The sequence below is a fragment of the Terriglobia bacterium genome (assembly GCA_020072565.1).
In the GTDB taxonomy this organism is placed as follows: domain Bacteria; phylum Acidobacteriota; class UBA6911; order UBA6911; family UBA6911; genus JAFNAG01.
The window spans coordinates 1-57671 of sequence record JAIQGI010000008.1 but is presented as its reverse complement, the minus strand read 5'-3'; the positions used below and the strand labels follow the sequence as shown (position 1 = coordinate 57671).

The 57671-nt window shown below is 59.5% G+C and carries 41 protein-coding genes and 1 pseudogene (1 of these 42 running past the window's edge); 19 read left to right on the top strand and 23 right to left on the bottom strand.

Annotated elements, in window-relative coordinates; genetic code table 11:
• Nucleotides 1-357: the 3' portion of a hypothetical protein gene (locus LAP85_06800; GenBank protein MBZ5496095.1), read on the top strand. Its footprint begins 51 nt before the window's first position; only the last 357 of its 408 coding nucleotides appear in the window; its start codon lies beyond the left edge, outside the window; the stop codon is at nucleotides 355-357.
• Nucleotides 358-470: 113 nt separating this feature from the next.
• On the opposite strand, the gene LAP85_06795 is transcribed toward LAP85_06800, so the two are convergent.
• From LAP85_06795 to LAP85_06755, 9 genes are all read right to left on the bottom strand, one after another.
• A complete protein-coding gene (locus LAP85_06795) occupies nucleotides 471-905 on the bottom strand; it encodes a methyltransferase domain-containing protein (GenBank protein MBZ5496094.1) in 435 nt (144 codons plus the stop codon).
• A gap of 316 nt (nucleotides 906-1221) precedes the next feature.
• Nucleotides 1222-2658 (bottom strand): CHAD domain-containing protein, encoded by a 1437-nt coding sequence (locus LAP85_06790; protein ID MBZ5496093.1) that lies wholly within the window; start codon nucleotides 2656-2658, stop codon nucleotides 1222-1224.
• Nucleotides 2659-2817: 159 nt separating this feature from the next.
• On the bottom strand, nucleotides 2818-4341 hold the full coding sequence (locus LAP85_06785) for an aromatic amino acid ammonia-lyase (protein MBZ5496092.1): 1524 nt from the start codon (nucleotides 4339-4341) through the stop codon (nucleotides 2818-2820).
• A gap of 156 nt (nucleotides 4342-4497) precedes the next feature.
• Nucleotides 4498-6684, bottom strand: coding sequence for a TonB-dependent receptor (locus LAP85_06780; protein MBZ5496091.1), 2187 nt, complete (start codon nucleotides 6682-6684; stop codon nucleotides 4498-4500).
• 236 nt (nucleotides 6685-6920) lie between these two features.
• A complete protein-coding gene (locus LAP85_06775; protein ID MBZ5496090.1) occupies nucleotides 6921-7922 on the bottom strand; it encodes a M56 family metallopeptidase in 1002 nt (333 codons plus the stop codon).
• 7 nt (nucleotides 7923-7929) lie between these two features.
• Entirely contained in the window at nucleotides 7930-8373 is a 444-nt protein-coding gene (locus tag LAP85_06770) for a BlaI/MecI/CopY family transcriptional regulator (protein ID MBZ5496089.1), read from the bottom strand.
• Between the two features lie 445 nt (nucleotides 8374-8818).
• Nucleotides 8819-9910 (bottom strand): hypothetical protein, encoded by a 1092-nt coding sequence (locus tag LAP85_06765; GenBank protein MBZ5496088.1) that lies wholly within the window; start codon nucleotides 9908-9910, stop codon nucleotides 8819-8821.
• Between the two features lie 14 nt (nucleotides 9911-9924).
• Nucleotides 9925-10521 carry a response regulator transcription factor gene (locus LAP85_06760; protein MBZ5496087.1) on the bottom strand — a complete coding sequence of 199 codons (597 nt, stop codon included), beginning with the start codon at nucleotides 10519-10521 and terminating at the stop codon, nucleotides 9925-9927.
• A gap of 381 nt (nucleotides 10522-10902) precedes the next feature.
• Complete coding sequence (locus LAP85_06755; protein ID MBZ5496086.1) at nucleotides 10903-11403, bottom strand: ATPase; 501 nt, start codon at nucleotides 11401-11403, stop codon at nucleotides 10903-10905.
• Between the two features lie 368 nt (nucleotides 11404-11771).
• On the opposite strand from LAP85_06755, the gene LAP85_06750 reads away from it, so the two are divergent.
• Nucleotides 11772-12950 carry a metallophosphoesterase gene (locus LAP85_06750; GenBank protein MBZ5496085.1) on the top strand — a complete coding sequence of 393 codons (1179 nt, stop codon included), beginning with the start codon at nucleotides 11772-11774 and terminating at the stop codon, nucleotides 12948-12950.
• 58 nt (nucleotides 12951-13008) lie between these two features.
• On the opposite strand, the gene LAP85_06745 is transcribed toward LAP85_06750, so the two are convergent.
• The 6 genes from LAP85_06745 to LAP85_06720 form a co-directional block, all read right to left on the bottom strand.
• Nucleotides 13009-14706: an amidohydrolase gene (locus LAP85_06745; GenBank protein MBZ5496084.1), complete on the bottom strand. Its 1698-nt coding sequence runs from the start codon at nucleotides 14704-14706 to the stop codon at nucleotides 13009-13011.
• Nucleotides 14707-14855: 149 nt separating this feature from the next.
• Nucleotides 14856-16757, bottom strand: coding sequence for a 1,4-alpha-glucan branching protein GlgB (glgB, locus tag LAP85_06740; protein ID MBZ5496083.1), 1902 nt, complete (start codon nucleotides 16755-16757; stop codon nucleotides 14856-14858).
• Between the two features lie 245 nt (nucleotides 16758-17002).
• Complete coding sequence (locus LAP85_06735) at nucleotides 17003-22174, bottom strand: response regulator (protein ID MBZ5496082.1); 5172 nt, start codon at nucleotides 22172-22174, stop codon at nucleotides 17003-17005.
• 167 nt (nucleotides 22175-22341) lie between these two features.
• Nucleotides 22342-22878: a PilZ domain-containing protein gene (locus LAP85_06730; protein ID MBZ5496081.1), complete on the bottom strand. Its 537-nt coding sequence runs from the start codon at nucleotides 22876-22878 to the stop codon at nucleotides 22342-22344.
• A 170-nt stretch (nucleotides 22879-23048) separates the two neighbouring features.
• Nucleotides 23049-24725 (bottom strand): beta-lactamase family protein, encoded by a 1677-nt coding sequence (locus LAP85_06725; GenBank protein MBZ5496080.1) that lies wholly within the window; start codon nucleotides 24723-24725, stop codon nucleotides 23049-23051.
• Between the two features lie 141 nt (nucleotides 24726-24866).
• Nucleotides 24867-27308 (bottom strand): ABC transporter permease, encoded by a 2442-nt coding sequence (locus LAP85_06720; GenBank protein ID MBZ5496079.1) that lies wholly within the window; start codon nucleotides 27306-27308, stop codon nucleotides 24867-24869.
• Between the two features lie 143 nt (nucleotides 27309-27451).
• Between LAP85_06720 and LAP85_06715 the strand changes: the two genes are divergently transcribed.
• From LAP85_06715 to LAP85_06700, 4 genes are all read left to right on the top strand, one after another.
• Complete coding sequence (locus tag LAP85_06715) at nucleotides 27452-27844, top strand: ABC transporter permease (protein MBZ5496078.1); 393 nt, start codon at nucleotides 27452-27454, stop codon at nucleotides 27842-27844.
• A 459-nt stretch (nucleotides 27845-28303) separates the two neighbouring features.
• Nucleotides 28304-28840: an RNA polymerase sigma factor gene (locus tag LAP85_06710; protein MBZ5496077.1), complete on the top strand. Its 537-nt coding sequence runs from the start codon at nucleotides 28304-28306 to the stop codon at nucleotides 28838-28840.
• 73 nt (nucleotides 28841-28913) lie between these two features.
• Nucleotides 28914-29312, top strand: coding sequence for a hypothetical protein (locus LAP85_06705; protein ID MBZ5496076.1), 399 nt, complete (start codon nucleotides 28914-28916; stop codon nucleotides 29310-29312).
• A 128-nt stretch (nucleotides 29313-29440) separates the two neighbouring features.
• The gene (locus tag LAP85_06700; GenBank protein ID MBZ5496075.1) at nucleotides 29441-30283 is read left to right on the top strand and encodes a TonB family protein; all 843 of its coding nucleotides are present in this window, start codon (nucleotides 29441-29443) and stop codon (nucleotides 30281-30283) included.
• A 37-nt stretch (nucleotides 30284-30320) separates the two neighbouring features.
• On the opposite strand, the gene LAP85_06695 is transcribed toward LAP85_06700, so the two are convergent.
• Both LAP85_06695 and LAP85_06690 read right to left on the bottom strand, forming a co-directional pair.
• Nucleotides 30321-32150, bottom strand: coding sequence for a Na+:solute symporter (locus LAP85_06695; protein ID MBZ5496074.1), 1830 nt, complete (start codon nucleotides 32148-32150; stop codon nucleotides 30321-30323).
• 129 nt (nucleotides 32151-32279) lie between these two features.
• Nucleotides 32280-32531, bottom strand: coding sequence for a hypothetical protein (locus LAP85_06690; GenBank protein MBZ5496073.1), 252 nt, complete (start codon nucleotides 32529-32531; stop codon nucleotides 32280-32282).
• 408 nt (nucleotides 32532-32939) lie between these two features.
• Between LAP85_06690 and LAP85_06685 the strand changes: the two genes are divergently transcribed.
• The 6 genes from LAP85_06685 (at nucleotide 32940) to LAP85_06660 (ending at nucleotide 41168) form a co-directional block, all read left to right on the top strand.
• Nucleotides 32940-34631 carry a TolC family protein gene (locus tag LAP85_06685; protein MBZ5496072.1) on the top strand — a complete coding sequence of 564 codons (1692 nt, stop codon included), beginning with the start codon at nucleotides 32940-32942 and terminating at the stop codon, nucleotides 34629-34631.
• Between the two features lie 46 nt (nucleotides 34632-34677).
• Nucleotides 34678-34968, top strand: a complete 291-nt coding sequence (locus LAP85_06680) for a DUF2007 domain-containing protein (protein ID MBZ5496071.1) — start codon at nucleotides 34678-34680, stop codon at nucleotides 34966-34968.
• A gap of 106 nt (nucleotides 34969-35074) precedes the next feature.
• Nucleotides 35075-36610 (top strand): sugar ABC transporter ATP-binding protein, encoded by a 1536-nt coding sequence (locus LAP85_06675; protein MBZ5496070.1) that lies wholly within the window; start codon nucleotides 35075-35077, stop codon nucleotides 36608-36610.
• Complete coding sequence (locus LAP85_06670; GenBank protein ID MBZ5496069.1) at nucleotides 36598-37614, top strand: ABC transporter permease; 1017 nt, start codon at nucleotides 36598-36600, stop codon at nucleotides 37612-37614. The genes LAP85_06675 and LAP85_06670 overlap by 13 nt, the downstream gene beginning before the upstream one ends.
• A 17-nt stretch (nucleotides 37615-37631) precedes the next feature.
• Nucleotides 37632-38570 carry a substrate-binding domain-containing protein gene (locus LAP85_06665; protein ID MBZ5496068.1) on the top strand — a complete coding sequence of 313 codons (939 nt, stop codon included), beginning with the start codon at nucleotides 37632-37634 and terminating at the stop codon, nucleotides 38568-38570.
• A gap of 27 nt (nucleotides 38571-38597) precedes the next feature.
• A complete protein-coding gene (locus LAP85_06660; protein MBZ5496067.1) occupies nucleotides 38598-41168 on the top strand; it encodes a hypothetical protein in 2571 nt (856 codons plus the stop codon).
• 209 nt (nucleotides 41169-41377) lie between these two features.
• Here LAP85_06660 and LAP85_06655 read toward each other — a convergent pair whose 3' ends face one another.
• The 3 genes from LAP85_06655 to LAP85_06645 all read right to left on the bottom strand — a co-directional run bounded on the left by LAP85_06655 (nucleotide 41378) and on the right by LAP85_06645 (nucleotide 44055).
• The gene (locus LAP85_06655; protein ID MBZ5496066.1) at nucleotides 41378-42550 is read right to left on the bottom strand and encodes a DUF2961 domain-containing protein; all 1173 of its coding nucleotides are present in this window, start codon (nucleotides 42548-42550) and stop codon (nucleotides 41378-41380) included.
• Between the two features lie 75 nt (nucleotides 42551-42625).
• Nucleotides 42626-43114, bottom strand: coding sequence for a DinB family protein (locus tag LAP85_06650; GenBank protein ID MBZ5496065.1), 489 nt, complete (start codon nucleotides 43112-43114; stop codon nucleotides 42626-42628).
• A 116-nt stretch (nucleotides 43115-43230) separates the two neighbouring features.
• Complete coding sequence (locus LAP85_06645) at nucleotides 43231-44055, bottom strand: hypothetical protein (GenBank protein MBZ5496064.1); 825 nt, start codon at nucleotides 44053-44055, stop codon at nucleotides 43231-43233.
• Between the two features lie 321 nt (nucleotides 44056-44376).
• Between LAP85_06645 and efp the strand changes: the two genes are divergently transcribed.
• Nucleotides 44377-44949 (top strand): elongation factor P, encoded by a 573-nt coding sequence (gene efp, locus LAP85_06640; protein MBZ5496063.1) that lies wholly within the window; start codon nucleotides 44377-44379, stop codon nucleotides 44947-44949.
• 173 nt (nucleotides 44950-45122) lie between these two features.
• On the opposite strand, the gene LAP85_06635 is transcribed toward efp, so the two are convergent.
• Nucleotides 45123-46511, bottom strand: a complete 1389-nt coding sequence (locus LAP85_06635; protein ID MBZ5496062.1) for a hypothetical protein — start codon at nucleotides 46509-46511, stop codon at nucleotides 45123-45125.
• Nucleotides 46512-46823: 312 nt separating this feature from the next.
• Here LAP85_06635 and LAP85_06630 point away from each other — a divergent pair, with 312 nt between their 5' ends.
• From LAP85_06630 to LAP85_06620, 3 genes are all read left to right on the top strand, one after another.
• Complete coding sequence (locus tag LAP85_06630; GenBank protein ID MBZ5496061.1) at nucleotides 46824-47225, top strand: BlaI/MecI/CopY family transcriptional regulator; 402 nt, start codon at nucleotides 46824-46826, stop codon at nucleotides 47223-47225.
• Nucleotides 47222-49870 (top strand): hypothetical protein, encoded by a 2649-nt coding sequence (locus tag LAP85_06625; protein ID MBZ5496060.1) that lies wholly within the window; start codon nucleotides 47222-47224, stop codon nucleotides 49868-49870. Before LAP85_06630 ends, LAP85_06625 begins: the two co-directional genes overlap by 4 nt.
• A gap of 101 nt (nucleotides 49871-49971) precedes the next feature.
• Nucleotides 49972-51255 (top strand): VWA domain-containing protein, encoded by a 1284-nt coding sequence (locus LAP85_06620; GenBank protein MBZ5496059.1) that lies wholly within the window; start codon nucleotides 49972-49974, stop codon nucleotides 51253-51255.
• Between the two features lie 594 nt (nucleotides 51256-51849).
• Here LAP85_06620 and LAP85_06615 read toward each other — a convergent pair.
• Nucleotides 51850-52713, bottom strand: a complete 864-nt coding sequence (locus LAP85_06615) for a hypothetical protein (protein MBZ5496058.1) — start codon at nucleotides 52711-52713, stop codon at nucleotides 51850-51852.
• Nucleotides 52714-52719: 6 nt separating this feature from the next.
• Nucleotides 52720-53094: a hypothetical protein gene (locus tag LAP85_06610; protein ID MBZ5496057.1), complete on the bottom strand. Its 375-nt coding sequence runs from the start codon at nucleotides 53092-53094 to the stop codon at nucleotides 52720-52722.
• A gap of 344 nt (nucleotides 53095-53438) precedes the next feature.
• On the opposite strand from LAP85_06610, the gene LAP85_06605 reads away from it, so the two are divergent.
• The 3 genes and pseudogenes from LAP85_06605 to LAP85_06595 all read left to right on the top strand — a co-directional run bounded on the left by LAP85_06605 (nucleotide 53439) and on the right by LAP85_06595 (nucleotide 57358).
• Nucleotides 53439-55550 carry a histidine kinase gene (locus LAP85_06605; GenBank protein MBZ5496056.1) on the top strand — a complete coding sequence of 704 codons (2112 nt, stop codon included), beginning with the start codon at nucleotides 53439-53441 and terminating at the stop codon, nucleotides 55548-55550.
• A complete protein-coding gene (locus LAP85_06600) occupies nucleotides 55547-56311 on the top strand; it encodes a LytTR family DNA-binding domain-containing protein (protein MBZ5496055.1) in 765 nt (254 codons plus the stop codon). Before LAP85_06605 ends, LAP85_06600 begins: the two co-directional genes overlap by 4 nt.
• Nucleotides 56312-56681: 370 nt before the next feature.
• Nucleotides 56682-57358: pseudogene (locus LAP85_06595) on the top strand (hypothetical protein).
• Nucleotides 57359-57671: the final 313 nt, after the last annotated feature.

The window sequence follows — 57671 nt, the reverse complement described above, 5'->3', positions numbered from 1 at the left end:
GCTGCAGCGCTGGTCTGGCTGCGGTACGCCAAATCTGCGGCGGGGGCCCGCAGCTTTCTAGGCGAGGCAGGCGCCAAGGTAAGCAAAACACTCGGCGACCTTCAGAGCGCATTGTCGACGCTCCGGAAGCGGACGGAAGAAGTCGACCGGCTTGTGCATGAGCTCGTGCGGCTCGGCAGCGAACAGAAAGCCAAGGCTGAAGTGGTCATCAATGACGCTCTGAAACGGCTCGGTCAAACGACGGACGTTATCCAGCAGAATCTGACTCAATCCTCGAACGAGATCTCTGCGCTGCTCAAGGATATCCGGTCCGCCGCGCAGCGTTCGGTTTTGTCGAGACCGTCCCGAGCCGCCTGAAAACACGCCCCAGGGATTCCGCGGCAGGCACGGATGCGGATGGCATTGTTCAGGGCGGATCGAGACGAGTCGAATCGCATATTGCAGTGCCGGCCGCCGAATTCCTCAGCAGGCTAGTTTCGGATCTTACCGTCGGCCTTCCAAAGATACAACGTCCGGTCCCTGCCCGAGCGATCCTTGAATTGGTCGACCTTGAGCGGCTCCCAGTCATCCATGTCGAACATGTGTGAGACGATGCGCGCACCGGGTTTGAGCTGCTTGGTCAGGATCGGCCGCAGGCGCGTGTTCGACAAGGGCAGAAGGTAAAGCGTGACCACGGTAGCCTTGGAGTAGTCCGCCGTCGTCGCGTCCTGCTGGATGAACTGGACCAGCTCTTCCACTCCAGCCTTCTTGGCGTTCGCCTTCGACTCGCGAATGCGCTGCGGGTCAATATCGATGCCCACTGCGTGCGCGCCATATTCCTTGGCTGCCGTGATGACAATCCGGCCGTCACCGCAGCCGATATCGTAGACGGTGTCGCCGGCTTTTACCTCCGCGAGCTTCAGCATCCTCTCCACTACATCCTGAGGAGTCGGAACATACGGCGCCAGGATTATTTGACGGCTGGGTGGTTCCGAGGCGCGCGCATGCGGGGAACTCACTCCCGCCAGGACCTTGAAGGAAAGCAGACCAAGACCCAGGAAAAACAAAAGCCATCGTCGCTTCAGCACAGGCTATCTCCTTGCCGGCAATGATTCCCCCGACGGCTCCGCCTCGCTAAGTGGGCGTTCGGCAGATACTCGGCCGGCGGCTTGAGTATTGCCCGATCCGCCGCGCTATGCAAGCCTTGTGCGATCTGGTCATACGACAGATGCGCTTCGGGATCTAACCGGACGCCGCTCCTTCGTCGAACCACACGGGCATGCCGCAGACCACTTCCAGGAGGTGTCTGGCGCAGGCCAGCTTCGGAGCGAGCGGATCGCGCGCGGAGTAGCCGTGTGCACGGATCAGGAGCACTTCGGAGCTTCGCTGTGTTTCCAAATGGCGGATGCGCCGGTCGTGAGCCAGGTCAAAGGCGTTCGCAAGGCGCAGGATTCCGGCCAGGAACATGACCAACCTGCGCTGCTCGTCCGGGAGCCCGGCCAGACGTTTGTGGGCGAGTCGAGGAAGGGCGCCGCGGTGATAGCGGGCCACCAGAGCCGCCAATGGGAAATATTTCGGATCCATTCCGAGCGGTGGATCGAGCTTGCGAATCATGCGGCCGGAGATCCGGTGATGTTTCCTGGTGGCCTGGGCGCGACCGACGTCATGCATGAGCGCCGCCGCCTGCAGGATGGAGCGGGCAACCTCTGCGCTCATCCCGCCAGGGAGCATATCGCCTGCCAGCCCTGCGAACAGCTGCAATGCCAGCATGGCAACATGTCGCGCATGCGTGATATCGGGATCGCGATAGGCCGCCCATTGCTCGATTCCGGCCATGGCGGATAGAGTTACATCACCTCCGGCCGGCAGCCCGGCCCGCCAAGCCCACCACAACGATCCCCGGCCGCACATCTTCTGGCGATAGAGAGTCAGGCGCTGGCCCCGCTCCTGGACGATCCGATCGCGCCAGCGTTGGCGCACCTCGCTGTCTTTGAGCGCTCCGATTTTCAGTGCCGTGCGCCAGAGAACGTAGAGATCGTGGGTTTCACCCAGCAGATCCTGGAGATCTCTCAGGTCTGCATCCCATTCATTCTGGCGGTTCGGCAGAAAGTTCTCGACGGTGTAACGGAACCTCTTCAGCCCGATTCGAAGCCTGTGGAAGGCGACCTGGCTCCGGTTGCGCAGAGCCAGGCGATGAAGTTCATGGGCCTCCTGCCAGCGTTCAAGCGCCAAGTGCTTAAAAGCAAGGCTCGCTGCCGGAATACGTGCTGCCCGGACGCTCAACTGGCTGCTCCACGACAGCCATTTCCTGGCGTCGAATTCCTGAAGGGCGTCGAGTGCAAGTTCTCTCAGGCGCTGCTCCTGGGTCGTCAAATAGCCGGTGAGCATGGCGGCGGCCGCATCCCCGGCGGCGCCGAGACGTTGCACCCAGTCGATCATCACATGAGTGTCACGCAAGTCTCCCAGCCGGTTGAAGAGCCGCTTGCCCTCCTTCTTCATTTCTCTCCAACCGGGGTGGGGATCAAATGTCATGAATCCATCGGCCATGGAGCGGCAGCGGCGCAGCGCGACACGCAGGTCATGAACGGCGCCCGCATCAAAGTCGCGGGCGGCCCGCGTGCACTCCGCGACGGCGCGCAGCATCCAGAACCTCAGTCCGATCCGTCCCCGCTGTGCCATACAAAGACCTCGCAGCAGCCCACCTCGAGGACAACTCGAAGGCGGGTGTTCAGTGAAGAGGCGGAAAAGCTGATCGGTCAAACATAGTCCGCGGGAAACCACCACGAAAAACACGAGGACCGTCTTCATGTTTTTCGCGGTTACCTACCCAGGGCGGCACTATTCCAGAGAGCCGACTTCCTTTTCAACCTGCTCCAGGATCTCGCAGTACTTGACCAGTTCTTTCATGGTGTTGTGGTCCGGGAACAGCGGCCGGTCTTCCTCGAGGTGGGGAACATGCCGGCGCACGATCTCCAGAGCCTTCCTGACACCGCGCCCCGGCGTGAATTCGCGGAAGTCCAGCGCCTGGGAGGCAGCCATGAACTCGATCCCGAGCACGCCGTACGCATTGTCCAGGATCTGGGCGTTTTTTATTGCCGTGTTCATGCCCATGGAGACGAAATCCTCCTGGTCGGCAGCCGCAGGGATCGAACAGATGGAAGCGGGCGCGGAGAGAATGCGCTGCTCGACGATGAGTGAGTCGGCCGTGTACTGACTGAGCATATAGCCGGAGAACATCCCTGCACCTTTGGAAAGGAATGCCGGCAAGCCTACGCTCAGCGCCGGGTTGGTGAGACGGTTCAGACGCCGTTCCGAGAGCACACAGACCATGGTCACGGCAGCCCCGATCAGATCCATGGGGAGTGAAACCGGTGTGCCCTGGAAATTGGCCCCAGTCAGGGTAAGCTTTGCCTCGGGCAGAAAAATCGGATTGTCGCCCACGCCGTTGAGCTCGATCTCGACCTGCTTGACCGCATAGGCAACAGCATCGTGCGCCGCCCCTATCACCTGGGGGGTCGATCTCATGGAGTAGGCATCCTGGACCTTGGTCTTGATCCTGCCCGCCAGCAGGTCGCTTTCCTGGATGCACTTCATGATGGCCCTGGCACTTCGCACCGCCCCGGGGAAGCCGCGCAATTGATGCAGCCTCACATCGTAGGGCTTCAGGTTGGCGATGAGCGCTTCCAGCGTCATCGAGCATGCGATCTCCGCCTGCTTCAGCCAGCGGTTGATGTCGTACAGATGAATGGCGCTCATCGCGGTCAGCAGGTTGGAGCCGTTGATGGTAGCGAGGCCGTCCCGCGCCTGCAGCCCCGGAACGGCGATGCCGGCGCGTTCGAGGGCCGCCCGTCCCGGCAGACGCTCGCCCCGGTAGAATGCCTCGCCCTCGCCCATCATCAGCAGCGCCAGCTGTGCCATGGGCGCAAGATCTCCACAGGCTCCGACCGAGCCTTTTTGGCAGACTACCGGCGTCACACCCCGGTTGAGCATCTGCACCAACGTCATCGTGATTTCCGGGCGGCCGCCTGAATTGCCGTGAGCATGCACGTTGATCCTGCCGGCCATGGCCCCACGCACATATTCGATGGGCGCCGGTTCCCCGATGCCGGCGGCATGGTTGTAAATCAGGTACTTCTGGAACTGCTGCACCTGGTCGTCGTTCAAGACCACTTCGGAAAACTCGCCGATGCCGGTGTTGACTCCGTACATGATTTCGTGGGCACGAATCTTATCCTCGAGCATCGCCCGGCAGACCTTGATGCGCTCCACAGCAGCCTGGTCCAGTTCGACCTCTTCGCCATATCTCGCGGTGCGGACGAGCTTTTCGATGGTCAATGAGGATCCATCCAGGATAATAGCCATGGTTCTTTCCTTTCCCGTTATGAGGTCCGGGGTATTTGTAGCCGGGTGGGGACGGCAGTACAAGAAGAAAAACCACGAAATCCACGAATCACACGCCGGTTTTCGTGTTCTTCGTGGATTTCGCGGTCATGTCTCGAGCAGGGGGACTTTCACACCTCAGAAGCCGGCGGGCTTTCCTCCCAGGTAGAAACGGGCGCTGAAGAACACTTCGTCCTTCGGCCCCGGCTGATAGGAGTTGCCATCCATATCCGGCTCAGTAAAGGCGATATAATACTTCCTAAAGGCATTGCGGGCAGAGACCATGATCTCGCCGCTCACCTTGTCGCTGTTCCAGCGAAATCCCAGCCTCGGATTGAAGAGTGCATAACCCCATGCATAGCCCACGTTGGACGGATCCACATAGGCGCGGCTCACCATGTCTTCCCCAAACCCGACAAACAGCCGGGAACGGTAGGTATATTCCACGTCCACGTAAGCCTGGTTGCGCGGAGAGTTCGGCATCCAGACATTGTAGAAGGTAGACAAAGTATTGCCGAGCTGGGCCTGCGCGCTTTCATATTTGAAATCGGAGTACGTGTAATTGAGCCGCACGACCAGCGAATCCATCGGATACCACGAGGCAGCCGTCTCCAGGCCGTACCTGCGACTATTGCCCGCATTCTGGTAGAAGGTTTCCAGCGGGCGGCTGGCTATGCGATAGCGGCCGAAATCGTGCTTGGTGCCCAGATGGAAGAAAGCCACATCATAGTAAAAACGCTTCGTGGCATTGCCGCGAATGCCGATCTCCTCTCCCAAGGAGGTGGCCGGTACCAGATTGGTGTTGAATCCGCCCAGATGAGCGGGATTGTTCGCCAATTCCTCGGTGGCAGGCGGCAGAAAGCCTTGCCCAAAACTCGTATACAGGCCCACGCTCGACTTGGGATTCCAGGAGAGGCCGACGCGCCCCGTGGCCTTTTTAAAATCGGCGGATCCCGAAAGATCGACACCGCCTGTTTTCATATTGTCGGTCAGATCATTGTGAATGAGGTCGCCGCGCACGTCGAACAGCAGGTTCACCTTGGGGCCGAATTCGATGCGGTCCAGGGCATAGATACCGACACCACGCTGGTAGATGTCGCCATCTGAAGCCTTTGCCCCTTCGAGCGCCCCGCCGAGGTTGATATTGCGGTAGTCCCAAATCGTCTGCCAATCCATGTCGGATCCGAGTGTGAAGTGGTTCTTCAGATCACCTTGACCGCTGTGGATCGTATACTGAATGATAGCGCCAGGTGTGTTGTAGGTACGGTGCTGGACAGAAGAAGGGACTGACTCGCGCCAGGCCGTGTTGCGATAATAAACGCTGAAGGACAAATCCTGATTGCCGGCAACCTGGAACTGACCCGTAAGGCCTGTGGTAACTCGGCGCGTGCGCTGGTACTCGTTAAAGGTCAGGGCATCCGGATTTGGCTGCCGCGGGTTGTCCAGTTGGGCGAGATTCAGTCCTTCGGCATTCTCATTGAAGAAATTGGTGCCTCCGACAATTGCCGTCAGGCGCCCGGACTTGCCGAGTTTCCAGCTGAACTTGCTGTAGAGGTTAAGGGCCCGAAAGGCCGTGTGCACCCGATAGCCGTCTCCTGCGGTATTTGAAGCGGAGATCCGGTAATTCATGTCGCCTTTGGTGCCCCCCACCTCCGAAAACACCTTGTAGAAATCATAAGTTCCGTAGGTGAACGATCCATCGCCGGAAACAGGCTTCGTGCCGCCGTCGCGCGTTGCGATATCGATCACGCCCCCGGCGGCGCCGCCGCCGTACAATGCCGACGCGGGTCCCCTGAAGATCCCAATATGCTGGACCGCGGACCAGTCGACATCGAAAAGGTCCGGTGCAAATCCGGTCGGATCATTGAGTGGCAGGCCATCAAGGAGGACCTTGATGCCGCGGATGCCTCGTTCGGTCAGTAGCCCCTGCCCACGGATGGACAGGTGCACACGCTCGCCGTCCGCCTGGTTGTCGACTTTGACCCCTGGAACAGTCTTGAGCGCTTCCTCGGCCGCAATCCCGCGCGGCATGCCTTTCAGAATCTCCGCAGGTATCACGGTTGTGGCTGCGGGTGTTTCGTTAAGGGGGATTTCGATGCGTGGCGCCGTGACTACAACGACCTCATTCGCGCCTTGAACTTGGCCGGCAGGCTTCTGCTGGCCGGTAGTCCCCTGCCCCTGCGCCGGTTTATCAGTCCCTCGTTGGGGCATGGACCATAGACTGCCAGGGCCGACGCACAGGATGACTAGAACAACGCCGGCAAGAAAGGGAAAGTAATGCGCATTTGATGATTTTTTGAATCGTGGGTTTTCGATGCGGTACATCTGAGTCCTCCGTAAGCACGCTGGCACGCCAAATAGGGCAGGGGCATCCTCACGAGATTGCCCCTCATCGCCGACATCAGATCAACCGCGATGTTAGAGGGTCACGTGAACTACTACCAGCGTTCGTAATTGAAAGGCACGGCCAGGCAAGCCGGCTCAGAAGTCACAGGACCGATTCATGGGAAAAAACCCGGCCCTATGTCGCGACTTGGAGGCCAGGGAAGTACTGCAGCTGATTATTGAAGGGCGGAAACGACACATTCCATCACAGCGTGAATTGCGGCCAGGAAGCTGGGACTGGAAACCATGAGGACGGCAGCGAGCAAGAGTCCGGAGAGGCCGGCGCCGATGGCGAGGTTGGGGCCATGATTTCCCGTTCTCGTCAGGCAATTGGGGTGGGCGGCCAGATGAGTCAGACGCAGCACTCGCGAACGGATATTGCCTGAATCTTGCGCAATGAGAGCCGCGCCCGCAAGCATGACGGGCGAGGAGCCTCTGGGCACCAGGCGCGCAACTTTTACCAGGGCCGAAGCGAGATCGAGTGCCACAGACGGTCCACTCCTGGCCGCATGCTCATCAGCAGCCAGTTCGGCTGCCCCAAACCACGCGCGGTCGAGACACCGTCCCAAGGGAACAGCGGTCAGATAATTCCGACACGCCCGCAGCAAGCCTCGTTTGACATTGTCCCACGCACCCAGATGCGCCTCTTCATGCGCTATCGCCGCTGAGATTTCTTCTCCATTGAGCGAGCAAAATATCTGGTCGGCGATAAACAACTTCGGTCGCCACACACCCACGATCGCAATGAGAGGGAATTGGTGCTGAAGGCGGAAAACAGGGATAGCAACCTCCTCGATCCGAACGGGCTCGGCATGCCGCATCCAGTCTCGAACCAGCCGGCGGGTTGCGATATACGTCGCACATGCGCGCCAGAGCGTGCAGCCGATCCCGTAGAGCGATACTGCAGCCACCAGGCCAAGCTTTGCAGTGACAATCTCTCCGGTATGCCGAGGTTCATTGGCCAGGTATGCCGGTATGAAGATGCCGCCGACACAAAGGAGCGCCGCGAGGGAGGGACCGATACGCAAGAGGAACAGGAATTGTGCGCGGGTCGAGGCCTTCCAGGTTTCCGCGGCCCGCGAGCTCAGTCGCCAAAGCACGACTGCCAGCGCCGAGGCGAGGCTGGTGAGCACCAGCACTCCTGCAAGCGACAGGCAAATGCCCAGCATCTCGTACATGTGTCCCTCAGTGGCTGCGCCGCAACTCTTCCTTCTTTTCCCTGATGAGGCGGTCGAGCGCGTCCAGAAAGGTGCGGTCGTGCTCGCTCACCGCGTCCACGATGCAAGCCAGCAAAGGCTCGACGCCATCTTCCGCGCGACCGATCAGCCCCGCGATCAGATCCCTCGCAATACCCTGCTCGAATTCGAGAGGTGAGACTCGTGGCGTGTAGATGAACGCGCGCCCTTGTTTGCGCCGGTCGAGCACCCCTTTCCGGTAAAGGCGGTGCAGCGTGGTCATCAGCGTTGTATAGGCGATGCGCTCCTCAAAAGCCTGAAAAACATCGCGCACGCTGATTTCGCCGCGCTGCCAGGTCAGGTTCATGACCTCGCGCTCGAGCTTGCCAAGCGCCACGCCCACAACCTCGCGCGGCCGTTTGAATCCTCGCAACGTAAATGCAGGTATCTTCATGCTCAATCTCAATATTCCCAAATCCTGCCGCAGAGATCGCAGAAATCGCGGGAAAAAGCAAGCAAAATTCATAATAGCCCCCAGGCACACATACACTGCCACGGGCCTCCGCGGCTCCACGCAGAGCGGTAGCGGAGCACGCAACGCCTCGATCGCCTCCGTTTCGAACCCTCTGCGCGCTTTGCGCCCATCCGCGCCCTCCGCGTCAGTCTCCTGCTTTTCATTAGTGTTTTCGAAGCAGCCTGTCATGCGCCGGGGCGCACCCTGCGACGCATGAAAAGCTCATGTTATCCGGTTGGTGAACGTCGGAATCGGCATCGGGATCGCAATCGCTATCGAGGTCGCTATCGGCTTTTGCCGGCTAAGAGTTCCGATTGCGATGGCGATTGCGATGGCGATTGCGATTCCGATACCGATTTGTCTGTTTTCGGAACAGGGGGTGCGGTCAGATCCTTCTGATTTCCCTCTGCTCATTTGCCCAGGGCCGTTGCGAAACCAGCTCGCCTATGACGGCGACGGCGCGTTCAACATCCGACCGCGTAATGCCGCGATAGGTCACAAAACGTATGATCGTCTCCATGCCCGGCAGTCCTCTGATGCCGCGCACATCGAGATGGCGGGCGAAGGTTGCAGCATCCATGCTGAGACCCCTTACATCGACGTTGACGATATCGGTTTGGACGGCTTCCAGATTGATCGAGAGCCCCGGAATGGAGGCAAGACCACCGGCCAGGATGCGCGCGTTCTCATGGTCCTCGGCCAGCCTGGCGACCATGGTGCGCAGGGCAACGAGGCCCGGTGCGGCAATGATGCCGGCCTGGCGCATCGCTCCGCCGAGGGCGCGCCGGATTTTGCGCGCGCGTTCGACGAAGGGCCGGCTCCCGGCAAGCAAGGACCCGACCGGCGCAGAGAGTCCTTTCGACAGGCAAAAGCTGACCGAGTCCACCGACCGCGTGAGCGCGCGCGCGTCGATCTGGAGCGCGACCGCCGCGTTGAATATGCGCGCGCCATCGAGATGCACCGGCAGGCCGTGCGCGTGAGCGATCTCGCAGCAGACGTCGGTGTGCTCGGGTGAGATGACCGTGCCGCCTGCGGTATTGTGGGTGTTCTCCAGGCAGACCAATCCGCGGGATGGAAAACCGGCACCCGCACGGCGAGCGGCAAGCCGCAGCGGCTCCGGCAGCATGGCGCCCAGCCGCCCGGGGACGGGAAGGACCAGCAGCCCGCATGCGGCCGCGATGCCTCCGAATTCCAATCCGTAGAGGTGCGCACTCTGCTCGACAACGGCCGCCCCTCCGGGCTCGGTGTGCGTGCGCATCGCAATCAGGTTGGACATGGTGCCGCTGACCGTCAGAAGCGCAGCTTCCTTTCCCAGCATGCCGGCGGCGAGGGCCTCCAATTCAAGAACGGTCGGATCACCGTCCCGGGAATCGTCGCCGAGTTTCGCGCTCATTATGCTGCGAATCATCTCTTCCGTAGGCATGCTCAACGTGTCGCTGCGCAGATCAATCACATCCTTTTTCACCAGGTCCTCCATGAATGGGTATGCTGTTACTGCTCCCGGCACAGGTCAAGAAACTCGATGATTTTTGAGATGTTCCAGACGGCGGCCTTGACCGTGATATCCAGCGCCTCCGCGATTTCAATCGCCGACTTTCCCTCCGCCATCAGACGCAAGACCGCCCTTTCCTGAGCTGAAAGCGCATCGGAAATCTCGGGCTTGACTGTTCCGTTGACCAGGGAGCGCAGCATGTCCTTGACAACGATCGGAGTAACGTAATGCCGGCCTTTGAGAACCACCTGAATCGCCTGGATCAACTCCGTAGCCGCCGAACGCTTCAGGACATAGCCGGCTCCGCCGGCATGGAACGCTTCGATCGCATACATCGGGTCCGCGTGCATGGTCAGAAAGATGATCTTGGATTCAGGCACCAGAGACCTCAGTTGGCGTGCCGCCTCCAGACCGTTCATGATGGGCATCGAGATGTCCAGCAGGATGAGGTCCGGCTTAAGATCCTGCGCGGCCCGTACGGCCGCCCGACCATCTTCAACAGCACCCACGACCTCGCTCTGGCCTTGCAGCAGGCGTTGCAAGCCTTCGAGCATCAGACGATGATCGTCGGCCAGAAGGATACGGGGGCGCGTCATGAGGCGGCCTCACTGAGGGAAATGGAAACAGACAAAGCCGGGCTCAGGGGACATCGCACGGGCCGACTCTTGGCAACTCGCCTGGATATTCCATTTGACATGAGAATTCCAATCTTAAAAAAGTGTTTGCTCAGACCATTAAAATGGCCCGCTCTGTCGGCGGCGCAGAGGAACAATCGCGCCTGCAGGAAAAACTCTCAAACAGAACTCTGAAATTTAGTATTACCCACCGGCTACTCTTACTCAAGTGCGAGTTTGGGAGTGCGGATACTCCAGGTATAAATATCTTCTCTGCCGGGCCGGGAGCCCGGGCAGGTCCCACAAATGCCCCGGATCAGCTGCTCTCAATGGCAGGTTTCCTGCTGGCGCGGGCCGCGTTGCTCAGACATCACGATGCCAGCGCGCGGTCGCGAACTTGTCCTCGGGCGCATACTTCAAGTCCAGAGTGCCCCCGAAATCCCGCTGGATCGCCTTGCCGATTCTGGCGATCAGGTGCTCGGTGGTTGCGGACACGACAATTCGGCTCTTGCCCTCCTTGATGCTGATGATGCGTTCCAGAGGACGTTCGCCCAAGGTGTTCTTCCCCACGTTGCGGATGCGATTCAGCAACTCTTGCCGGTGGCTCACGGTGAAGCTCCCGCCCAGTTCAACCACGCCGCCGGCATGGCCGCCCCGAATCTGAAGGCATGCAGGGCAGAGTTTCGTCTGCCCGGCGTGCCCGGCATCAGGAGCTTTCCATTTCCAGACCCCCTCATGGAACAGGAGCCCGCACTCCGGGCATCTGGTATCGGAGGGATACTTCTCCGGACGCCCGTAGGGGTTTTCGAGATCAACGCGCTTGTCCAGGCGGAACGTGTCGCTCACCCGAAACCGTTTTGCCATGCTATCTCTCCCCGGCTATACAGCCGCTTGAATTCGGTCGACACGACAGCCCTGGCGCGCCCGCGCGCCGCCTTCTGGCGAACCTGTACGTAAGAGAAGCATCACCGGCAGCGAGACCGGAAGGAGGAAAAGCACCCATGTCGACCCACAGGTTGTTTGTTTCTATGCTATACCCCTTTCGTTGTTCCTTCCAGCCCCAAGATAGGCTCGACGACAGGGCCGGGGATTCGTCCCGCTTGGTCTGTTTGACCCAAGGCCGGATTGGAGCCGATAGCGGCCAGCCGCGATCGCGAACTACGGCCACCCGGCCTGCATTCTCACGCAAGCAAGCCGGAAGCGCAGGATCGACAAGGAGGTGGATTTGCGCTATGTTTTCCCTTCCTTTTCGCTTCGCCTTGTACATGGGGGTGTCGCCAATCATGAAAAAATCGCAGTCGAAATTCGCGCTGGCCGCGGCGCCGGCTTTGTTGCTCGCGGGCTTCGTTTTTACGGGGGCGCGCAGTGGAGCCCAATCCCCTGCGGAAGACCTGATCAAGGGCCCTTTGGTTCAAAACGTGCAGAAGGATCGGGCCACGCTGACATGGGTAACCCGGAAGTCCGCAGGGCAATATAGCAAGGAGAGCGGCGGTCCGCAGGTTCCCATCAGCGAGGAGATCTATCATCAGCTGGAGCTGACAAAGCTCGAGCCCGGCACCCGCTACCAGTACAGTTTGAGCCCGTACGGGACCGATGCCTCGGGAACGTTCTGCACCGCTCCGTCGTCGAATGAGACTCCCTTCGATTTCGTCATCTTCGGAGACACGCGGACGGGCCATGAAGTTCACAGGAAGATCGTGGCGAAGATCATTAAGGATCAGCCGGCCTTTGTAGTGCACACCGGCGATCTGGTTGACAACGGAAATCAAGCCGGGCTCTGGGACACGTTTTTCGAAATTGAAAAGGACCTCCTGCGCAATATCCCGTTTTACCCAACGCCCGGAAATCACGAACAAAACACGCCGGTCTTCTTCAAGTACTTCGCATTTTCCAACGACGACGGGCACCATTATTCTTTCGATTGGGGAGGCACCCACTTTGCGGCAATCGATTCCAACGAAATCGGGAAGAACTCACAGGAACGCACCGCGTTTCGCCAGGAACAATTGGACTGGCTGCAGGGTGACCTCGCCCGCAACAGCAACCCGCTCGTTTTCGTGTGGTTGCACCACCCGGTATTTTCAGGCGTCGCGGATCGCAAGGCGGCCTCGGCCAGGCTGGCTGCAGTGCTGGAGCCGGTGTTGTTGAAAGGCAGAGCAGCGGCCGTATTCGGCGGCCATGACCACAACTATCAACATCACGTGCATGCCGGGATCGACTACGTGGTGAGCGGTGGTGGAGGCGCACCCCTCTATAATCTGAGCCCCACGCCCGAGACCATGGTGAAAGGCGTCGTGGCGGACAACTATGTGCGTGTCCATGTCAAGGGAACAACCGCACAGTTCGAAGCCGTCGATCTGGACGGGAAGGTCCTTGATTCGTTTGAGGTGAAAGCTCGAGCGGCAAAATAGGGCAACGAAACACACGAAAGCGGTTTCGGCCGTTTCGTGTGTTTCGTGGTTTGAAGGGTTATTTCTGAAACATGACTTTACCTCCCACGATCGTGTACTTCACGACGGTCGTAGGGATTTCATCCTCAGGCAGGGTCAGGATGTCTTTGGAGAGAACGGTGATGTCCGCCAGTTTTCCAGGGGTCAGCGAGCCCTTGCTGTTCTCCTCGAACCCGGAATATGCCGCGTTCAGAGTGTAGGATTTCAGCGCCTCTTCCCTGCTCATGCGCTGATCCGGATAAAACACGGTCCCATCTTTGAGTTTGCGTGAGACTGACGCATAGTAGCATGCAATCGGGTTCACATCCTCCACCGGAGCATCGGTCCCGTTGCTGACAACCGCACCTGATTTCATGAGCTTCTGCCAGACATAGGCTCCTTCCCCCGCGCGTTTGGCGCCGAGGCGGGCCAGGACGTAAGGTGCATCGGAAGTGCAGTGGATGGCCTGCATGGCCGCGATCACTCCCAGAGCTCCGAACCGCGGGATGTCGGCGGCGTTCAGATGCTGGGCATGCTCGATGCGCCAGCGCAGATCCTTCCTGTCCGGATGAGCCTTGAAGGCCGCTTCGTATACGTTCAGGGCTTCACGGTTGGCGCGATCGCCGATGGCGTGGGTGCAGAGTTGAAGGCCGTTTTCGATCGCCAGGCGGGCGGTCTCGGTGAGATTCTCGGCCGTGTAGGTGTTCAGGCCGGTGCTGGAAGGGAGATCCGCATAGGGTTCGAGCAACCAGGCCGTGCGCGACCCAAGTGCGCCATCCATGAGGCGCTTGATCGAGCGCACGGTGAGGCGCTTGTCACCGTAGTCGATGAGCTTGTACTTCGCGAGGTTCAGCTCGAGGCTCTTGTTATCTTCTTGAATCATCACCCAGAGTCTCAGGCGGAGGTTCCCCTCGTCCGCGAGTTTCCTGTACAGATCGATGGTCTGGAAAGACTGGCCGGCATCATAGAATGTGGTGATCCCCTTGGACAGGCAATCCTGACTGGCGAACTCCACCACCTTACGGGCTTCGGCTTCGACTTCCGCCGGAGTGCGTTTGCTGCGCGCCTCCTCCAGTGTCTTTTCCAGCAGCCCTGCGGCCCTCTCGCGGAAAACACCGACGGGATTTCCTCTGGCATCATGAAGGATATCGCCGCCCGGAGGGTTGGGAGTGCGCCGGGTGATGCCCGCAAGTTCCATGGCCTTGGCGTTGGCTAAGGTGGCGTGCCCGCTGGCGTGAACCAGGAGCACCGGATTGTCGGGCGAAACCTTGCTGAGCGCATCGTGGACGGGAAATTTTTCCACATTGGGCGACGGTGTCTTATCCCATTTCTCTTGGTGCCAACCCCGTCCCAGGATGTATGCGCCCGGCTTCGCTTGCTTGGCAGCGTCGGCTACCATGGCAACGATCTCATCCCAGTTTGCAGCGCGCGTGAGATCCAGCTCCATCTTGGTTTCGCCCAAGCTCGTGAAGTGACCGTGGCTTTCGATCAAACCCGGGATCGCCAGCATGCCGGCGAGGTCGATTTTTTCCGTTGCCGGGCCAATATAGGGGAGTATCTCTTCCTCAGTTCCAACGGCGGCAATAATGCCCCCGCGGATTGCGATCGCGCGCGCCTCGGGCCTTGCCGGATCGACGGTTACGACCCTGCCGTTGTGCAAAACCATGTCGGCAGGCTCTACCCCGGGCTTGCAGGCAGATATCAGGACCGTCAGAGAAAGACCGGCCAAAAGGAGCATGCATCCTCTCATAGCACTTACCTCCGGATGAAAGTTGCTTGTGGCAGGTATCTTACCGCAACCCGCCCCCGTGACCTCAAGAATTTGAGTCGTGATTGAGGGGTGAGGGGACCGAAGTCTTTCACTCATCACCCATCACTCTGTCGCTGTCAGCCTTCGTGACGGAGAAAGATTGCGGCGAGGGGCGGGAGAGTGAGCAGGAGACTCTGCGGCCGGCCATGCGCGATGGTGGATGTGGTCGTTTGGCCTCCAAGATTGCCATGCCCACTTCCGCCATAGATGGCCGCATCGCTGTTCATGATCTCACGCCAGAATCCCGGGTGCGGTGCGCCGACCCGGTAGTCCTGCCACGGCACGGGAGTGAAGTTGCAGACCACCATGATCGTGCGGCTCTCAGCTGCTTTGCGCAAAAAAATGAGCACGCTCTTATCGGCATCGTGGCAATCGATCCATTCGAACCCGTCGGGATGGCTGTCGAGCCTGAAAAGGGCGGGCTCGCTCCGATAGAGTTGATTAAGATCAGCAACGCATTTCTGCACCCCAAGATGCGGAGGATACTGCAGAAGGTGCCAATCCAGGCTCCGGTCGTGTCCCCATTCATCCCGCTGCGCGAATTCCGCCCCCATAAAAAGAAGCTTCTTACCGGGTTGTGCGTACATGTACGCCAGCAAAAGGCGCAGGTTCGCGAACTTGCGCCAGTCGTCACCGGGCATCTTGGCGAGCAGTGACCCCTTGCCGTGCACCACTTCGTCATGGGAGAGCGGCAGGACGAAATTCTCGCTGAAGGCGTAAATCCCGCGAAATGTCAGCTGATCGTGGTGATAGCGGCGGAAGACGGAATCGCGGGACATGTAGTCCAGCGTATCGTGCATCCAGCCCATGTCCCATTTGAGGCCAAATCCCAGACCCCCGACATAGGTCGGCCTCGAAACCATGGTCCACGCGGTTGATTCCTCGGCGATGGTCTGAACGTCAGGGTAGTTCTTGTAGATCTGTTCATTCAGGGTGCGCAGAAACCGGATCGCTTCAAGATTCTCCCGGCCTCCGAACTCGTTGGCGATCCACTCGCCTGGCTGTCTTGAGTAATCGAGGTAAAGCATCGAAGCAACCGCATCCACGCGAAGCGCGTCCACATGATACTTGTCGAGCCAGAAAAGAGCGCTGCTGATGAGGAAACTGCACACCTCATTGCGGCCGTAGTTGAAGACGAACGTATTCCAGTCCCGGTGTATACCCTGACGTGGATCGGAATGCTCGTAGAGATGCGTCCCGTCGAAATAGGCCAGCCCGTGCTCGTCTGAGGGGAAATGGGACGGTACCCAATCCATGATGACTCCGATATTGTTCTGGTGCAGACAGTCGATCAGCCACATCAGGTCCTGGGGCTCCCCGTATCGCCGCGTCGGGGCGAAATAGGATGTGGTTTGATAACCCCATGAGCCGTAAAAGGGATGTTCCATCACCGGAAGCAGCTCCACATGGGTGAATCCCATTTTCTTCACATACTCGACGAGATCCAGTGCAAGCTCCCGATAGGACAGCGATCGGTGCTGCTCTTCGATGCTGCGCCGCCAGGAGCCGAGATGGACTTCATAAATGGAGAAGGGGCGGTCGAGCGCCTGCTTGGCGCCCCGGTTCGCCATCCAATCCGCGTCGTTCCAGGAATATGTCAAATCCCATACCACCGAGGCGGTCCCGGGCGGCATTTCGGTCGCGTTGGCGAAAGGGTCGGCCTTGTTTACACGGTAGAGGTGGTAGCGAGACTCGATGCGATATTTGTAGAGCGTCCCTTTGTTCACTCCAGGGACAAAGGCCTCCCAGATCCCCGAATGCCCTTGGTGGGAGAGTGGAACGGAAGTCCGATCCCAACCGTTGAAGTCACCGACGACCGACACATACTGCGCATTTGGAGCCCATACCGCAAAATAACTCCCCTCCACGCCACCGAGCCGGCACAGATGAGAACCGAGCTTGTTGTAAAGCCGGTAGTGCGTGCCTTCGTTGAACATGTACAGATCATCGGCTGTGAGCAGGCTGTGTTGTCCGATCATCGACACTCCTCTTGGAAACGTTTGCCGCCGGCAGGAAGCCCCGACCGAGGGCAGCGCTCAGACAACTGTACCAGAAGTAAGCGGGGAATATGAAAGCCAGAACCAAAAGTCAAACCGGATATTGTGGTCTGACGGCATCTGAGAGGCTTTGCCGGGTACTGGACGTGAAAGAAAAAAGACACTTCAAGACCGCCGCTGGGGATTGTCAAAGCACGCGCATGTCAGGAGTGGAGGTTCTTGCGGTCTTATTTAGGTTCCGATGGCAGAGAAATCTCGATGGAGGCGCTGGTCTCGGAGTCGCCGGCGGTACTCAGCTTACCTCCGCATGCGGCGACCAGCGGCTCCAACGCCGAAGTTTCCGCAAGAGGTTGAACGCTGCTTCCCGAAGCTGTAACGGCCAACAGAATAAGGAGTCCGGTTCCGGGAGCCGCGTCAGAAGCGGAGAGTGCGGTTTCCACCATGACCGTGCCCCCTAACGGCAACGAATCGCGCGCCTGCTTCACCATCCCAATGAGCAGCTGCTCGACCAGAGCCCTGGGGGCGAGGATACGCGGCAGACGTGGAGACAGGATCGTGAGCAGCTCAACACTTTCGCCGGCCTGGCGGCGTAACGTCCCTGTCATCTGTGTCACCGCCAGGTTGAGGTCGAGCGCCTCCTGCGGGGAGCCGAGATTCAGCAAGCGGCGTGCGAGTTTGCCCGCCTGGTTTGCGATCTCCACAAGGCGCAGGGCGCGCATGCGGCGCGGGTCGTTCTGGTCCAGGCATTCCATGAGCATCTTGCCGCAGTCGGTTACAGGCTGCACCAGTTCGGAGAGGGTCTGTGCCGCCGCGGTGGCTAGATCTGTGACCGGCTCCGTCCGTTGCCGGGCTTCCGCAGCCCGAAGCGCGCGTTCGAGCGCCAGGCGTGCTGCACGTTGCCCCTCGAGCTCCTGGCGCAACGCCTCAATTTCCGCCCGCCCGGGCTGTTGTTCCTCCGCCAGCCTGGCCAGCCGTGCTTCCGCGGCCCGGAGTGCGTCTTCGAGCGCCAGCCGTGCGGTCCTCTGGCGATCCAGTTCTTCGCGCATGGTCTGCCACTCCGCCTGTTCCGCGCGCTGCTCGTCCAGAAGCCCAATCTGCCGGGCTTCGGAGGCGCGCAGCGTATCTTCCATGGCCACCCGCGCGGCACGCTGATGCTCCAGTTCCTCCTGCAACTTCGCGCGATCGGCCCGTTCCGACTGCTGCTCCGCGAGAAATCGGGTCAGGCTTTCTTCCGACACAGCCAGTGCTTTCTCCAACATCACGATCTTCGTCTCAATCTCGCGTTGCTGCCGCTTCAGTTCCTGGCGCTCTTTGTCCCAGGCTGACGTTTCGACATGTTTGAGATCCTCGAGTTCCGCCAGGCGTGCCTGCACTGCATGAAGGTCCTTTGCCAAGGCGGCTCGTGTTGTCTCTGCTGCTTCGTGCCGGCGCACCAACTCCTGTCGCGCCGCCTCCCAGCCTGCCCGCTCGACCTGCGCCTGTGCCAGAATCTCGCCGTGCCGTGCCTGAAGTCTATGCAGCACCTCCTCGAGCGATGCCAGGCGCCGTTCCAGGTCCTGGCGCGTCACCCCCCAGTCGGCTTGTACGACCTTGTGCTCTTCCTTTAGAAGGCGGGCACGCTCTTCCGCGGCGGCGAGAGCATCTTCGAGCTCCACAACTCTGGATTGCTGCCTCTGACGCTGCTGCTCCAGCTCCTGACGGGTCTGTTCCCATTCCGCCTGGCCGGTCCGGCCCTGATTCTCGAACTCGGCGTGGCGCATCTCCAGCGCGTACAGCGATTCTGCCAGCGAAGCACACAGGCCTTCAGCCTCCGCACGCTTGCCTTCGGCTTCCTCGCGGCATCGCTCCAGTTCGACACGTGTTTTCTCCCATTCGGCTCGCTCAATCCGGCGACGTTCTTCGAGTCCGGTCTGGCGTTCTTCGAGTCCACGAATGGTATTCCCGAGCGCAGCCGCGCGTTCCTCAGCCTCCCGGAGTTTTCGTTCCAAATCCCGCCGTGTTTCGTCCCCGTCCGCCTGCGCGACCTGACGAGCTTCGAGTCCGCGAATGACCTCCTCAAGGGAACGCCGTCGTTCTTCCGCATCACGGCACTGCTGCCCCAGTTCCTGACGGGTCTTCTCCCATTCTGCCTGCTCAAGCCCGCGCTGATTTTCGAAGTCGGTGAGGCGCGTTTCCAGTGCGTGCAGCGATTCTGCCAGCGCGGCAGATACGCCTTCCGCCTCCGCACACTTGCTCTGCGTCTGCTCGCGTTGCCGCTCCAGCTCGACGCGCGCATTGTCCCACGCGGCATGCTCGACGCGATGCTGCTCTTCGAGTCCGCGGATCGTCTCTTCAAGCGAGGCGCGTCGCTCTTCGGCTTCACGGCGCTGCTGCTCCAGCTCCCGGCGGGCCTTCTCCCATTCTGCCTGCTCGACCCTGCGCTGATTTTCGAACGTGGTGTGACGCATTTCCAGTGCGTGCAGCGACCCTGCCAGCAAGGCAGAGGTGCCTTCCGCATCCGCACACCTGCCCTCCGTCTGCTCGCGTTGCTGCTCCAGCTCGACGCGCGCATGGTCCCACGCGGCATGCTCGGCGCGATGCTGCTCTTCGAGTCCGCGAATAGTCTCTTCGAGCGAAGCGCGACGCTCTTCAGCCTCGCGGCGCTGCTGCTCCAGCTCCTGGATGATCTTCTCCCTTTCCGCCTGCCCGGCCCGGCCTTGATCCTCGAACTCAGCGTGCCTTTTCTCAAGTGCGCGCAGCGACTCGGCCACCGAAGCATACAGGCCCTCCGCCTCCGCACGGCGGCGCTCCAGGTCGAGGCGCACATTGTCCCACTCGGCCTGCTCAGCTCGATGCCGCTCTTCGAGTCCGCGAACAGTCTCTTCGAGGGAAGCTCTCCGCGCATCTGCCTCACGGCACTGCTGCTCCAGCTGCTGACGGGTCTTCTCCCACTCCGCCGCCCCGGCCCGGTCTTGATTCTCAAACTCGGCGAGGCGCATCTCCAGTGTGTGCAGTGTTTCCTTCAGCGAGGCACACAGGCCTTCTGCCTCCACGCATCTGCCTTCCGCCTGTTCGAGGCGCTGCTCCAAATCAAGGCGCACGTTGTCCCAGTCGGCGCGCTCGACGCGATGCTGCTCTTCGAGTCGGCGAATAGTCTCCTCGAGGGAAGCTCTTCGCTCGTCAGCCTCACGGAGCTGCTGCTCCAGTTCCTGATGGGACTTTTCCCATTTCGTCTGTTCGGCCCGGCGTTGATTCTCGAACTCGACGTGGCGCATCTCCAGTGCGCGCAGCGACTCTGCCGCCGAAGCATACAGGCGCTCCGCTTCCTCGCGGCGGCGCTCCAGGTCGAGGCGCGCATTGTCCCACTCGGCGCCCTCGATGCGATGCCGCTCTTCGAGTCTGCGAACCGTCTCCTCGAGGGGGGTTGTTCGCTCTTCAGCCTCGCGGCGCTGCTGCTCCAGCTCCTGACGGTTCTTCTCCCATTCCGCCTGTTCGGCCCGGCGCTGATTCTCACATTCGGCGAGACGCGTCTCCGTTTCATGCAGCGACTTTGCAAGCGAGGCAGAGAGGCCTTCCGCCTCTGCACGCTTGCCTTCCGCTGCCACGCGGTGCCGCTCCAGCTCGAGGCGCGCATTGTCCAACTCGGCACGCTCGCTCAGGCGCTGTTTTTCGAGTCCGGCCTGGCGTTCTTCGAGTGCACGAATCGTATCGCCGAGCGCGGCTCCGTGCTCCTCAGCCTCACCGAGTTTTCGTTCCAGGTCCCACCGGACCTTCTCCCATTGCGTTCGCTCGTTCCGATTCGCCTCCTCCAACTGCGACTGTCCGGCTTCTGCTGCCCGCAAGGCCTCTTCCAGGGCGATTCGCTGCCAGTCCATTTCCTGGCGCGCCGAATGCCATTCCGCCTGTCCGCTATGGCGCTCACTTTCCGCTGCCCGTGCCGCATCCAGGAGTGCGGAGCGTTCCCCTTCGTACTTTGTTCGCTCTGATTCCCACTGCAGTTGTTTGCTGCGCAGATCCTCTTCAAGCCTGGCGCAATTGGCCTCAGCGATGCGGAGAGCTGCTTCCAAAGCGGCACGCTGTGCTTCCAGCTCCTGCGGGAACGGGTGTTCCCGGCCGCGCCCCACCCGGCTTTCTTGCGCAGCGCGCGGTGGCTGCACTGACGGCGCCTGCGGGACTTCCGACTCCGCAGATCCGGCCGCCGCCACGAACCGCGTATCTGTCAAAGTCGGCTCGCCCTGCTCCCCCCCTCGACGCTCGGTTCCCGACCGTTTGGCTTCATCTTGAGTCAGGTTGTGAATGACGCCCAGGACCGCAGTCTGGGATTCCCGGCGGAAAGGAACCCCTCGGAGCTCGAGCCTGCGCGCGATGCCATCGAGCCCGTCCCACTCAAACTCTATGGAGCCGCTCTTACCTGCACAGACATGGCCGATAAAGGCGCGGAGCTGGTCCTCATGCTTGGGCCCTACCAAGGTGAACAGATTCTTGCCGACAATCTGGTCGACACGCGTCGCGCCCAGGTGCGAAAGCCCCATCCAGTTGACGGCCTGGAAGATCCCATCGCACGTCAGGAGGGTAACGCAGGCAGGGATCGTCTCGATAAGAAGCCGCAGGCGCGCTTCCGTCGAGCTCAGCACGGACTTTTCGCGCAAGAGGTCGCGCTCGCGGATGGAGTTCTCCAGACTGGGGACCAGGCGTTGCAGGTATTCGCCGCTCTTGACTATGTAATCATCCGCGCCCAGTTTGATCGCCTGCACGGCAGCATTCTCGGAGCCGGGTTCAATCAGGAGGATGACCGGAGTATCGGGAGCGACGGCGACGGTCTCCTTGAGAGCGTGCATCATGCGTAGCCCGGGAGCCGAATCGTCCAGCACCACGGCATCATAGGGAAAATTGCCGGGCGTATCGGAAGGCAGGCAGCAGGATCCGTCCGGGTTGAAAGTAGCCCCCTCGAGCTCAATGAAGGAAGTGCCGGAGAGGTGGCGGCGCACGATCTCCACGTTGCCCGCATATAGCACTTTGAGCGGTTGAACGCGCCTCTTCGCTTCCGTGCGGCGGCGTTCGACGGCGCGCTGCAACAGCGACGGCAGGCTCTTGATGAACTGAGGCCGTTTGACGATGTAATCGTCCGCCCCTGCTTCCAGCACATGGAGAGGGGTATCCTCATCAGCGGCACTGACCATCACCACGACAGGAAGAGGCAGTTCCCGCTCGCGGAGGCGGGGGATGATGCTCAAGCTCTCGCTGCCGGGGTGAGCAGGATCGATCAGGACAACGTCAAAGCGGCCAGGTGTGGCTAGACGCGCGAGAGCGTCGTCGTCCCCGGGAGACACCTCGATACGGATCTGTGGCGCGACCTTGCGAAGCTCGCGCTCGAGGAAATCTGCGTCCCTGAGATATCCTGTCACGTATAAGACATTCATGGTCATGACTCAGGCACGATCAGGCATACATCTGATACATCACATCATACCGCATGTGTCCATCATGCCAACACTGTGGATTGACACGGGTCGAAGGCTCAGCAGCGGAAAGCGCGCGCAAACTCGCGGCATCTCCCAAATTGGTCCACCTCAAGGACGATTCCCAGTCACCACTTGTTGAGCCCAAATATTTGACGAAGGTCGGGACCCGTCGGCGGGATAGGAACGGTCAGCGTGAACATGATCGGCCGTTCTTCCACAGCCGTCCCTGGCTGACTGTCTGGTTGGCTCGCAGCGGCTTCTTCCACCGCAGGAAATGCAGCCGCGGGCTCCTTCTCCACCGCGGGCTCGTCAAATTCACCCGCAAGTAACGGCAATTCCTCATTAAACGCGATGGCAGACTCATAGAGGATGGTGGACCCTCGCAACGACAGGGCGCGCGACCGCAGGACCCTGCCTCGAAGCATGAAAACAGCATCGGCCGCAACCAACCGGATGCAGATCGATACTCCTGGTATCATGCGTGCTTCCGTTTCAACGAGTGCGCCGCCGCGGGAAATATTGACCAGGTTCACCGCGTTGCCGTTAGTCAACTCGACACTCTGGAGGGACGGAATCACCGAAGGCGGCTGCCGGGGCGCCGTTCTGCGGTCTCTCCCTCTTTTTGCCTCCCCCTCCTGCACCGATTGTTTGCGTTTCACCATGTCGACGGCCCTCTCACAGTCCAGTTAGGCGGGACCCCGAGACACCACGCCTCCCCACAGCATGAAGGATCGGCAAATTCAGAGGAAAGATTAGCTTTAGGGCGACATCGCCGCGTCGTCACCTCTATCCTCCACTCAGGAAAATCGCGGCAGGAAGCTGACTCTTGCTCTTATCGCGGCGGCAAATTCGGCCGCCGGATAAACCGCAAGTGGAGCACGCGGCCGCTGGAGAGACTGAGACCGTCGACCTCTCCCGCCCGATTCCTGGTGAAGCGGATGCTCCTCCCGCCTTCGTTGAAGGCATCGGCATAGGTTGCAGTGACCGCCACTTCAGGCATCAGCCGCCGCTTGAGAAAAAGCCTGCCGTCGCGCACGCTGAAGTTATAGGACACCTCAAGTTCTTCGCTGTAGTAGTTTCCGGCATATTCGGCCAACTGCTGCGCCGAAGGGGTAACGGCCGGTACGACATGGTAGATTGCCGGCCGCTCCCCAGCCGTAACTACTTCGAGCCGAATCGGTTGCCCGGGCACGAAGAGGTACTGCGCGCCGCCGGACGCCTCAAACCGGTTCTCACCGACCGGCACCAGTTCGTTCCCTTGTCCCATCCCGAGCATCAGCTTTCCGTCCTGCACGGTCAGGCGCAGCACCGCATCCGTCAGCAAGTTGCGGTAAAGCCCTGCGGCGCGCTGAATCTGCTCCGCCGGGACCTCAACACGCACAGGCTTTGCGCGGTCTTTGATCTTGCCCTCCAGGAATACCTCTGCCACCTGGTGCGCCAGCGCGCCCGCATTGACGTTGGCCAGGTTGCACAGAAGCGCAATTGAAAGGTGCTGATCGGGGTAGCGGGCCAGAAACGCGCGATAGCCGGCGGTGGAACCGCTATGGCTGATTTCGCGCACTCCTTTGTACTCGGCAACTTGGAGGCCGAGGCCATAAATAATCGAGCTTCCGTCATTCAGCCTGGTGCGTATCTGCATCTCGTCGAGGGATTCCCGGCCAATCACACGCGGATTTTCGAAGTTCCGGTTCCAGATCAACAGGTCGCCCGCGGTAGTGAGCAGCCCGCCGTTGCCATAAACGTTGGTAAAGGGCATGTTGGAGTGGTACTCCCCCTGTGCACCGGTGCTGTAAGCTGTGGCGCGTCCTTTCACAATGCGCGTGTGGTCGTCGCGCCACTGTGTGCTTGTCATTCCCAACGGCTGAAAAATCTCCCTCGAGTCGAATTCGGCAAGCGAGACGCCGCTTGCTCGCCGGACAATCCAGGCCAGCAGCGCAAACCCTGTGTTGCTATATAGATACTGCGTGCCTGGAGGGAAGTTCAGCTCTTTTTGCCGGCTCACGAGATCGAGAATTTCGTCGAGGGTGTGAACGGCGCTGCCCGGCGGCCGCCCCATCACGGTGAACAGCTCCCACTGGTCTCGCAATCCGCTCGTGTGACTCAGCAGATGGCGTATGGTGATCTTCGACCCGAAATCGGGGACCTCCGGAAGATATTTCCGGATATCATCATCGAGCGAAAGCTTCCCCCGCCGGGCCAGGATCTGTATCGCCCCGGTCGTGAACTGCTTCGAGACCGAGCCCGCCTCGAAGATGGTGGCGGGAGTGATCGGCACCGAGTATTCGAGGTTGGCCATGCCGTACCCTCGGGTGTAGACCACCTTGCCGTCCTGCTCGATTCCGAGGGAACACCCGGGGCAATCCTGCCTGCTGTAACGTTCGAAAATCTTGTCCACCCGCGCTGCGGCACTGTCCCCCAGAAGATTGACGCCGGTTTGGGCGTGGACAATCGAAACCGGAAGCAGCAGGATCACAGCAAGGACACACAAGATTCGAGCGCGGTTGGTCACAAACCCTCCTGATCAAGGAACATCCTGTATGGGGAAGAATTCTAGCACACAGACGAGTACTAAATGACAAGTGATGAGTCATGAGTGGTGAGTCCTGGGGTTAGATGGCCTTAGCCATCACCGCCACTCGTCACTCATCACTCAGTACTCCCGCAGAGCGACCATCGGGTCGACTCTTGTGGCCCGGCGCGCCGGCAGGAGAACAGCCAGAAGAGCGACCATGGCTAACACCGCGATGGCACTACCATAGGACAGGGGATCAGTGGGACTGATTCCATAGAGCAGGCCCTTCATCAGGCCCGTCAGAAAGAAACCAACCACCAACCCGATCCCCAACCCGATCGAAGTCAGGGTCATGCCGCCGCCGAGGATCAGTTTGAGTACATCGCCAGCCTGCGCGCCCAAGGCCATACGGATGCCGATGTCGCGAATGCTCTGGCTGACGGAGTAGGCCATCACACCGTAAAGGCCGACAGCCGCAAGAAACAAGGCGAGAAAGGCGAAGGCGGAGACGACCCCGGCAGCCATGCGCGCCGGCAGCAACGCAAAGCCCATAGCCGCGTGCATCGTCTTCAGGTCGGCCAGTGGCAGCTTGTCGTCGAGACTTTGTACTTCTTTGCGAACTGTCTGTAAAAAGCCATCGGGATCGACGGCGGTCCGCACGTGCAGGAACACACTGGCTCGGTGGTTCTGCTCCAATGGAAGGTATAAAAAGGCTTTGGGTTCCTCACCCAGACTGAAATACTTGCCGTTCTTGACGACGCCAATGACTAACTGGTCCTTTCTGCCGGTCCTGACATGCTTCCCGATCGGGTCCTGCCCCGGCCAGAAGCGCTGCGCAAAGGTCTCGTTGATCACGATTACAGGGGGCGCACTTACGTTGTCGGTCTCGCTGAAACCCCTTCCGCGCAATACCGGGATCCCCATGGCGGCAAAATAGCCATAGTCGACCGTGGCATAATCGATGAGGGGGTCGTTCGCACTCGGAGGTGGAGTATAACCCTCTGGCCGCGCACCCGTCTGACTACTGGAGAGGCTCAGAGGCAGGTTATCGGCAAAGCCAACCGCTTCCACACCCGGCAAGCTCCTGAGCCGGTCTCTGAGAGACCGGATGAACTGCCTGCCTTTGGCTTCGTCATATTGTTGCAGCCCCAGATCCAGGGCGGCAACAACCTGATGCTCCGGATTGAATCCGGGATCGAGATTGCGCGCATTCTGCAGGCTGCGCACAACCAGGCTGGCGGCAATCAGAAGGGCAAGCGAGAGTGCTACCTGGCCGGCCACGAGAATCCGGCGCAATCGAGAAGCCCCGGCCAGTTGCACCGGGCTTCCTTCCTTCAAGACAGTGACAAGATCGGTCTTCGTGGTTGAAAGAGCGGGGGTCGATCCGAACAGGACTCCCGTGACGACCGTGACCACAAACGTAAAGGCGAGCACTGACCCGTCGAGGCCAATGTCTAATCTGATGGGGAGATCACTCGGCGGGCTGAACGATCGAACCAGCCCGATTAGCCAGACCCCCAAGAGAAGTCCGACGCCGCCGGCTAAGAGCGACAGCAGAACACTCTCGGAAAGCAGCTGGCGGATCAGGCGCAGACGATTGGCCCCAAGTGCCATCCGGATCCCGATCTCCTTGCGCCGCGAGGCGGAACGGGCCAACAAAAGGCCGGCAACATTGGTGCAGGAAAGCAGCAGGATGACCCCAACCACCCCGAACATGAGTCGCATGAACCTGACGAATCCGTCGCGCACCTCCGGGTGGAGGCTCGCGTCAGCGTCCCAGAGCAGTTGAGCGCTGGTACCCTTGTTGGTGTTGGGGTACTCCTCAGACAAATGAACCATCAAACTGTTCACAGAAGCGCTTGCCTGCTCGATCGTGATCCCGGGCTTCAGCCTGCCAATGATCGACTGAATCCAGCGATTGCCGCGCGATGTCAGGGCCCGTCGTTCGTCTCCCATTTGCCCCACCATCGTGATGGGTACCCAAATTTCCTGGCCTAAGCCGGTGTTTGTGCCATAAAAGCCTCTCGGCGCAACCCCGATAATGGTGTATGGGCGGGCGTTCAACAGTACTGTTCTGCCGATTACAGCCCGGTCGGCACCGAAACGGCGTTGCCAGAGGCCATCACTGATGACGGCGACCGGGCGGCCGCCCGGCATGCCGTCCTCTTCAGGCAGGAAGGCCCGGCCAAGAATTGGTTCCAAGCCTAATTCCGAGAAGTAGTTACCCGACACAACTGCTCCCCAGATCCTCTCATTGCGATCGCCTGCAGTGAGGTGGAAGGGCATGATGCTGTTTGCGACGAGCCCAGTGAAGACGTCGTTCCTGTCGCGCACGTCGACATAATCGGGATATGAAAAGGAGCCGTATTTCAGCCCGCTCGACCAGGTTACAAAAATCCGTACCAGACGATCGGGCTCGCCCACCATGGGTTTGCGCCACAGAACGGCGTTGGCAATGCTGAAGGTTGCGGAATTAGCCCCAATGCCCAGAGCGATGCAAAGAACCGCAGCGAGAGTAAGCCCCGGACTCTGCCACAGCTGGCGCCAACCATAACGCAAGTCCTGGATCAGATCTTTCATGCCGTTTCCCCCCGATCATGCGGTGCGGTTCCATGTCACAGCCGCGACCATACCTACTGTACGGAAAAGAGGGGAGCCAAGTTCAAAGCACCAGCCCGAATTATTCGTGAAGCAGAACCGAACGCCGGTAAAAGGCAACAAAATTGGACGCAGATACACGCTGGCAGGAGCTTCTGGGGGTCAAAGCGTTTCTCGGCAGAGCCTTGACGCCGGATGACGACAAGATGCCAGGCGGCAGTCCGGCGGTGGTCCTCAGCCATGGCTTCTGGCAGCGGCAGTTTGGCGGCGATCCATCCATTCTGAATCGCACGGTGCGCCTGAATCAGCTGCCGATGACGATCGTCGGGGTCATGGCGCCCGGCTTCACCGGCACGGTAGCAGGAGACATACAGAGTGCGGATAGCCCTCGGCGCGACACGAGCCTCGATCCACTGGCTGGTGCTGAAGGAGGTCTCCTTGCTGGCCGCGATCGGATGCGCTGTCGGTCTCGCCGCCTTCCTGGTATCGAGCCAGGTGCTGTCGTCGCTGCTATTTGAACTTGCTCCCAGCGATCGGGCCAGCCTGGTTCTGGCGACGCTTGCTCTCGGCGGCACGACTTCCCTGGCCGGATTCTTGCCGGCTCATCGCGCCGCGCGTCTGGAGCCCTCCACCACGCTCCGCCAGGATTAGCACCATTACCACGGACCACACGACAAGTCCTTTGCGGTAATAACAACAATTGAGTCGCAACTGATATCCGATCGGAGGTCAGCCTTCGCATCCTATTGACATCCTCGTTTTCCGATCCGCTGGTTTGGGTTTACAGATGGAGATGCAGCAATCTCCAGCGAGAGGTGGGATTGCGGCATGTGCTGTCCGGAAAACAGCGGAGAAATCGCATTTCTGCCCGTCATCAGCTCAAGCATGAGTTTGGCTAAACCATTTCCGTCGAAACTCGTCCAATATATGCAGGACACGAGGCAGATATATTGAACCATGGCTTGATGGAAGCGACCGTGGCATCCGAGGCTGCGCACCGGCAGATTCGAAGGGAGGATTTTGAATCGATCGTCCGGGAACATCAAAGGCGCATCTACCGGATCCTGTTCTCACTCCTTCGTGACCCCGATGAAGCGGACAGCCTTACCCAGGAGTGCTTTCTCCGGGCTTTCTCACGGCGTGCCGGTTTTCGCGGCGAAGCCGGCCCGGGAACATGGCTGGTCCGCATTGCCATCAATCTGGCACAGGATCAGCTGAAGAGCCGGCGTGCCTCGTTCTGGAGGCGTCTTCGGCGCGGGCTGGAATGGAACAAGCAGGCTCCGGCGGATCGGCGCCGCACTCCGGAGGCTGCCATGCTCGTTCAAGAGCGGGTTGCTGCGGTCTGGGCGGCGGTCGAGAGATTGCCCGTACGGCAGCGAACCGTCTTTACACTCAGGTTTGCCGAGGATATGGCACTCCATGAGATCGCCGATGCCATGAAGCTGCGGGAAGGGACCGTGAAGGCCCACCTCTCCAGCGCAACCAACGCAGTCCGGCGCGAGTTGGCGCGATAGGGGGTAAGGAAAAGGTAGCCTCATTCCGCAAGAGGCCTTGGAAGTTACAGAGGAAAACAGGCTGACAGATTCTATGAATACTGATGAAATCAATCATGAAGGGGATGTGCAGCTGGAAGACGCCTTGAAGGAGTTCCGGGCCTCCGCTTTTGCCTCCGTTGAGCGGCCCGAATCGTTCTGGACAGCTCAGCTCAAGGCGGTGCTGGAACGGATGGAGCAGCATCGCAAGGTCGTTCCCTGGAGACCGCTCCTGACCTGGGGAACGGCGGCCGTCATCGTTGTCGCCGTCGCGGGCATCTGGCTGCTGAGTCCCCGAGCATTGCCGGCTCCTGATTTCGCGGCAGGATATGACCAGGACCTGCTCGTGGACGTCGAGCGGCTGACGGATTCTCAGATGCCGCTCGCCTTGGAACCGGCGATGATTCTGGCCGACGAGATCAAAGCGGGCATCGCAACGCGCAAAGCACCTTGAGGGACGCGTAGGATGGGCCGATTGCAGACTCGCGGTGAGGAGCGCGCGAACCGGGCCGGGTTCAAGCGTGCGCAGTGCCTAACCAGGAAAACGGAAATCGAAATGAACAAGATTCCGCAGGAGGTGATATGAAACGCTCTTTGATTCTCAGCCTTGTGTGTCTGCTGATCCCGCTCGCTGCATTTGCCCAACAGCCGCCACCTCTGCCACCACTTCCGCCACAAGCTCAGACCCTGCCTCCGCCCCCGCCGCCTCCACCTCCTCAGACTTCGGGCAAGTGGTGGAAGAACTCTGCGATCGTGCGTGCGTTGGGGCTTAGCGATGCGCAGGTGGTGCAGCTCGAAGCCGCCTACCTGCAGCACCAGGCTCAGCTGGCCGAACTCCGGTCCGCACTGCTCCGAGAAGAAGAACAGCTCAAGGTCCTGCTCGAGGCTGAGCGACTGAGCGAAGGAGCGCTTGCCGCCCAGAGGGTGGCGCTCACCGCCGCGCGGAATGCGCTCGAGGCCGAGAATTCGGACATGACCCTCGAAATGCGCCGGGTACTGACTGCGGATCAATGGCGCAGGCTCGAGAAAATGCGGACGGATCGGGCGATTCCGCCTCCTCCACCCCCGCCTCCACCGCCGCCTCCGCCCGCGAAGATGAGCAAGGAGATTGCGCTTTCGGTGGAGAAGATCTATGACTTGAGGACCACGCCGGGGATCCAGGAGCCGACGACAGTCGCCACGCCCCGACCTCCTTACACCCCAGAAGCCAGGGCAGCCAAAATCGAAGGGACCATGGTGATGCAGGTTGTGATCTGGAAAGACGGGAGCGTGGGCGAAGTTAAGGTTATCCGAGGCCTTGGATATGGCCTCGACGAGTCTGCCGCAGATACTATGAAGACGAAATGGCGCTACCGACCTGCAATGCTGAACGGCCAGCCCGTAAACGTGCGCGCAAACGTCGAGGTCTCGTTCCGGCTATTTTAGAATCTGGCTGTGTGAGCGGTATTTCGGGAGTTATGTATTACTGTCCCGTCTGCTCCAGGCGAGTCCTGTTGTCGGCCCATACCCGGTTGATCACGCGCAGGAGAACCAGGCTGCTTACTACGAACACACCCAGCAGCATCAGCGCGTAGTTCATGCGGCCGTACAGGAAGTTGCCCACGGTGAACAGCGCCGACCAAATGACCGTGCAGCCCGACACCCAGCCGAGCAGTCCCAGCGGGATGTTCTGGCCCGTCGCCTTGGCCTCTGCCGGCGACACCCCCGCTTCCTTGCGGATCTCGGACCAGCCGGGGCCGAACGGCTTTACCTTCCTGTAGAAGTCGATCAGCGTCTTTCGATCCGTCTCCGGGCCGAGGAACGCCGTCGACATCCAGCAAACCGTGGTGACGCCGACGGTGATTAGTAGTCCCTTATGCGTGCTGACGGCCACACCGTTCTTATGGAGCAACAGCAGTGCGACCGAGACCGCAAACGAACTGATCATCGCCGCTACCTCGCACCAGGCGTTTACGCGCCACCAGAACCAGCGCACCAGGTAGAGCAGGCCGGTGCCCGCGCCGACCTGGAGAATGATGTCGAAGGCGTCCTTGGCGGTATCAAGAAGGTAGACCGTGCCCGAGGCGCATAAAAACAGGAAGACCGTCACGACGCGCCCGGCGAGCACGTAATGCTTTTCAGGCTTGTCTTTCCGGACGAAGCGCTGATAGAAGTCGTGCACCAGGTACGAGGCACCCCAGTTGAGGTGGGTCAGAATGGTCGAGGAGTTGGCGGCGATCAGGCCACCGACCATCAGGCCGATGAAACCGACGGGCAGGAACTTCAGCATCGCCGGGTACGCGATGTCGTGTCCGATCAGGCTCGGATCGAGGTGCGGAAAGGCCTCTCGAATATCGGAAAGTTGAGGGTAGATGATCAGCGAGCACAGTCCCACCAGGATCCACGGCCAGGGGCGCAGCACGTAGTGCGCGAGATTGAAGAAGAGCACGGCGCCCAGGGAGTCCTTTTCGGATTTCGAGGCCAGCATGCGCTGGGCAATGTAACTGCCCCCGCCCGGCTCTGCGCCGGGATACCAGACGGCCCACCATTGGACTGCGATCGGCATGATAAAGACCGCGATTGCCATATCCCAGTTACTGCTGAAGTCGGGAAGGATGTTCAGGTAATTCACTCCGTTCGGCCCCTTCAGGACTGACAGTTTCTCGACCAGTCCGTGCAGCCCGCCGACCTGCGGCAGCCTGAGCGCAAAGTAGGCTGCAGCGATGACCGCGGTCATCTTGATGAAGAACTGGACCATGTCGATCACCAGCACGCCCCAGAGCCCGGAGTGCGCGGCAAACACCACGTTGAGCAGGCCGCAGATCAGCAGTGTCTCCCAGCGCGGCAGGCCGAACAGGACGCCGGCGATCTTGCAGGCCGCCAGATTCACCGTCGCCATGATCATGCAGTTGAAAAACAGCCCCAGGTAGACCGAGCGGAACCCGCGCACGAAGCCGGCGGCTTTTCCCGAATAGCGGATCTCGTAGAACTCGAGATCCGTCATGACCCCCGAGCGCCGCCACAGCTGCGCGTAGAAAAACACCGTGGATACGCCCGTCAGCACAAATGCCCACCAGACCCAGTTCCCTGCCACGCCGTTGCGGCGTACGATATCGGTCACCAGATTCGGCGTATCGCTGCTGAACGTGGTCGCCACCATCGACAGCCCCGCCAGCCACCAGGGCACGGAACGGCCTGAAACGAAGAACTCCGATGTGCTCCTGCCTGCGCGCTTGCCGAAAAACAGCGCCGGGATGAAGCAGATGCCGAGGGAAAAGGCGACGATGACCCAATCGATAAGGTGCAGATGCATGCCCGGTTTCCTCTTATGAAACTGCGCGCGACTCTACCAGAAGCACATGGAAAGGAAAAGACCATAGAGCCGGATGCCTGCAAGAGCCAAATTGACGAAAGGTGGACGGGTATCGGGGGCGGACCCAGTTTATTCGTCGAGCGGCCGCTGGCTGGTTTCCTTCATCGGCAGCATCAATGCCAGGCCGATGAGCCCGTACAGCTGCTGTGCGATATGATCCGACTGCGGGAAAAACTGCTTGCCGATGTCGCTGGCAAAGCAACCGTAGACGGCAAAATCAAACCACTCGAGCACGTTCCCGATCAGACCCGCCAGAGCGGTGCGGAGCGCAGACTGGCGCGGCAACACTATTGCGGCCTTTGCCTCAGAAGCCTGTTCCACCGGAGCCGGTTTTGCACCAACAGCCGTGCGCGACACCCCCCGGAAAAATAAGGCGCATTGTAGCCTACGAATGGTATCCGGCCAAACATAAAGGAAGGCGATTCTGCCTTTCAGATCCTGCCGGCCACATCAGCCACGCATTGCACGGCACAGCGCATCCCCAAAATCTCAACCCAGGGTACGCTGAGATCGCAGGAAGTAAGACGTTGAAATGTTATGTGAACCGTGTGCGTCCGATCACAGGATGCGGCGCTGTGTGGTCAGGCTCGGGATTCGCGCGGGCTCTTCTCAACTGTTTTCGAGCCGTATTGTCGGCTTTTTGCTTGTTGAAACGATGCTGCTTGTCCTATCGTATTGAGTTCCATTAATTTCGTGCCGCGTAGGTCGAAGCAGAGCAAGGAGTGTCATATGAAGATCTTGGAAGCCTCGCATGGGCGGGGCAAATGCTTTAAGATTGGTGTTTTGGCGATCTTGTCACTTTCTACGTTGGTGTCGTGGGGGCCCTCGCGAGGAGTGCTCGCGCAGGAGCAAAAGCAGGATGCCCCGGCTACGCAGATTCCGAGCTTTCTCCTGAACCCCATCGAACAGGCGGAGAAGGACGGGACGGCGCTGCACATCTCCCTGAAGGAACTGACCAAACTCGCCCTGCAGAACAATCTGGACATCGCGATTTCCGACACCAACGAGGCGATGTATCAGCAGAGGGTGATCCAGACTTACGGATACTATGACCCTGCCATCAACCTGAGCCTGTCGACCGGAAGCACGAAATCCGCAAACACGAACATCACAAACCAGTCCAAGGATAAGTCCCCTTTCAACCAGAGGGATACTGCTGTCTGGAACTTCTCGATCACACAGAACATCCCCACTGGCGGCGGCATCACGGCAACCTACAACTCCAGCCGCATCGACACAACCCAGGCGGCATCTCTGTTCACACCTCAATTTCAGGCGAGCACCCAGATCCAATTCACACAGCCGCTGCGGCGAAATTTCCGGATCGACCAGACGCGCAGCAACATCAAGCTCTACAATCTTGACCTCAAGAGCAACGACAGCAAGTTCAAGCAGAGCGTCACCAGCACGATCGCATCGATTCAAAGCCTCTACTGGGATCTGGTGGGAGCGATACGCGATTACAACATCAAGCGCCAGTCGGTGGAGTTGGCCAGACTTACGGTGGAACAGAACAGGGCAAAAGTCGAGATCGGCACTCTCGCTACCATTACCGTCACGGAAGCTCTGGCTACCCAGGCCACCCGTGAGATCGATTTGATTCGCGCCAGGGAAACCATCGTCAGCACCGAAAACAACTTGAGAAACATGATCTCGAGCGACCGGAATTCCGATATCTGGCATCAAACCATCGTCCCTACTGAATCGCCCGAACTCAAGGAGTACACCGTCGAGCTCGACGAGGCCATCAATGCTGCGCTCAAGAATCGGCCGGAATTGGAGCAATACAATCTGCAGGTGCAGCAGAACGACATTACGTACCAGCTGCAGAAGAACATGCGGAAATGGCAATTCGACCTTATCGGCACATTCGGCTCCACTGGCACGGCAGGGCCTCAGAATACCGGCGGCAGTGTCCCGCCTCAATTTGTCGGCGGCATTCCCAACGCCTACAAGACGATCTTCACTGAAGGTCTCCTTAACTGGAGTGTAGCCTTCGCCGTCCAGATACCACTTAAGAACAGGACCGTCGATTCGCAGCTGGCGCAGACCCAAATCTCGAAGCGGCAGCTGCTCATGAACAGGACCAAGACCGAGCAGAACATCATCGTCCAGGTCCGCAACGCGGTGGAAGCCCTCGAAACCAGCCGTCAACGTGTGGAAACAGCCAAGGTTTCGCTCCAGTTTGCCCAGGAACAACTCGACGGTGAAACCCAGCGCTTCGAGGCCGGCATGAGCCAGAACTTCCAGGTCCTCCAGCGCCAGGCCGATCTTTCTGCAGCGCAGGGCGCGCAGCTGCAGGCCTTGATTGCGTACAAAAAAGCAGTCATCACCTTGCAGCAGAACATGTACAACCTGCTCGAATCCAACGATTTCGAGATTGCCAGGACCACCGGCAAGGGCATGCCCGGCTTCAAGTGAGCGATCACGAGCCTTGAGAGCCTTCAGCTGCGGAGGGAATGTTCGCATGTCCGATCAAGAACATCTGGATCATGACAAACTCGTCGTGTTGATGAAGACCCAGAGTGAAACTGAAGCCAATATTGTAAGGAGCATCCTTGAAGGCTCGGGCATTCATTGCGCCCTGCTGACCCAGGTTCCACACAATATCTATCCGTTTACTGTCGACGGACTCGCCGCAATCCAGATCAAAGTCCTGGACTCGCAGTTGGAAGCAGCCCAGGCGCTGCTGCGCGACTACGAGCGCAGTGCCGAGCTGGACGTGGACGATGTTCCGGATGAAGGTGGCATCCCTTGACGCCTGCGGAAGGCGCAACCTGTCACGAAACGTGCAGGCGGAGTGCTTGCGCATCGGCTTTCATCCCTGTCTCTTGAGAATGTGATATAGGAGGGGAGCACCGGCCATGCTGCTCTCTATGCGCAACATTCACAAGTCTTTCTCAGGTGTTCCAGTGCTTCGAGATGTCTGCTTCGACCTGAACCCGGGCGAGGTGCACATCCTGGCAGGCGAGAACGGCGCGGGGAAGACCACGCTCATAAAGATCCTGGCCGGCGTCCATACCGATTACCGGGGCGAGATCGAGTTGAACGGACGAAAAGAGCGCTTCACCTCCCCGCACGACGCAGCCCGGAAGGGGATTTCCGTAATTCACCAGGAGACGTCTCTTGTCGGGACGTTGCCTGCGATCGACAACATTTTTCTCGGCCGGGAATTGACGAGTCGGTTCTCGGCCGGCTTTCTGGTCGATCGCAAGCGCCAGGCGGCCAGGGCGAAGCAGCTGTGTGCCTTGCTCGGCCTTGACATCGAACTTCAGCGTCCTGTCGACGACTACCCCCTTTCCGTCAGAAACCGCATCGAGATCGCCAAAGCGCTGGCCTCCAACGCCCGCATTCTGATCATGGATGAGCCAACCAGCGCTCTGAGCGACCCGGAAGTCGAGAGACTCTTCAAAATCATCGCCGAGCTGAAGCGCGGCGGCAGCGCGATCGTTTACATTACCCACAGAATGGAGGAGATTTACCGGGTCGGCGATCGGATCACCGTGCTCAGAGACGGGCGGCGGATTGGGACGGCGCCGGCGTCAGAACTTGCCGATGTCGACCTGGTCCGGTGGATGATCGGCCGGGAGCTGGGAACGCGCTTCCCTTCCCGCCCGCCGACGCCCGGCAAGGAGCGCTTGCGGGTCGAGCACTTTTCCGTGGGAAGGCCCGGCACTTCCCCGCCTCATGGAGGGCGCTGGCTGGCGCGGGACGTCTCGTTCGCGCTGCGCTCCGGCGAGGTTCTCGGCATTGCGGGGCTGCAAGGCTCGGGAAACAGCGCACTCCTGGCAGGCCTGTTCGGCGCCCGGCCGGAAGCGGTCAAGGGGAATGTCTATCTCGATGGCAGCTATTTTCCCGTCCGCTCACCAGAATGGTCCATTCGACACGGCCTGGCCCACCTGACCAGCGACCGCAAGGGAACGGGTCTGATCCTCGGTCTGGACGTCGCCAAAAACATCTCATTGGCTTCACTCAGGAGCATCTCGCGATGGGGTGTTCTGCAGACAAAAAAAGAGCGAGAGATGGCTGAAAGGCAGGTAAAATCGCTGGCAATCCGCGGGGCTTCCCTTGCTCAGGAGGTGCAAAACCTGTCGGGCGGCAACCAGCAGAAGGTGCTGCTCGCCAAATGGATCGAGACTCAGCCGAGGGTCCTGCTGCTCGACGAGCCCACTCGCGGCATCGATGTCGGAGCCAGGCAGGAGATATACGCGCTCATCAGCCGCTGGACGTTGGAAGGCATTGCCATTGTGCTGATCACTTCAGAGTTGCAGGAACTCATCGGCCTTGCGGACCGCATCCTGGTAATGCACCGCGGGAGGATCAGCGCCGAGTACTCCCGTGAGCAAGTCACCCAGGAAGGAATTCTGCGGGCTGCGATGGGGGACTCATGGACGAATTGAGTGAACCGGTCGATATCGCGTCCCCATCTTCTCCAGGCGGCCTTCTCGGCGCCCCCTGGATCCGCGCCCTTTCGGCCCTTCTCTTTGTCTTCCTGCTTGGCCTGATCTTCAACGCCGATGGAGCGTTTTTCCAATGGGGAACCCATCGGGACATGCTGCGCCAGATCTCGGTGATCGGCATCCTCGCCTGCGGCATGACCCTGGTTATCATCACGGCCGGGATCGACCTTTCCGTGGGGAGCGTCCTCGGTTTGAACGCGGTCTTGTTTGCCCTGCTCTCGTTGCGCCTGGCCTGGCCGCCGCTGCTTGCTGTCGGCGCCTGCCTGATGGCCGGCATCGCCTGCGGCGCGCTCGCCGGCACAGTGATCGCCCGGTTCAAGATGCAGCCGTTTATCGCTACCCTGGCGATCATGGTTTTTGCCCGCGGTCTCGCAAAATCGATTTCCGGAGGGGAGAAGATCTCGCGAGCCGTGCTGCAGCCTGACGGCAGCTATGTCTATGTGGACCTGCCGGTCTTTTTTCAGAGAATCGACCACAAGGTCCTCGGCGGCAACCTGGCCGTCGTGACCTTGATATTTCTGGGCTGCGTCTTGATCTGCTGGGTCCTCCTGGCCAAGCTGCGCTGGGGCCGTTATCTTTACGCCGTGGGCGCCAATGAAGAAGCGGCGCGGCTCTCCGGGGTCCCCACCGGCTGGGTCAAGCTGCTCGCATATGGGCTGTCAGGGGCGTTTGCGGCGGTCGCCGGCATCTGCCAGGCGGTCCAGGAACAGCAGGGCGATCCCGAGGCCGGTGTGACGTATGAACTCAGCGCCATCGCCATGGTTGTCATCGGCGGCACCTCGCTGATGGGTGGGCGGGGGCGCATTGCCTTCACTCTGCTCGGGACCCTGACTATCGGCTATCTGGAGAAAATCCTGAGCATCAACGCGGTGAGCGAGGCAAGCCGGCTCATTCTGACCGGCATCATCATCGTTGCCGCCGTCCTGCTGCAGAGAAAGAGTTGATAGAAAGGAAATCGGCGATGAGGGCGTTCCCCCGGATTCTTCTGATCGCGGCAATTCTGACTACCGGTATTCTCTCGCTGGGCAGAGAACCGCAATGGATCATAGGGATGAGCCAGTGCAACCTGGGCGAACCGTGGCGTGTCCAGATGAATGCCGACATACGCAAAACCGCCGTGGAACACCCTGAGTTGACGGTGGTTTTCAAGGACGCCCAGAACGACACCCTGAAGCAGCGGGCGCATGTGGAGGAGTTCGTCAGCTCCAAGGTCAACCTGCTGATCATCTCGCCGAAGGAAGCCGCTCCCCTGACCGCACCAACAGCGGAGGCGTATCGGCGCGGCATCCCGGTGATCATTCTCGACCGTCGCGTGCTGGGAACCGACTACACTGCGTTCATCGGTGCAGACAACAAAAGGATCGGACTCGCGGCAGGCCGTTGGGCGGCAGCAAAGCTCGGCAATAAGGGGAAAGTTGTCGAGTTGAAGGGACTGATGACATCGACCCCCGGGCAGGACCGCCACAGCGGTTTCCTTGAAGGCATTAAGGGGACCGGCCTCGAGATCATCTTCGAGGCGGACATGAAATGGCTGGAGCCGGACGCACGGAAGGAGATGGAGTCAGCCCTCGCGGTGCACAGGCGGATCGATCTCGTCTATGCCCACAACGATCCGGGCGCTCACGGCGCCTATCTGGCCGCCAGAGCGGTCGGCCGCGAAAAGGAAATGCGTTTCATCGGGATTGACGGCCTGCCGCAGGAAGGCCAGATCTACGTGCAGCAGGGGATTCTCGCCGCCAGTTTCGAATACCCTACGGGAGGAAAGGAAGCCGTTGAGATCGCACTCCGGATCCTGAAGGGAGAGAAAGTGCCCAAAGAAATCACCCTGCGCTCGAGGGTCTTTACCCCGGAAAACATCAAAATGGGCGGCCAATGGCTGGACCAGATTCCGGTGCGCTGACCAGGCGCAAAAGGAAAGGAGCAGGATATGGCGCGGAGAGGGAGAAAACCTGCGAGGATTCCCCGTCGGGAATTCCTTAAGACATCGGCCCTGTCGGTGGGAGTGGTGGGGACGATCGCAACCGAAGCTGCGCAGGTAAAGCAGGGGCAGCCGGCTTCAGTGCGCGCCCAGGGCCGCCCGTACAACGGCCGTTACTCCGGCGAATCCCTGAATCGGGTTGCATTCCCGATGGGAGGGATAGGAGCCGGCATGATCTGCCTCGAGGGAACCGGAGCCCTGTCGCACTTCTCGCTGCGCAATAAGCCGGAAGTATTCAATGAGCCGTGCACCTTCGCGGCCATTTCGATCAAAGGGGATAACCGGACGGCACGCGTGCTTGAAGGGCCGGTGCCGGCGTGGAAGATCTTTGGTGCACCGGGAACCGGCAATGGCGCCTCGGGAGCCTCCTTCGGACTGCCTCGTTTCGCTTCGGCGTCATTCCAGTCACGGTTCCCCTTCGCGACTGTAACCCTGGCGGACAGCAGGATAGGCTTCATTGTGGAGATCACCGGCTGGAGTCCTTTCGAGCCGGGCGATGCCGATAATTCCTCCCTGCCGGTCGCTGCGCTGGAGTACAAATTTGTCAACCGGTCGGCCGTACCGCAAGAGGCCACCTTCTCCTTCAATGCCAAAAATTTTATGCCCGTAGGCCGGAACGCCCAGGCCGTGCGCGCCGTCCCTGGCGGTTTCATTCTCTGGGGCGGCGGCAGCGAAGGCAGGCCTCACGAGGAAGGCGCTTTTTCCGCAACCGTGGCTGAGCCGGAGGTCAAGGTGAATCATGCGTGGTTCCGCGGCGGCTGGTGGGACGCGCTTACGATGGCATGGCAGGACATTACCGAAGGAGCCTGTTATGACCGGCCTCCGGTCGAGGAAGGCGATGCGGCGCCGGGGGCCACCCTGTTCGTTCCTTTCCGGCTCCAGCCTGGTGCGGCCAGGACCATCACGCTGCGACTGGCGTGGTACACGGGCCGCACCAGTCTGCGGGTAGGCAGAGATCCCGCCGGCCTGGCTCCCGCACCGGGCCAGACCGCTCCGACCTACCAACCCTGGTACGCTTCGCGCTTCCGGGACATCCAGGAAGTGACGAAATATTGGACCGAGCGCTATGATGAGCTGCGGCGAAATACAAAACGATTCAGTGACTGCTTTTTCGATTCCACCCTGCCGATGGAAGTCGTCGAAGCCGTTGCGGCAAACCTCACCATCCTCAAATCACCCACGGTGCTGCGCCAGAGTGACGGCAGGCTCTGGGCCTGGGAAGGTTGCTCCGACGGCGCGGGTTGCTGCGCCGGCTCCTGCACTCACGTATGGAATTATGCCCAGGCCATTCCCCACTTGTTTCCGGCTCTGGAACGGACCTTGCGGGAAACCGAGTCCGGTCCTTCGCAGAGCGAGGCCGGCCATCAGACCTTCCGCAGCGCTTTGCCCATCCGTGTAGTTGAGCATGACTTTTATGCCGCGGCCGACGGCCAGCTCGGCGGCATCATGAAAGTCTATCGGGACTGGCGTATCAGCGGGGACACGGAGTGGTTGCGGCGCCTGTGGCCCAAAGTCAAACAGAGCCTCAATTATTGCATCGAGACCTGGGACCCTCGACACAAGGGGGTGGTCGAGGAACCGCATCACAATACCTATGACATCGAATTCTGGGGGCCGGATGGCATGTGCACGAGCTTTTATCTCGGCGCACTGCAGGCTGCCGTGGCAATGTCCAAAGCACTGGGAGATGATGTTCCCCTCTATGCGGAACTTCATGCGAAAGGAAAGAGCTTCGCCGAGACCGAGCTGTTCAACGGCGAATACTTTATCCAGCGCATCGAATGGAAAAACCTGCGCGCGCAGAACCCGCTGGAGAACAAAAGTATGGTCGGGAGTTACTCACCGGAAGCCGTCGCCTTGTTCGCGAAGGAGGGCCCGAAATATCAATACGGAAACGGATGCCTCTCCGACGGCGTGCTCGGATCCTGGCTCGCCTTGGTTTGCGGCGCCGGCCAAGTGTTCGATCGCGGCAAGGTCGCGAGCCACCTCAGAGCCGTCCATCGCTATAACTTGAAGAGGGACCTTTCAAGTCATGCCAATCCGCAGCGGCCCTCCTATGCCTGCGGCAGGGAAGGCGGCCTGCTGCTTTGTACCTGGCCCAAGAGCGGCGCGCCGTCTTTGCCCTTCGTCTATTCGAACGAGGTGTGGACCGGGATCGAGTATCAGGTCGCATCTCATTTGATGGCACTGGGAATGATCGGGGAAGGACTCGAGATTGTGCGCGCCTGCCGCGACCGATACGACGGCCGGGTCCGCAATCCCTTCAACGAGTACGAGTGCGGGCACTGGTATGCCCGCGCCATGTCTTCTTACGCCTTGCTGCAGGGCTTGACGGGCGCGCGCTATGACGCGGTGGAGAAGATCCTTTACCTCGAGCCCAGTCTCAAAGGGGATTTCCGCAGTTTCCTTGCCACGGCAACCGGCTATGGAACCGTGGGCGTGAAGAACGGGCGGCCGTTTTTCAACCCTGCGGCCGGAGTTCCAGAAATCCGCGAAATCCGATATCAGCCGAAGGCATAGTCCAAGCCCGCGTTCGAGAGGGTGTCAGCCGATTGCATTCGCAAAAACCGCCGTCCCGGGCACGGGCGGGCCACAGGCAGGGATCATGAATGCAGAATTAGCCGCGGTCCAGCCGCGTTTCAACCGGCGATCTCTGGAAACCCTGTCGAGGGCAGCAGGCTGTCGGCGGCCGGCAGAAGAACCGGCTTGCAACCGGCTGCCCCCGGGATCTAGCCGTTCACCTGAACGCCGCCTGGTCCGGGCATCGCATGCAGCACGGGGATCCGGTCTGCGGCCGGCGGTAACGGCGGCAGATCGGTATAAGGCTCGGCCTGGTACCAGTAACAACAGGAATAGAAGTTGTCGCCGCGATTGTTGGCGTGGCCGTGCTCCATCGTGTGCTTGAGGTAACGGGTGAATGTCACTGGATTATCGCCATGCCAGCGGTAGCAGAGGTAGCGGCCGCCGGTGCGCTCCGGAAGCTGAATGTATTGGGCTCCGTACATTTGATGTGAAAAGGGGCGCGCACCGTCCCGGCCGCCGAAGTTCCAACTGCCGAGGAAGTAGTCCTCCGACCCGGTACCGTTGATCACCGGCTTCGTTTCGTCATCGACGAAAATCATGTCGTCGCCCTCGCCCATCCAGAACTCGTTGTTCTGCAGGACGCCGAGCGTGACGCCCATCAGGTGGCCGCGGCCGCGGGTTTCGCAGTAAATGTAGTTGTTTTTGCCGTCCGGATTGAGCACATCCTTGCCGTCCGGACCGGTAACCGGCCTGTTGGGCGCCGCCTGGCGGTAGCCGGCGTGGAAGTAAAGGGCATCTTCCGGCAACGACGGCATCTCCATGTAGTCGATGTTGGAGTAAAACGAGCCTACGTTCTGTCTGCCTTCATTGGCAACCGTGATGCGCGCCTGGATCCGGTAAGGCATGGCGAAATAGCAGTTCAGCGAGCGCCCCGGAGAGCAGGCAAGATAGGCAGACTCGTAGATTGTGTACTCACCGAGGTTGAGCCCGAAAAAATCGCCAACGGGACTCTCGACACTGGGTTTGGCGTTGCCGTCCCAATACATCCGGAGCACAAGTTCCTTCAAGTGATTGATGCTCTGAGCGGAGATGGTGAACCAGATATGCGAGATCATGCCCAGACCTTTGGCCTGAAAGACCTCCAGGGTCTGGCCCGCCTGAATGGGCCAGCGGTCGGAGTTGCCCCCCGTTCTGTCATAACTCGATTGCTTCAGAGACCGGTAGTTCTGCGCGCGCACATAGCCCGGCAGGTAGCCGGGACCAGTCTCTCTGCGCGCCTGCTGTGCCTGGGCGCCGGCGGGAGCGGCAGCCAGGCCGCCCAAAACCATTAACTTCTGCAAAAAAGGCCTGCGTCCTCTTTGCTTTCCATCCAGCGGCATAGTTCCCTCTCCTTTCTATGTTTGGCTGCGATTCTATCACGGCGACAAGTCGGGAATGTCTTTTTCCGCCTCTATTCAACGCTGCAGGCGCTTCAGGAGCTGGATCTGGCCGGCGTGATACAAATCGTGGGAGGAGCTTCCATAGATCATGGCGGCGTTGCTCACCTTGCTGCCGGCCGGAGTGTGGTAGAGCCTGACCTCAGGCAACTCCAGGATCGCCTGGCGCAACCTCCGGTGAGTTTCATCCAGCAGCAGGACATCCTGGCGCCAGGCATCTGGAGTGGCCGATTCCGGGCGGGCAAACCAGTTGCTTCCTTTGAGCGGGAACGATCCTCGCTTCTCGCCGAGAATTCTGCGGCGGACAATGTACTTCCAGTAAGCGACGTGGATCGTGATTTCCCAGATATTGTGCCGTTGGGGCGCGGGTCTCCATAACGCTTCCTGCGCTGTCAGCCCACGGAGTGACCCTCTGAAGTTCGTGCCGTGCCAGGCTTTCTTGTCGTAGGATTGATCCATGATCCTGACTAACAACTCAATCTCAGGATCCGGCGTTCTGTTTTTCATTTTTCCTCCGTCTGACATGGCCCGCTGGAGTTCCGGCTGCGGCCAGCCGCGCACAGGCCAATAGAAATGAGGCGGCGCTCCGAATTCAAGAAACGGCTATACCCGAACCAAGCAGCCTACTGGGGTTTCTTCTTTACTTTCGGCGGTTCAATCTTGTCGTGGCTTTCCACCAGAAACACCTGGTAATCCGAATAGCGGTGGCGGTTCCGGAATATCTGGCCGAGGCTTGAGACCGTAACCAGAACCTCCCGGGGCAGCCAGAAGGTTTTGGTGACGGTAGTGAAGCGCACTTCGCTGAGCCAGATCTCGGAAGTTTGCCTCGTCAGTCCGACATCGCTCCTGGGCGCCAACAGGTCCGTGCGCAGGCGCACAATCTGATAAGTGAGCGGATCCACCCATGCCAATCCCTGATAGAGCAACGGAATGGGCAGCATCCTTTCCCCCACTCTGAAGGTCCCAAAGCAAATCCCGGTTTCCGGCCTCTGCGCAAAGGCGATTGCAAAATAATTGGGTTCCGAGCGCTGGCGTCCCAGATAGCGGAAACGGGAACTGGATTGATAACGTGGATGAAAGAAGACCGATGTGCCTGCGAATCCGGATGACAGAGAAGAATAGCCTCTCAGGCGCGCAGGCCTGATCGGATGGCCTCCGCTGTCGGTCCGGGACTCCTCATAGTTGATACCCTCTTTGTCGGGATGAACCACAAGCAAGTAGTTGAAATTCTGCTCGATGTGGTCATCGATCCTTCCATCGGCCCGCAGTCTTTCCAGGCGGACCTGTTCTTTCGAAGCAGTATTGGGAAAATCGCGGAAGAATGCTTCCACGCTCTCGCCCGTTTTTTGGAGCATAAAACCCAGCTCCGCCTGGTTCTCAGCAAATTCGAGATCGCCAAGTTCACCTGGGTAAGTTCGGAGGAGTTCCTCGACCGTAAGGTCAACCACGCTTCTCGCTTCCGCATAAACCGCAAGTTCGTGGGAAACGATTCCTTGTGACCGCACGATCGGGACCGTCGCAAATGCGATACAGGCGAAACCGAAAGTTAATAGCGGGATCGCACGAGTTGATATAATCCGACGCATGTATGGGCCCTGGGTTTGGACCTTGCGCTAATGAGATGATCTTAATCCCGTATTAGTTCATTTAGGAATATAATTTTGCCCGCGAAGCGATGCGGAAGAACTCGCCCTTTCCAAGGTGGATCGTATCTTTAGTGGGCCTCACGGCACTGGAATTGAAATGCAAGATTTTCGAGGTGGAATCGGATGGCGCTCATCGGAGCTAATGAACTGAAACGCAAAATGCTGATCACGGTCGACGGTCAACCCTTCACCGTAATGGATGTCTTTTTCGCTTCGCCCAGCGCGCGCGGAGCATCCACGATGGTGCGGACGAAGCTGCGGCATCTGATCACCAACGCGGTGCTCGAAAAGACCTTCAAAACCAGCGAAAGGTTTGACGAGCCCGACGTTGTCTTGACCCCCGCTTCGTTTCTGTATGCGGATGGGGAAGGTTTTCATTTCATGGACGAGGGGAATTTTGAGCAATTCAGTCTGACCGGAGATCAACTCGGCGATGAACGGCTCTACTTGAAAGACGGCATCTCGCTGCAAGTGCGCAAATACAACGGCGACCCGATCGCAGTGCAATTGCCACCATTCGTTGAGCTGGCAGTGGCATCCACCGAGCCGGGAGCGCGCGGCGATACGGGCTCAGGCGGCGCGACAAAACCCGCCATCCTCGAAACGGGCCTGCAGGTGCGCGTGCCTCTGTACATCAAGGAGGGCGAGGTTGTGCGCGTGAGCACCCAGACCGGCGAATTTGTCGGCAGAGCCTGAAGGACAAATCTGGTGATCCGGGCTGCTGCAGAGGACTCTGCAACCCTCCATGCGTGCTGCAACCTGGGACTGTGGCAAGTTAACGAATTTGAGGTCAGCGCCGCTGAGACGATTAAGTCGAGGGGCCCAACAACAGGCCTGGCCCCCTCGCCTCATTCGATCCTTGATGTCCGCTATTTGATGCCTGCTATTACCTCGTCCGGCCAGTTCCGACTGATGGGCGCGACCTTGCCGGGCGACCATAGCACAACCTCCGAGCGCCTCGGCGAACCATACCTGGAGCCTGCCGGCACCACCAGGCACAATTGATCCGGATTCCGCCATACTGGGATTGTTCGAAGGTCGTCACTGCCATCCTTGTCGATGATTGCCGTGCTTTCTCCGGTAGCCAGCGTGACCACGCTGACCCTCCCCTTGCTGCCGGGTACGGCAACACGGTTCTGATCAGGGCTCAGCTCGAAAAGGTCTGCCCGGTCTGGTATTTTCGGGTCCATTGAGGGTGGCCAGATCCGGTGCACCGATGCCGGCGTCGCAGGGTCTAATATAAACAATGTAAGTCTATCCGGTATCTGCGGCTCTCCGGCCGGCAGCGTGATCTCGTTAGCCGCGAACAGCACACGCCCATCGAGCAGGCAACGAACCTTAATTGTGTCGCGAAAGACCACGGTTGCGATGTCCTGAGCTGCGGGCAATTCCACCAGAATGGTTCCCCGGGCGTCGCGAACCATTCTCCTGGTCATGCGGCCCAAAGAAGCTGAGTCGGGCCTCGAGCCCTGGCACCGGACAAAATACAGGCTGCGACCGTCGGGCGACCAGTCGGGGTGAGCTGAAACGCCAGCCGCAACATGGATGGGCGGCGCCCCTGCCTCCGTGGGAACAGCCATCAGCGATGTCTCTTCGCTTCCACCCCAGCCCTCCGCGTGCCGTGAGACGAATGCCAGGGCGCCTCCGTCGGGCGAAAGGCGCAGATCAGTGATTTCATCAAGCGTGGTGAAGAGAGTCACGGTAACACTCGTCCTATCTGGAAATGCAGCCGCCACCTGCACGGTGCGAACCTCGACTTTCATGTCATCCAGTTTTGTGAGGACCTCGCGGGTTCTTTCGAGGAAAGGCGCGTCTCCCCGCTCTTTGAGGTAAAACAGAGCGAGGGCCCATTGCTCCATGTTCAGCGACCCCGCGTTGGAGGGTTTGAAGTCATCCAGGTCGCCACTATAGTTGAGCAGTTCGTCGCGCGCGGTCATGGCAGCAGCAATTGTTTTCTTCTCGTCGAAATCCAGGGGCGCAGCCTTGACCAGCTCTTCCCAGCTGTCGATCTCCTGCTTGCGCACCATAACCATATGATTCGAGTCCGGGAGCCATGCTGTAAGCGCAACACCCTCGGCCAGAGGATTCGACAGTTTTCCTCGACTGTCGCAAAGATAAAGCCTGCCGTTGCTGAGAACCGCTGCCTGCTCGCCGTCCGTGGACCATTGAACGGTCTTCTCGGGAACACAAGCGCTCACAAAAAGCGCCGCCAACAAAAGGAACATGAAAAACACAGAACTTCGAGTGAACCTTGCCATCGCGCACCTCCATGTTTCTCCAGCGTCGGCCTTTCACAACGGCTGCCGAGTGCCTCAAGCGAGAGGCTCTACCCATAACAAGCGACAAAATCCTGAGATTATTGCAGCGGGCCGTTATGGCGCCGCCCGGCTGTGCCGGACCAGGACCACGATGAGCGCACGGGAGCCCGGCGGTCGCACGGATTGCCTGCGTGAGTTCTGCTCCCTTATAGACGGGCGTCTATTACTTTCTTGACAAAAAATAGACGTAGGTCTATATAATTCAATCAACCGTTTTTTCATGACCCTTCATCTAATAAACGAGGGTGGCGCATGAGCGGTAAGAATGTCCCCACAGCAGAACTGGAGGTTCTCGCCTGCCTGCAGCGGTTGGAGCAGGCGACGGCCAGAGAGATCCGCGAGAGTATGCAGCAGTACCGGCCGATGGCTCACGGTTCCGTCGTGAACCTGCTCAAGCGGCTCGAAGCCAAGTCGCTCGTCACCAGGAAGAAGGGGCACGTGGGCAAGGCGTTTATTTACAGCACCACGCAGGCGGCCGGGTCGATATACCGGAATCTGCTGAGCCGGCTGCTGAACCGGGTCTTTGGCGGTGACAGCCTGTCCCTGGTCGCTTCCTTATTCGAGACGAAGCCGCCGGACCCTGAGCAGCTGGCAAAGCTCGAAAAACTGCTGAGTGACTTAAGGGCGAAGCAGCGCGGGAAGGAGAGGCCGTGATTGAGGCCGTCAATTCAACTGCCGAGATCTGGTTTCGAAACATGGCGAGCGCGGGCGTGCAGGCGACGCTGCTGGCGGTAGCCATCCTCGGAATCGTTTGCACAGGTCGCCGCTGGTCTCCGGCTTTGCGCCACGCGCTCCTGATGGTGGCTTTGCTCAAATTTGTAATGCCGCCCGCGCTGTCTCTGCCCACAGGGCTGTTCAGTCATTTCAAGCCGAACCCACCGGCAGAGTCCGCGATGACGAGCCGCAATCTGCTGCCAATCGTTCAGGATGCGCTCTGGCCTGCCGAGCATCAAACAGCCGCCTCGATTTCTGCCCAGGATCCGAGGTCGGAAAAGGCTTCCAATCCCGCCTTATCGCTTGCATCGAGAGCCAAACATTCGCTGACGTCCAAAGCCTGGTTGATGATGGTTCATCTGTTGGGTGCCTTCCTGGTCCTTGCCTGGGTGTTGCTGCAAAAGATCCGGTTGTTGCGCCTCTCTTCAAGCGCAATCCCGGCAACCGATCCGGAACTGCTCCAGATCCATGACGAACTGTGTCGAAGCATGAGGCCGGTCCGCCGGCCCCGGCTTTTACTGACCAGGGAAAATCATGCCCCAATGACTTTCGGCACCTGGAGACCGGTGGTTGTGTTGCCGCGGGATCTGGTGGCAGCCCTGCCTAAATCAGAAATTCGCGTGATCCTCGGGCACGAGCTGGCGCATCACCGCCGGTGGGATCTCTGGCTGAACTGGCTGCAGATTCCGATTTCAGCCGCATGGTGGTTCAATCCTGTCTATTGGGCGCTCGTCCGAAGAATCCGAATTGTCCGCGAGGATTGTTGTGACGATTTGGTTGTGGCTTCGGGATTGACCTCCGGGGAAGGCTATTGCCGGACCCTCCTCCAAGCCGCGCGCGTGGCATCGGGGAGCGCCATGGCAGGTGCTTCCCTCGCCTACATCAGCGAGTCTCCACCGCTACAAAGGAGGTTCCAAAGAATCATGGGCGCTGATTTCATAAGGACTCCGAAAGTCGCCAGGACGGGGATCCTGGCCGTGTCGGCACTGGGGCTGCTCCTCCTGCCAGGTGTCGAGCCGGGTGCCTTTAACGGGATCCCGGTGAGCGCCGGCGCGAGTGCAGGGAGCATCATGCCTGCAAGCGATCGAGCCGTGCAGTCGGCGACGGAGGCTCTCGTGCTGATCCCTCCGGCCGCGACATCCAGGTTGATAGAAGGCAGGACCGGCCCGCAGCAAGTCGGCCGGGTCGCGGTCGTTCCAAATCCCAGGCCGCCGCAAACGCATGTTACCGGGAAGGTTGTCGATGCCGGGACGAAGCTGCCCGTTGATAGCTTCAGTGTCACAAGAAGCCGGCGGTACGTCTTCGGTGAGTGGGTCGACTTTGCCTGGGCTGTCCTGGGCGAGAAAGGCAAGTTTGCTCTCGACCTGGATGACAGCCTGCCCAACTATGGCATCAGGATCGAGGCTTTCGGCTACTTTCCCAGCGCCGTTCTGTCCGTGGAGACGGGGAAGGGAGACCGCAATCTGGAGTTCGCGCTGGTCCAGGGTGACGGCCCTACCGGCATCGTGCTGTTGCCGGGTGGCGGACCCGCCGTTGGCGCCACAGTCTCGCTTTTCGGCGGGAGCACCTTGATCGTGGACGGAGTCGTTGGCGGCACAACACAGATTCCCGGAAAATCGATTTCCGCGATTACCATGGAGGGCCCGGAGCAGCTGAGGAACTCATCCAAATCCTACGGCTCGACCGCCTCCGTTTTCACCGATTCATCCGGCAGATTTGCCTTCGGCCCGATGGCGGACGCGCACACGGTTGTCGTGATTCACGAAAAGGGATTCGCGACAGCCAGCGTGGAACGATTGGCAGTATCCCCTGCCCTGATTCTCGAGCCGTGGGGGCGAGTGGAAGGCTTCCTCAGGATCGGCGATCAACCGGGTATGAACCGGACAGTTGCGCTGACGAAGGGAACGGCGCAGAAGGCATTGAATCCTCTCCCTCCGAATTTCAATCTGACTCTGACGGCTCAGACTGATGCCACGGGAAAGTTCGTCTTCCCGAAGGTCCCTCCCGGCATGCAAATGGTCGCACTCAGGCTGCCAGGATACAAAGGCAACGCTTCCCGCAGCATAGAAACTCAGGCTACGCCCGTTTTCGTCGGGACGGGGGAAACGGCCTCGATCACATTGGGTGGCACGGGTCGCCCGGTTATCGGGCGCGTCGTCGCTGCAGGAGCAGATTCCCCGATCGACTGGGATGCGCCGGGGAGCAATCACTACATGACGCTGGTGATATCACCACCTCAGAGGCCGAGCACGCCGGAAGCGGCGAGTGCGTATCTGCAGAGCGAGGAATACAAAATTGCATATCAGGCTCAACGCAGATATGGTTTCGAGATCGCGCCGGATGGTTCCTTCCGCATTGAGGACGTCCCCGCGGGCACCTATCGCCTGAATATCTGGGTGGGCGCACCAGTGCCGCAACCGATCTACGATCCTGCCCGGCCTGACGCGAGTCCCGTCCTGTCCACCGGCCTGATACGGTTGGGCAGTGTCGCGCATGAGATCACGGTGCCGGAGATGCCGGGCGGTTGCAGCGACGTACCGCTCGACATCGGCATCATCACCATGCAGATCACGGCCAAGAAGTGAGGGAAGCGGGCTCCCATGCTCGCATGGGAGCGCCTTGCCGTGCGGCGGCTTCCCGATTTTTCGCGGCACACAAACACCGGGTCCCATCTATGGGGCGCATCTTGAGATTCTTGCGATACCTCTCCCTGCTTTCGATCGGCGCACTTTGCGCCGTGGCAGCTCCTCGCTTCCAACAGGCGGGATCCTCCAACTCCACTCAAGGAGGCGCCGGGAATCAACGCCCCGGACCCCCGGGGACAATTCGCGTCCAGGTCCGGCTCGTTCCGGTGGATGTGATCGTGACCGACGCGAAAGGCAGGCCGGTGACGGACCTGAAGCAGGAGGACTTTCAGATTTTTGAAAACGGGAAGCTGCAAGAGATCCGGCACTTCACCCTCCAGAAACTCACTGACTCTGCGCCTGAACCGGCCGCACGGCAGCTGCCGCAACCAGCTCCGAGCGTCGAATTTGCGCCGCAGACTTCCCGTACCTTTCTGATCCTGATGGGGCGCGGCAGGTTCCAGATCCCGTTCAGGAGCTTGGACGATCTGATCCAGTTTGTGCGCAAGGCTCTTCTGCCGCAGGATCGCGTGGCGGTGTTTGCTTTCAACCGCGCCACCAACTTCACGACGAATCATGAGCGGATCGTGCAGGTGCTCGAGCGCTACAAAAAGGAACATGAGTGGATCGAGGCCCTGGAGGCGCAGCGCCTGAGCGGTCTGGGTGGCATCTATGGCAGCTGGGCCATGCCCAAATCGTATCAGCCCCGAATCGACAGGATTTTTGCCGATCCCGAAGGGCTGGAATCCCGGCAGCTGATCCCCGACCGGATGACGGACCAAGGGAAGATGACCAGGGAAGCGGACCGGGTTACAGAGACGCTCCTGCGCAAGGCAGCCGCTGAGGAGGCAGCCAAGGAGGGGGATCCGGCTGCGCTGCTCAGGCTGAACATGATGCAGTTCGACACACTGGCGGCGGAAGCCATCACCAGTTTGCCGTTCTCGGATTACGCTTCCGGGTTCGCGTCAACCCAAGGGGATGTCCAGAACATCTATACCTGCATCGACTATCTGCGCTTTATGGAGGGGGAGAAACACCTGCTCTTTTTCACTGACCGCGGGCTCATGCTGCCGCGAATCGAATACGAGGAGAGCATCGCGGCATTCGCCAATGATGCGCGCGTGGCAATTGACATATTCGACACCGGAGGGTGCTGCCCGTCCATGGAAGTAATGTCCAGCATGAGGAATATGTCACAGCTCACGGGCGGGAGAGCTTCCATCACCGAGTATGCCCGGCAGGGTCTCGCGCGCGTGAATGAAACCACGCGCGTCCAGTACCTGCTCGGATACTATCCGAAGGACGAAAACTGGGATGGGAAATATCGGAACATTAAGGTAAAGTAGATGGACTGCGGCTTTCAAGCGCATCATTGTCGGTCTGCTCCGGATGAATGTGCCGGACCGCTTTGAAAGCGGTCATCAGCCGCTCGCGATAAAGAGGGCTCAGGAAAGCCGTAAGAATAAATGGAAGGACAATCCCCAATAGGACGGCCGCACCAGCCCAGATGTAAGTGCCGCGAGGAAACAGAAAGCTCCACCAATCGGCGCGCATCTGAGGTTCCCTGACAGCCAGCGACCCGACGTATAACAGCCTCAGCGCAAAAAGGAATATGAGGCTCCAGACACAGTATAGTGCCGTAAAGAGCAAGACGTTCCAATGTTTCCTGCACCACCTCCCTGCCAGGATTCACCTCCTGTTTTCCCACCTCGATGCCGAAGGTCCAGGAAGAGCCCTTTTCCGCATATCTTAAAGGAAAGGAGAGTGTCGAGCGTGCGCTTGCCGTCTGGGACTGAGCCGGTGAGTAAATAACAAAGATGCTCAGCACCAGTGCCGGCAGATATAGTCGGAAAAGGAATATGCTCGTCCTGGCCGACAGTCCGGCTTTCTCGGGAGCGAGATTCACACGCATGACTCCTGTCAGGATATGATTCTGCCCGTTACTGCAACTCCCTTGGCAGATATCCCGCCGGGATGACGAGGAATTTGTAGCCGCCGACATCAGTAAAGAAAATCCGCCCCCGGTTGGCGTTCAGCCATTCTTCCCAGTGCGCCGTGTCTTGAAACGACTCACCCGTATATCGCTTCAGGAGCTTACCGGCCGGCTGAGCCTTCTCGGGATCCTTCAGCAAGGCAATCAGCTTCTCGAGAGTTTCCAGCCTGCGGTTACTGTTGAGGCCCAGCGATCGCATCTCATCATCGATGAGGTACCGCTTTTCGGAGTAGAAGACAAGCTCGAGATTATCTTGGTAGTGCCTGGCCAGGCCATCCGGATCGTCCTTGTATCTGGCGAACAGATCCGCAGGGAAGGCCGCCTGAAGGTACGTCGAATCACGAATTATCTTCATCAAAAATGCGGTAGTGATGGCGCGGTTCCGGGATGCGGCGTTGAGCTTCACGAGCGGCGGCTTCCCGTCGAACTTGTGAACGTAGCAAACGCAGTTGAGGAAGAAATTCCTTCCGGCCGCAGTCATCTGCGAGGGCGCGCCTGAGAATCCCCATTGCAGGAAGTTTCCGTGCCGGCTGACGCCGGCAGCGCCGCTCTGTTTGGTGACATTGAAGCCCGGCGTGAGAATCTCGGCATCGGGGAAGCCATCGAACCGGTCGGGGTCGGCGACAACACCGCCGACATTTTTGGCCGTGTTCTGGATCCGCCAGACCTTGAGCTCGGCAGGGAGTTCGCGGCCGCCGGGATACGACCGGTAATTACCCGGCGTCTTCCACATTTCGTACTCGGGCTCGACCTTGAAAGGGCTGGTGAAGACTTCGTGTCGAATCGGCTCCCCTTGAGCCGCATCACTCATGCAGTTTCACATATACCCGGTTTTCAGCCCGCGCTGCATGCTGATCATGCCGCCGGTCACGCCGATGGTCAGCGTTGGCTTCGTATAGCTGGAGGGAAGTTCCGGGTGAGGAGATTTGAACCCGTCGCCGTCATAATCCAGCAACACAACATCAGAACCCTCTGCTGAACTGGGAGTGAACTGCGCAAGATCGCCGGTCTTTATATGGCTGAAATGCTGGTCGAGAAACTCGACGAAATCCTTCTCGCGGGCGGAATCGGGATGGCCGACGTACAGTATCTGCAGGTCGATCTTACCGGCCGGCTCGGTCGGCAACGATGCAGACGATGCCAGCACAGCGGCCCCCACAAGCAGCAAAAGTGCGAGTGCACTCCGTCTCATGATGGGCCTCCAAAGTCCTGTCAGGATTGCGCACCCATGAACAAGTAAACCGGCCATGGTGCTGGTCTCGATGTCTCTCTTCTGAGGCAACAATACGCCCGACGGTGCCCCGAGTGCAAGAAGATAAGCCGGGCATGGGAGGGATCGGGTGGGCTGCTGCCACCACGGCACACCCAGTGGAATTTTCAGACCTGATTTCTGTTTGGCACATCCGCTCGCCGCACGAAAACAACCGTTGACCGCTTTTTTCTCACGGAGTGCAGCCGATCTGCGGATAATGCACTTGTGCCGCGATTCAAACCGGCGCGGGCACGGGTCGAAATCGATCAGTCAGGTGAATCATAATGATCTACTACATATCAGTCACAGCATTTTTGATTGTCACCGCCGGTTTTATCGGCCTGGGCATTGCCGTATATCGGAGAGCACCACGCAACGTTGAAGTAAAGGTCTTGCTTCTAATGCTGGCGATTTTTTCTCTTCAGTCCATGCTTCTATCCCTCGATGCTCTGCTTTTCGGCATCATCGGCATCGTTGCGGACCAATCCCATACACTTCTTTCGGTAGTGGAGAACAGCCTTCAGCTTTTTGCTCTTGGCGCCGTCTTTCATTTTGTCTTCCTTACTTTCTCCAGAGCTCTTGACGAAAGCGGCCTGCTGACCGATCCCTTTTCCCAACTCCAGAATTACAAGGGTCAGTACTGGTTCTGGGTCTGTGTCATTTATTCACTGCCATTGGCAAGCATCGGCAAATACACGTACCTGGTTTTCAGGTCCTGGCAGGAGCATCCCTCGGGCAAGATGGTGTTCCCACCCATGCCGTCGATGCAATTTTTTTATGCTGTCAATTTTTTCTGGTTTTTCATGTTCACACTCCGGGTCGTGGGCCTCTTGTACCGGAAGGGACCCACCCTCAAAAAGAACACGATCCTCGACAGCCTTCTGGCGCTGTTGGGAACATATCCAAAACACGACTATGTCCTTCACCTCGGCGATTACTATCATCCCGGATATAAGCGGAACGCGGCCCCGGCAAGTAGAGATGATTGGATGGCGTGCCTGGTCTTATCCCTCTGGATGCTCATGTTTATGGTAGTCGGACTCAGGTCCCTGGGCGGTTCGATTGATTTGGGTCAATTCTCGGGGATGCTCGGTTTTTTGCTGCCTTCGGTTTTTGTGGTGCCGCTCATTTATTACAAGATGCGGTTCGTATTCTTTGATGTCTTGATCAAACGCGGTCTGATCGCGGTCATACTTCTGGCTTCCGTCGCGCTCTATTGCGGCCTGATTCTGGTTCCGGCATACGGGAGACTGGCTTCCAGGAGCGCGGCGGCAGGCGCGCTGGCTCTGTTCACCGGGACAACATTGTTCATGGGCGTTTGGTTGGCTCTTTATGGCCGTTTGAACCTTATGCTTGACCGCCATCTGTTCAGGAGGTCCGACTACGGAACGGCCATTTCCGAAATAGACCTTGCAATGAAGCAGTTCATCGAGCCCGAGCAGCTTCTGGACGATGTAAAGAACCGGCTGCGTTCTGCAGTCGATGCCGAAGACATTGAGTTTGTGCCACTGGAGCTCACGCAATCAGGCCGCGCTCCCCAGGGTTTCGTTTCCGGCGCCGGCTCGATCCAGCGTCAGTTGATCACCGCTGAGATCCCGGTGGTCGCGGCCGACAGAGTTTACGGCGTGTTGAGATTCGGCGAACGGACCGGCAGGTTCCGGTATCAGAGCGAGGACCTGGCCTTTATGACGGCCGTCGCCGGGCGTTTGGCTGAAATGCTCCACAACTTCGAGCTGCGATCGGAGAGGGTGGCGCAACAACAACGGGAAGAGCACCTGCGGGCGCTTGCGCAACAGTCGGAGCTTCGGGCGTTGCGCGCGCAGATCAACCCGCATTTCCTGTTCAACGCCCTGAACAGTCTCGCGGATCTGACCCAGGAAGATCCGACAGCGGCGGAATCCGCGATCCTGCACCTCTCTCATGTGTTTCGATATGCATTGGATGCCAGCCGGCGCGAAAGCGTGATCCTGGATGAGGAACTGAGTTTCGTCGAGTCGTATCTGGTGGTGGAGCGCTTGCGCTTTGAGGACAGGTTGCGCTACGAGATCGCCGCTTCGGCGGAGGCGCGCAGTTGTCGTACACCCCCGATGCTGATTCAGCCTGTCGTGGAAAATGCTGTGAAACACGGGATTTCCTGCAAGATCGACGGGGGCATGGTCAAAATCAACGCGGCAGTCGCAGACGAGACACTTCGTATCGAAATAGAGGACGATGGTATCGGCTTCGATCCCAGGTCTCTCGAGAGTCTCCGGCGCCAGGGAGTCGGGCTGGAGAATGTGCGCCTGCGGCTCGAACACGTCGCCGGGCCGGGAAGCATGGCCATCAGATCCACACCTGAGGGCGGAACGAAGGTATCCCTCCAGATGCCCGCTCAGAGAGGAGAGGATCCGCAATGAAGGTGCTGATCGTCGATGACGAACCCCGCGCCCGCAACCGGATGGCCAGGCTGCTGCATTCCATGAAGGGAATCGAGATCTGCGGGATTTCGAGCGATGGGGCAGAGGCGCTGGAGACAATTGAACGCGCAAAGCCGGATGTCGTCCTTCTGGATGTGCAGATGCCGGGTCTGGACGGCTTTGAGGTCGTGACCGAGCTTCGAGGGAGCAGCCTCCCTCTGGTTGTGTTCGTCACGGCGTATGATCAATACGCACTGAAAGCCTTCGAAGTGAGTGCCGTGGATTATCTGCTCAAGCCGGTATCGGAGGAGCGGCTGCGGCAGGCGCTGGCAAAAGCAGAGAAAGTGCTGCAATCCAGCTCCGCGGCTCTGTCTTTCGCCGCCGAACAATATGGGCGAATGGCTGCGGCGCTCGCGGCCGCGCGCCCAGGCTATTTGCAGCGAGTGGTCGGGCGTCGTGCGCACCGCATATGCATCCTTCCCGTTTCCGACATTCAGGCATTTCTTGCCGAGGATGAGCTGGTCTTTGCGATACTGGAGCAGGGCCGGGTCCTGATAAACCGCACGCTCAAGGAACTCGAGTCCCAGCTCAATCCCGATCAGTTCGCCCGCGTGCACAGGCAGGCTATTGTGGGTCTTTCTCACATCACCGAAATCGAACCTATGGCAAACGGCGGAGCGATGGCGAGGCTTCGCTCCGGGCTGAGCATCAGCATCAGCCGCAGGCATGCCGCATCGCTGAAAGTGCAGCTCGGATGGTGAAGCCACCGTGTCGCATCGGGAACAGTCCACCAGGCGCCGCGGTGCGCTCGAGCGCATACATACGCCCAGGTGCTCCGGTTGGTGAACGTGGGGATCGCTATCGCTATCGGCTTTTGCCAGTTAAGACTTCCGAATGCGATGGCGATGCCGATTTGTCTACGTGCTGCGGATTCAAGGACATTAGTTACGATAAGACCGAAATCAACGTGCCCATGGACGACGGCATATTCAAGATGCCGGGCGCGGAAAAGCCCGCGATCAAGAAGTGACACCGCCTCCGCTTCTCTGAACGGCAGTTGTCCCTAGCCCGGCATGAAGATCAAGGCTGACGGATATGGCCATCGAAGTTGTCGGCCTTTAGCCGTCAAGGATGGGAAGGCAGGATCGAAGGAACAATCCTCTTGTTGAATCTGTTAACCTGTTTGAAGGAGACTTCGGCGTGCTCCCTGCGACTCTCATCTTTGTCGCTACATATCTGGTGATCGCTGTCGGGCGTGTGCCCGGCTTCCGTATCGACCGCACAGGTGCGGCCATCATCGGCGCGAGCGTGATGATCGGATGCAACGCCCTGACCTTTGAAGAGGCGTACGCTGCCATCAATTACGACACGATCATCCTGCTCTTCGGCATGATGATCGTCGTGGCGAACCTCCGCCTCTCGGGATTCTTCACTGCCGTAAGCGAATGGGTTGTGCGACATGCCCATCATCCGCTCGCGCTTCTCGCGGCAATCGTCGGTGTTTCAGGCGTATTTTCCGCGTTCTTCGTCAACGACACGCTGTCCTGTCAAATCTTGTCAGCAACGTACCAGCAGTGCTGGTTTTCAAGCCGTTCATGCCGCGCCTTGCAGATCCGACGCAGGCATGGCTGATTCTTGCGATGGCCTCCACGCTTGCCGGAAACCTGACGGTGCTCGGTTCAGTGGCGAACCTGATCGTGGTCCAGCGGGCGCGCCCGCAAGTACAAATCTCGTTCTGGGAGTACTTCAAGGTCGGAGCGCCGCTTACGGCTGCCACCATTGCCATTGGCCTGCTGCTTCTGCGCTGACGAGGAAGGGATTTGCAGTGCCGTGAATGCCGCTGTGGACCGGCTACGATGGCTCCTGCGCGTGAGCAACGGGAGAGCACCGCGCGCCTGCAAACCGGCGCAACAGTCGATCACAGGCTTGTCCCACCGTGTCCAGTGAGAATTCCCGGCCCACGTGTTGCCGGGTAGTTGTCCTTTGCCTTGACCGGCCAATCTCTGCTCATTTTTCCGCTGGGAAGAGTGCTTCGAGCTCGGCGGTCACCTTGAGGAGGCGGTTGGCAAGACGCTCGATTTTACGCCGCAGTTTTCCTTCGGGAAGTTGACGACGATACAT

Excerpts from the sequence above, each read along its gene's own strand:
- LAP85_06795 (MBZ5496094.1), bottom strand. The coding sequence starts at position 905 with ATGCTGAAGCTCGCGGAGGTAAAAGCCGGCGACACCGTCTACGATATC.
- LAP85_06790 (MBZ5496093.1), bottom strand. The coding sequence starts at position 2,658 with ATGGCACAGCGGGGACGGATCGGACTGAGGTTCTGGATGCTGCGCGCC.
- LAP85_06785 (MBZ5496092.1), bottom strand. The coding sequence starts at position 4,341 with ATGGCTATTATCCTGGATGGATCCTCATTGACCATCGAAAAGCTCGTC.
- LAP85_06780 (MBZ5496091.1), bottom strand. The coding sequence starts at position 6,684 with ATGTACCGCATCGAAAACCCACGATTCAAAAAATCATCAAATGCGCAT.
- LAP85_06775 (MBZ5496090.1), bottom strand. The coding sequence starts at position 7,922 with ATGTACGAGATGCTGGGCATTTGCCTGTCGCTTGCAGGAGTGCTGGTG.
- LAP85_06770 (MBZ5496089.1), bottom strand. The coding sequence starts at position 8,373 with ATGAAGATACCTGCATTTACGTTGCGAGGATTCAAACGGCCGCGCGAG.
- LAP85_06765 (MBZ5496088.1), bottom strand. The coding sequence starts at position 9,910 with ATGGAGGACCTGGTGAAAAAGGATGTGATTGATCTGCGCAGCGACACG.
- LAP85_06760 (MBZ5496087.1), bottom strand. The coding sequence starts at position 10,521 with ATGACGCGCCCCCGTATCCTTCTGGCCGACGATCATCGTCTGATGCTC.
- LAP85_06755 (MBZ5496086.1), bottom strand. The coding sequence starts at position 11,403 with ATGGCAAAACGGTTTCGGGTGAGCGACACGTTCCGCCTGGACAAGCGC.
- LAP85_06750 (MBZ5496085.1), top strand. The coding sequence starts at position 11,772 with ATGTTTTCCCTTCCTTTTCGCTTCGCCTTGTACATGGGGGTGTCGCCA.
- LAP85_06745 (MBZ5496084.1), bottom strand. The coding sequence starts at position 14,706 with ATGCTCCTTTTGGCCGGTCTTTCTCTGACGGTCCTGATATCTGCCTGC.
- glgB (MBZ5496083.1), bottom strand. The coding sequence starts at position 16,757 with ATGATCGGACAACACAGCCTGCTCACAGCCGATGATCTGTACATGTTC.
- LAP85_06735 (MBZ5496082.1), bottom strand. The coding sequence starts at position 22,174 with ATGAATGTCTTATACGTGACAGGATATCTCAGGGACGCAGATTTCCTC.
- LAP85_06730 (MBZ5496081.1), bottom strand. The coding sequence starts at position 22,878 with ATGGTGAAACGCAAACAATCGGTGCAGGAGGGGGAGGCAAAAAGAGGG.
- LAP85_06720 (MBZ5496079.1), bottom strand. The coding sequence starts at position 27,308 with ATGAAAGATCTGATCCAGGACTTGCGTTATGGTTGGCGCCAGCTGTGG.
- LAP85_06705 (MBZ5496076.1), top strand. The coding sequence starts at position 28,914 with ATGAATACTGATGAAATCAATCATGAAGGGGATGTGCAGCTGGAAGAC.
- LAP85_06700 (MBZ5496075.1), top strand. The coding sequence starts at position 29,441 with ATGAAACGCTCTTTGATTCTCAGCCTTGTGTGTCTGCTGATCCCGCTC.
- LAP85_06695 (MBZ5496074.1), bottom strand. The coding sequence starts at position 32,150 with ATGCATCTGCACCTTATCGATTGGGTCATCGTCGCCTTTTCCCTCGGC.
- LAP85_06685 (MBZ5496072.1), top strand. The coding sequence starts at position 32,940 with ATGAAGATCTTGGAAGCCTCGCATGGGCGGGGCAAATGCTTTAAGATT.
- LAP85_06680 (MBZ5496071.1), top strand. The coding sequence starts at position 34,678 with ATGTCCGATCAAGAACATCTGGATCATGACAAACTCGTCGTGTTGATG.
- LAP85_06675 (MBZ5496070.1), top strand. The coding sequence starts at position 35,075 with ATGCTGCTCTCTATGCGCAACATTCACAAGTCTTTCTCAGGTGTTCCA.
- LAP85_06670 (MBZ5496069.1), top strand. The coding sequence starts at position 36,598 with ATGGACGAATTGAGTGAACCGGTCGATATCGCGTCCCCATCTTCTCCA.
- LAP85_06665 (MBZ5496068.1), top strand. The coding sequence starts at position 37,632 with ATGAGGGCGTTCCCCCGGATTCTTCTGATCGCGGCAATTCTGACTACC.
- LAP85_06660 (MBZ5496067.1), top strand. The coding sequence starts at position 38,598 with ATGGCGCGGAGAGGGAGAAAACCTGCGAGGATTCCCCGTCGGGAATTC.
- LAP85_06655 (MBZ5496066.1), bottom strand. The coding sequence starts at position 42,550 with ATGCCGCTGGATGGAAAGCAAAGAGGACGCAGGCCTTTTTTGCAGAAG.
- LAP85_06650 (MBZ5496065.1), bottom strand. The coding sequence starts at position 43,114 with ATGAAAAACAGAACGCCGGATCCTGAGATTGAGTTGTTAGTCAGGATC.
- efp (MBZ5496063.1), top strand. The coding sequence starts at position 44,377 with ATGGCGCTCATCGGAGCTAATGAACTGAAACGCAAAATGCTGATCACG.
- LAP85_06635 (MBZ5496062.1), bottom strand. The coding sequence starts at position 46,511 with ATGGCAAGGTTCACTCGAAGTTCTGTGTTTTTCATGTTCCTTTTGTTG.
- LAP85_06630 (MBZ5496061.1), top strand. The coding sequence starts at position 46,824 with ATGAGCGGTAAGAATGTCCCCACAGCAGAACTGGAGGTTCTCGCCTGC.
- LAP85_06615 (MBZ5496058.1), bottom strand. The coding sequence starts at position 52,713 with ATGAGTGATGCGGCTCAAGGGGAGCCGATTCGACACGAAGTCTTCACC.
- LAP85_06610 (MBZ5496057.1), bottom strand. The coding sequence starts at position 53,094 with ATGAGACGGAGTGCACTCGCACTTTTGCTGCTTGTGGGGGCCGCTGTG.
- LAP85_06605 (MBZ5496056.1), top strand. The coding sequence starts at position 53,439 with ATGATCTACTACATATCAGTCACAGCATTTTTGATTGTCACCGCCGGT.
- LAP85_06600 (MBZ5496055.1), top strand. The coding sequence starts at position 55,547 with ATGAAGGTGCTGATCGTCGATGACGAACCCCGCGCCCGCAACCGGATG.